Origin of the sequence: Kitasatospora sp. NPDC093550 (assembly GCF_044764985.1) — a bacterium.
GTDB lineage: Bacteria > Actinomycetota > Actinomycetes > Streptomycetales > Streptomycetaceae > Kitasatospora.
In genome coordinates this window covers 56,120-111,667 of sequence record NZ_JBIWJF010000009.1, presented here as the reverse complement: position 1 = coordinate 111,667, position 55,548 = coordinate 56,120, and the positions used below count along the sequence as shown (strand labels likewise).

53 protein-coding genes (2 of these 53 only partly in view) are annotated in these 55,548 nt (G+C 73.1%); 20 read left to right on the top strand and 33 right to left on the bottom strand.

Annotation, left to right across the window (positions count from 1 at the left end; genetic code table 11):
* Nucleotides 1-321: the end of a 3-hydroxybutyryl-CoA dehydrogenase gene (locus ACIRD3_RS16700; protein ID WP_402216595.1), read on the top strand. Its footprint begins 549 nt before the window's first position; the window shows 321 of its 870 coding nt (coding positions 550-870); its start codon lies beyond the left edge, outside the window; it ends in the stop codon at nucleotides 319-321.
* A gap of 89 nt (nucleotides 322-410) precedes the next feature.
* Here ACIRD3_RS16700 and ACIRD3_RS16695 read toward each other — a convergent pair whose 3' ends face one another.
* From ACIRD3_RS16695 to infC, 12 genes are all read right to left on the bottom strand, one after another.
* A complete protein-coding gene (locus ACIRD3_RS16695; protein ID WP_402216593.1) occupies nucleotides 411-1,502 on the bottom strand; it encodes a sugar ABC transporter substrate-binding protein in 1,092 nt (363 codons plus the stop codon).
* Nucleotides 1,503-1,766: 264 nt separating this feature from the next.
* On the bottom strand, nucleotides 1,767-2,609 hold the full coding sequence (locus tag ACIRD3_RS16690) for a chitosanase (RefSeq protein ID WP_402216590.1): 843 nt from the start codon (nucleotides 2,607-2,609) through the stop codon (nucleotides 1,767-1,769).
* Between the two features lie 119 nt (nucleotides 2,610-2,728).
* A complete protein-coding gene (locus ACIRD3_RS16685) occupies nucleotides 2,729-3,694 on the bottom strand; it encodes an ABC transporter permease subunit (protein WP_402216587.1) in 966 nt (321 codons plus the stop codon).
* Entirely contained in the window at nucleotides 3,691-4,617 is a 927-nt protein-coding gene (locus tag ACIRD3_RS16680) for an ATP-binding cassette domain-containing protein (protein WP_402216584.1), read from the bottom strand. The genes ACIRD3_RS16685 and ACIRD3_RS16680 overlap by 4 nt, the downstream gene beginning before the upstream one ends.
* Nucleotides 4,617-5,054: a GntR family transcriptional regulator gene (locus ACIRD3_RS16675; RefSeq protein WP_402216582.1), complete on the bottom strand. Its 438-nt coding sequence runs from the start codon at nucleotides 5,052-5,054 to the stop codon at nucleotides 4,617-4,619. The genes ACIRD3_RS16680 and ACIRD3_RS16675 overlap by 1 nt, the downstream gene beginning before the upstream one ends.
* Nucleotides 5,055-5,162: 108 nt before the next feature.
* Nucleotides 5,163-7,664, bottom strand: coding sequence for a phenylalanine--tRNA ligase subunit beta (gene pheT, locus ACIRD3_RS16670; protein WP_402216580.1), 2,502 nt, complete (start codon nucleotides 7,662-7,664; stop codon nucleotides 5,163-5,165).
* Entirely contained in the window at nucleotides 7,664-8,785 is a 1,122-nt protein-coding gene (gene pheS / locus ACIRD3_RS16665) for a phenylalanine--tRNA ligase subunit alpha (RefSeq protein WP_402216578.1), read from the bottom strand. Before pheS ends, pheT begins: the two co-directional genes overlap by 1 nt.
* 232 nt (nucleotides 8,786-9,017) lie before the next feature.
* Nucleotides 9,018-10,121, bottom strand: coding sequence for an ATP-binding protein (locus ACIRD3_RS16660; protein ID WP_402216576.1), 1,104 nt, complete (start codon nucleotides 10,119-10,121; stop codon nucleotides 9,018-9,020).
* A 112-nt stretch (nucleotides 10,122-10,233) separates the two neighbouring features.
* Nucleotides 10,234-11,100, bottom strand: a complete 867-nt coding sequence (locus ACIRD3_RS16655) for a TrmH family RNA methyltransferase (protein ID WP_402216573.1) — start codon at nucleotides 11,098-11,100, stop codon at nucleotides 10,234-10,236.
* 113 nt (nucleotides 11,101-11,213) lie between these two features.
* A complete protein-coding gene (gene rplT, locus ACIRD3_RS16650) occupies nucleotides 11,214-11,609 on the bottom strand; it encodes a 50S ribosomal protein L20 (RefSeq protein WP_030055649.1) in 396 nt (131 codons plus the stop codon).
* A 109-nt stretch (nucleotides 11,610-11,718) separates the two neighbouring features.
* Nucleotides 11,719-11,913, bottom strand: coding sequence for a 50S ribosomal protein L35 (rpmI, locus tag ACIRD3_RS16645; protein ID WP_153460093.1), 195 nt, complete (start codon nucleotides 11,911-11,913; stop codon nucleotides 11,719-11,721).
* A 142-nt stretch (nucleotides 11,914-12,055) separates the two neighbouring features.
* Nucleotides 12,056-12,790: a translation initiation factor IF-3 gene (infC, locus tag ACIRD3_RS16640; protein ID WP_402217052.1), complete on the bottom strand. Its 735-nt coding sequence runs from the start codon at nucleotides 12,788-12,790 to the stop codon at nucleotides 12,056-12,058.
* A gap of 473 nt (nucleotides 12,791-13,263) precedes the next feature.
* Here infC and ACIRD3_RS16635 point away from each other — a divergent pair, with 473 nt between their 5' ends.
* The gene (locus ACIRD3_RS16635) at nucleotides 13,264-13,641 is read left to right on the top strand and encodes a DUF1844 domain-containing protein (RefSeq protein WP_051829769.1); all 378 of its coding nucleotides are present in this window, start codon (nucleotides 13,264-13,266) and stop codon (nucleotides 13,639-13,641) included.
* Nucleotides 13,642-13,699: 58 nt separating this feature from the next.
* Here ACIRD3_RS16635 and ACIRD3_RS16630 read toward each other — a convergent pair whose 3' ends face one another.
* On the bottom strand, nucleotides 13,700-14,473 hold the full coding sequence (locus ACIRD3_RS16630) for an SseB family protein (RefSeq protein ID WP_402216569.1): 774 nt from the start codon (nucleotides 14,471-14,473) through the stop codon (nucleotides 13,700-13,702).
* Nucleotides 14,474-14,564: 91 nt separating this feature from the next.
* Here ACIRD3_RS16630 and ACIRD3_RS16625 point away from each other — a divergent pair, with 91 nt between their 5' ends.
* The 3 genes from ACIRD3_RS16625 (at nucleotide 14,565) to ACIRD3_RS16615 (ending at nucleotide 17,413) form a co-directional block, all read left to right on the top strand.
* Nucleotides 14,565-15,782: an amino acid deaminase/aldolase gene (locus tag ACIRD3_RS16625; protein WP_402216568.1), complete on the top strand. Its 1,218-nt coding sequence runs from the start codon at nucleotides 14,565-14,567 to the stop codon at nucleotides 15,780-15,782.
* Nucleotides 15,783-15,831: 49 nt separating this feature from the next.
* Entirely contained in the window at nucleotides 15,832-16,254 is a 423-nt protein-coding gene (locus ACIRD3_RS16620; protein WP_402216566.1) for a hypothetical protein, read from the top strand.
* A gap of 241 nt (nucleotides 16,255-16,495) precedes the next feature.
* Nucleotides 16,496-17,413 carry a lytic polysaccharide monooxygenase gene (locus ACIRD3_RS16615; RefSeq protein ID WP_402216564.1) on the top strand — a complete coding sequence of 306 codons (918 nt, stop codon included), beginning with the start codon at nucleotides 16,496-16,498 and terminating at the stop codon, nucleotides 17,411-17,413.
* A gap of 124 nt (nucleotides 17,414-17,537) precedes the next feature.
* Here ACIRD3_RS16615 and ACIRD3_RS16610 read toward each other — a convergent pair whose 3' ends face one another.
* From ACIRD3_RS16610 to ACIRD3_RS16600, 3 genes are all read right to left on the bottom strand, one after another.
* Complete coding sequence (locus ACIRD3_RS16610; RefSeq protein ID WP_402216562.1) at nucleotides 17,538-18,716, bottom strand: DUF2510 domain-containing protein; 1,179 nt, start codon at nucleotides 18,714-18,716, stop codon at nucleotides 17,538-17,540.
* Between the two features lie 109 nt (nucleotides 18,717-18,825).
* Nucleotides 18,826-19,626, bottom strand: coding sequence for a 3-oxoacyl-ACP reductase (locus tag ACIRD3_RS16605; RefSeq protein WP_402216560.1), 801 nt, complete (start codon nucleotides 19,624-19,626; stop codon nucleotides 18,826-18,828).
* 120 nt (nucleotides 19,627-19,746) lie between these two features.
* On the bottom strand, nucleotides 19,747-21,132 hold the full coding sequence (locus ACIRD3_RS16600; protein ID WP_402216559.1) for a glutamine synthetase family protein: 1,386 nt from the start codon (nucleotides 21,130-21,132) through the stop codon (nucleotides 19,747-19,749).
* A 156-nt stretch (nucleotides 21,133-21,288) separates the two neighbouring features.
* On the opposite strand from ACIRD3_RS16600, the gene ACIRD3_RS16595 reads away from it, so the two are divergent.
* From ACIRD3_RS16595 to ACIRD3_RS16585, 3 genes are all read left to right on the top strand, one after another.
* Nucleotides 21,289-22,047: a gamma-glutamyl-gamma-aminobutyrate hydrolase family protein gene (locus ACIRD3_RS16595; RefSeq protein ID WP_402216557.1), complete on the top strand. Its 759-nt coding sequence runs from the start codon at nucleotides 21,289-21,291 to the stop codon at nucleotides 22,045-22,047.
* Nucleotides 22,048-22,289: 242 nt separating this feature from the next.
* Entirely contained in the window at nucleotides 22,290-23,366 is a 1,077-nt protein-coding gene (locus ACIRD3_RS16590) for a cation diffusion facilitator family transporter (RefSeq protein ID WP_402216555.1), read from the top strand.
* Between the two features lie 103 nt (nucleotides 23,367-23,469).
* On the top strand, nucleotides 23,470-24,372 hold the full coding sequence (locus tag ACIRD3_RS16585; protein ID WP_402217049.1) for a 5'-3' exonuclease H3TH domain-containing protein: 903 nt from the start codon (nucleotides 23,470-23,472) through the stop codon (nucleotides 24,370-24,372).
* A 9-nt stretch (nucleotides 24,373-24,381) separates the two neighbouring features.
* Here ACIRD3_RS16585 and ACIRD3_RS16580 read toward each other — a convergent pair whose 3' ends face one another.
* Complete coding sequence (locus ACIRD3_RS16580) at nucleotides 24,382-25,398, bottom strand: aminotransferase class I/II-fold pyridoxal phosphate-dependent enzyme (RefSeq protein ID WP_402216553.1); 1,017 nt, start codon at nucleotides 25,396-25,398, stop codon at nucleotides 24,382-24,384.
* Nucleotides 25,395-26,735: a radical SAM protein gene (locus ACIRD3_RS16575; RefSeq protein WP_402216550.1), complete on the bottom strand. Its 1,341-nt coding sequence runs from the start codon at nucleotides 26,733-26,735 to the stop codon at nucleotides 25,395-25,397. Before ACIRD3_RS16575 ends, ACIRD3_RS16580 begins: the two co-directional genes overlap by 4 nt.
* A gap of 128 nt (nucleotides 26,736-26,863) precedes the next feature.
* Here ACIRD3_RS16575 and ACIRD3_RS16570 point away from each other — a divergent pair, with 128 nt between their 5' ends.
* Nucleotides 26,864-27,661, top strand: a complete 798-nt coding sequence (locus ACIRD3_RS16570; protein ID WP_402216547.1) for a hypothetical protein — start codon at nucleotides 26,864-26,866, stop codon at nucleotides 27,659-27,661.
* Entirely contained in the window at nucleotides 27,658-28,008 is a 351-nt protein-coding gene (locus tag ACIRD3_RS16565; protein ID WP_402216545.1) for a winged helix-turn-helix domain-containing protein, read from the top strand. Before ACIRD3_RS16570 ends, ACIRD3_RS16565 begins: the two co-directional genes overlap by 4 nt.
* Nucleotides 28,009-28,068: 60 nt before the next feature.
* Here the strand turns inward: ACIRD3_RS16565 and ACIRD3_RS16560 are convergent, their stop codons facing one another.
* The gene (locus ACIRD3_RS16560) at nucleotides 28,069-30,924 is read right to left on the bottom strand and encodes a DEAD/DEAH box helicase (protein ID WP_402217046.1); all 2,856 of its coding nucleotides are present in this window, start codon (nucleotides 30,922-30,924) and stop codon (nucleotides 28,069-28,071) included.
* 243 nt (nucleotides 30,925-31,167) lie between these two features.
* On the opposite strand from ACIRD3_RS16560, the gene ACIRD3_RS16555 reads away from it, so the two are divergent.
* The gene (locus ACIRD3_RS16555) at nucleotides 31,168-31,542 is read left to right on the top strand and encodes a hypothetical protein (protein WP_402216543.1); all 375 of its coding nucleotides are present in this window, start codon (nucleotides 31,168-31,170) and stop codon (nucleotides 31,540-31,542) included.
* A 31-nt stretch (nucleotides 31,543-31,573) separates the two neighbouring features.
* Nucleotides 31,574-31,957, top strand: coding sequence for an ArsR/SmtB family transcription factor (locus tag ACIRD3_RS16550; protein WP_402216540.1), 384 nt, complete (start codon nucleotides 31,574-31,576; stop codon nucleotides 31,955-31,957).
* A gap of 106 nt (nucleotides 31,958-32,063) precedes the next feature.
* On the opposite strand, the gene ACIRD3_RS16545 is transcribed toward ACIRD3_RS16550, so the two are convergent.
* Complete coding sequence (locus ACIRD3_RS16545; protein ID WP_402216537.1) at nucleotides 32,064-33,248, bottom strand: aminotransferase class V-fold PLP-dependent enzyme; 1,185 nt, start codon at nucleotides 33,246-33,248, stop codon at nucleotides 32,064-32,066.
* Nucleotides 33,249-33,351: 103 nt separating this feature from the next.
* Here ACIRD3_RS16545 and ACIRD3_RS16540 point away from each other — a divergent pair, with 103 nt between their 5' ends.
* The 3 genes from ACIRD3_RS16540 (at nucleotide 33,352) to ACIRD3_RS16530 (ending at nucleotide 38,447) form a co-directional block, all read left to right on the top strand.
* Nucleotides 33,352-35,418, top strand: a complete 2,067-nt coding sequence (locus ACIRD3_RS16540; RefSeq protein WP_402216535.1) for a prolyl oligopeptidase family serine peptidase — start codon at nucleotides 33,352-33,354, stop codon at nucleotides 35,416-35,418.
* A gap of 101 nt (nucleotides 35,419-35,519) precedes the next feature.
* Nucleotides 35,520-35,897 carry a YrdB family protein gene (locus ACIRD3_RS16535; RefSeq protein WP_402216532.1) on the top strand — a complete coding sequence of 126 codons (378 nt, stop codon included), beginning with the start codon at nucleotides 35,520-35,522 and terminating at the stop codon, nucleotides 35,895-35,897.
* 177 nt (nucleotides 35,898-36,074) lie between these two features.
* Complete coding sequence (locus ACIRD3_RS16530) at nucleotides 36,075-38,447, top strand: immune inhibitor A domain-containing protein (protein ID WP_402216530.1); 2,373 nt, start codon at nucleotides 36,075-36,077, stop codon at nucleotides 38,445-38,447.
* A gap of 71 nt (nucleotides 38,448-38,518) precedes the next feature.
* Here ACIRD3_RS16530 and ACIRD3_RS16525 read toward each other — a convergent pair whose 3' ends face one another.
* A complete protein-coding gene (locus ACIRD3_RS16525) occupies nucleotides 38,519-39,976 on the bottom strand; it encodes an MFS transporter (RefSeq protein ID WP_402216527.1) in 1,458 nt (485 codons plus the stop codon).
* A 47-nt stretch (nucleotides 39,977-40,023) separates the two neighbouring features.
* Between ACIRD3_RS16525 and soxR the strand changes: the two genes are divergently transcribed.
* On the top strand, nucleotides 40,024-40,476 hold the full coding sequence (gene soxR / locus ACIRD3_RS16520; protein ID WP_402216524.1) for a redox-sensitive transcriptional activator SoxR: 453 nt from the start codon (nucleotides 40,024-40,026) through the stop codon (nucleotides 40,474-40,476).
* Nucleotides 40,477-40,598: 122 nt separating this feature from the next.
* On the opposite strand, the gene ACIRD3_RS16515 is transcribed toward soxR, so the two are convergent.
* Genes ACIRD3_RS16515 through ACIRD3_RS16495 form a run of 5 tightly spaced genes read right to left on the bottom strand, consistent with a single transcriptional unit; the run spans nucleotide 40,599 to nucleotide 46,283 of the window.
* Nucleotides 40,599-41,576, bottom strand: coding sequence for an ABC transporter ATP-binding protein (locus ACIRD3_RS16515; RefSeq protein WP_402216523.1), 978 nt, complete (start codon nucleotides 41,574-41,576; stop codon nucleotides 40,599-40,601).
* A complete protein-coding gene (locus tag ACIRD3_RS16510) occupies nucleotides 41,576-42,577 on the bottom strand; it encodes an ABC transporter ATP-binding protein (RefSeq protein WP_402216521.1) in 1,002 nt (333 codons plus the stop codon). Before ACIRD3_RS16510 ends, ACIRD3_RS16515 begins: the two co-directional genes overlap by 1 nt.
* Entirely contained in the window at nucleotides 42,577-43,563 is a 987-nt protein-coding gene (locus tag ACIRD3_RS16505) for an ABC transporter permease (protein ID WP_402216519.1), read from the bottom strand. Before ACIRD3_RS16505 ends, ACIRD3_RS16510 begins: the two co-directional genes overlap by 1 nt.
* Complete coding sequence (locus tag ACIRD3_RS16500) at nucleotides 43,560-44,522, bottom strand: ABC transporter permease (RefSeq protein ID WP_402216516.1); 963 nt, start codon at nucleotides 44,520-44,522, stop codon at nucleotides 43,560-43,562. Before ACIRD3_RS16500 ends, ACIRD3_RS16505 begins: the two co-directional genes overlap by 4 nt.
* A 12-nt stretch (nucleotides 44,523-44,534) precedes the next feature.
* Nucleotides 44,535-46,283 carry an ABC transporter substrate-binding protein gene (locus tag ACIRD3_RS16495; protein ID WP_402216513.1) on the bottom strand — a complete coding sequence of 583 codons (1,749 nt, stop codon included), beginning with the start codon at nucleotides 46,281-46,283 and terminating at the stop codon, nucleotides 44,535-44,537.
* A gap of 154 nt (nucleotides 46,284-46,437) precedes the next feature.
* Here ACIRD3_RS16495 and ACIRD3_RS16490 point away from each other — a divergent pair, with 154 nt between their 5' ends.
* Complete coding sequence (locus ACIRD3_RS16490; RefSeq protein ID WP_402216510.1) at nucleotides 46,438-47,892, top strand: aminopeptidase P family protein; 1,455 nt, start codon at nucleotides 46,438-46,440, stop codon at nucleotides 47,890-47,892.
* A gap of 18 nt (nucleotides 47,893-47,910) precedes the next feature.
* Here the strand turns inward: ACIRD3_RS16490 and ACIRD3_RS16485 are convergent, their stop codons facing one another.
* Both ACIRD3_RS16485 and ACIRD3_RS16480 read right to left on the bottom strand, forming a co-directional pair.
* Nucleotides 47,911-48,537 carry a response regulator transcription factor gene (locus tag ACIRD3_RS16485; RefSeq protein WP_402216508.1) on the bottom strand — a complete coding sequence of 209 codons (627 nt, stop codon included), beginning with the start codon at nucleotides 48,535-48,537 and terminating at the stop codon, nucleotides 47,911-47,913.
* Complete coding sequence (locus ACIRD3_RS16480; RefSeq protein WP_402216506.1) at nucleotides 48,534-49,799, bottom strand: sensor histidine kinase; 1,266 nt, start codon at nucleotides 49,797-49,799, stop codon at nucleotides 48,534-48,536. Before ACIRD3_RS16480 ends, ACIRD3_RS16485 begins: the two co-directional genes overlap by 4 nt.
* Nucleotides 49,800-49,979: 180 nt before the next feature.
* Between ACIRD3_RS16480 and ACIRD3_RS16475 the strand changes: the two genes are divergently transcribed.
* Both ACIRD3_RS16475 and ACIRD3_RS16470 read left to right on the top strand, forming a co-directional pair.
* The gene (locus ACIRD3_RS16475) at nucleotides 49,980-51,056 is read left to right on the top strand and encodes an ABC transporter permease (RefSeq protein ID WP_402216503.1); all 1,077 of its coding nucleotides are present in this window, start codon (nucleotides 49,980-49,982) and stop codon (nucleotides 51,054-51,056) included.
* Nucleotides 51,053-51,736, top strand: coding sequence for an ABC transporter ATP-binding protein (locus ACIRD3_RS16470; RefSeq protein WP_402216500.1), 684 nt, complete (start codon nucleotides 51,053-51,055; stop codon nucleotides 51,734-51,736). Before ACIRD3_RS16475 ends, ACIRD3_RS16470 begins: the two co-directional genes overlap by 4 nt.
* Here the strand turns inward: ACIRD3_RS16470 and ACIRD3_RS16465 are convergent.
* The 3 genes from ACIRD3_RS16465 to ACIRD3_RS16455 form a co-directional block, all read right to left on the bottom strand.
* Nucleotides 51,733-51,921: a hypothetical protein gene (locus ACIRD3_RS16465; protein ID WP_402216499.1), complete on the bottom strand. Its 189-nt coding sequence runs from the start codon at nucleotides 51,919-51,921 to the stop codon at nucleotides 51,733-51,735. The genes ACIRD3_RS16470 and ACIRD3_RS16465 overlap by 4 nt on opposite strands.
* An 11-nt stretch (nucleotides 51,922-51,932) precedes the next feature.
* Complete coding sequence (locus tag ACIRD3_RS16460) at nucleotides 51,933-52,529, bottom strand: Uma2 family endonuclease (protein WP_402216496.1); 597 nt, start codon at nucleotides 52,527-52,529, stop codon at nucleotides 51,933-51,935.
* Nucleotides 52,530-52,629: 100 nt separating this feature from the next.
* Nucleotides 52,630-53,340 carry a GntR family transcriptional regulator gene (locus tag ACIRD3_RS16455; RefSeq protein ID WP_402216493.1) on the bottom strand — a complete coding sequence of 237 codons (711 nt, stop codon included), beginning with the start codon at nucleotides 53,338-53,340 and terminating at the stop codon, nucleotides 52,630-52,632.
* 252 nt (nucleotides 53,341-53,592) lie between these two features.
* On the opposite strand from ACIRD3_RS16455, the gene ACIRD3_RS16450 reads away from it, so the two are divergent.
* The gene (locus tag ACIRD3_RS16450) at nucleotides 53,593-54,207 is read left to right on the top strand and encodes a TetR/AcrR family transcriptional regulator (protein WP_402216490.1); all 615 of its coding nucleotides are present in this window, start codon (nucleotides 53,593-53,595) and stop codon (nucleotides 54,205-54,207) included.
* A gap of 215 nt (nucleotides 54,208-54,422) precedes the next feature.
* On the opposite strand, the gene ACIRD3_RS16445 is transcribed toward ACIRD3_RS16450, so the two are convergent.
* Nucleotides 54,423-55,379 (bottom strand): ornithine cyclodeaminase family protein, encoded by a 957-nt coding sequence (locus ACIRD3_RS16445; RefSeq protein WP_402216488.1) that lies wholly within the window; start codon nucleotides 55,377-55,379, stop codon nucleotides 54,423-54,425.
* Nucleotides 55,376-55,548: the end of a proline racemase family protein gene (locus ACIRD3_RS16440; RefSeq protein WP_402216485.1), read on the bottom strand. The gene runs 856 nt beyond the window's last position; the window shows 173 of its 1,029 coding nt (coding positions 857-1,029); the start codon falls outside the window, past its right edge — the gene reads right to left on this strand; the stop codon is at nucleotides 55,376-55,378. Before ACIRD3_RS16440 ends, ACIRD3_RS16445 begins: the two co-directional genes overlap by 4 nt.

Sequence of the window (55,548 nt, the reverse complement as noted above, 5' to 3'; positions counted from 1 at the left end):
GCCCGCGACCGGGCCGGCTTCGTGGTCAACGCGCTGCTGGTGCCGTACCTGCTGTCCGCGGTCCGGATGTTCGAGTCGGGCGTGGCCACCGCCTCCGACATCGACAAGGGCATGGAGGCCGGCTGCGCCCACCCGATGGGCCCGCTGCGGCTGTGCGACCTGATCGGCCTGGACACCATCGTCTCGATTGCCGAGTCGATGTACGACGAGTACAAGGAGCCGCTGTACGCCGCTCCCCCGCTGCTCTCCCGGATGGTCGACGCGGGCCTGCTGGGCCGCAAGTCCGGCCGCGGCTTCTACGACTACACCGCGAGCGCCTGACGCCTGCGCAGGAAGGGGGCTCCGGCCGGCACGGAACGGCCCGGGGGTGACGCAGCCGGCTCCCCGCCCCGCGTGGAGCCGGCCTCGCGCTACTTGACGCCGGCCGCCGCGCAGGCGTCCGCGTACTGCGGCGTGCAGATGTCGGAGGCCTTGTAGAGGCCGCCGCCGACCACCGTGACCTGCACCTTCGCCTTCGTCACCACGATCGGGGTGAGCAGCAGGGACGGGATGTGCAGCCCGCCGCTGTCGGTGACCGCGGTCGCCGTCGAGCTGATGTCCAGACCCTCGACCAGCTCGACGGCGATGGTGCCGGCCGCGTCCGCCTCGGGCTTGTACGGCTTGTAGATGGTGTAGGCCTGCTCGCCGGCGAGCACCCGGCGCACCGCGTCCATGGACGCGTCCTGACCGCCCACCGGCACGTTCTTGATGCCCGCCGCCTTCAGCGACTCGATGACGGCCGCGGCCATGCCGTCGTTGGCCGCGTAGACGGCCTGGATGCCGTCCTTGCCCAGGGTCTGGATGGCCTCGTTCATCTTCGCCGTGGCCACCTCCGGCTTCCACTCGCCGGACTGCTCGTAGGCGATCTTCTTGACCTTGCCGTCCAGCGCACGGTGCGCGCCCGCCTTGAACTGCGCCGCGTTGGGGTCGGATCCGGCACCGTTGATCATCACGACATTGGCCGAGGCGGCCTTCGGGCCGAGCGCGTCCAACAGGGTCTGGCCCTGGAGTTCACCGGTGCGCCCGTTGTCGAAGGAGACGTAGGCGGCGACCTTGCCGGCGGCCAGCCGGTCGTAGGCGACGACCTTCACGCCCTTGGCGGCGGCGGCCTCGACCCACGGGGCGGTGCCACTGGCGTTGACCGGGTCGAGCAGGATGACCTTGACGCCCTTGGCCAGCATGTCGTCGAACTGGCGCTTCTGGGTGCTCTCGTTCCCGTCCGCGTTGGCGTAGCTGATCGTGCACCTCGGGCAGAGGCTGGTGACCGTCTGCTGGATCAGCGGCCTGTCGAAGGCCTCGTAGCGGGTGGAGGAGGTGTTCTCCGGCAGAAGCAGACCGATGCTCCGTTCACTCCCACCGGCCCCCGGCTGCTGCGATGCGTGGGTCTGGCCGCAGGCCGCGAGGGTGAGCGAGAGCAACGCGGCGGCCGTGCCCGCGGCCGCGAGACGCATGGGTCTGTTCATGATCGGTGGTGCCTCCTGTACGCGCCGCGGCGTCGCGGCAGGGAAGGGAGTCAAGCGCCACCCGGCCCCTGCGTCAATAAGTGAAGGAGTCTTCGTTATTCTCCTGTCCGATTCGTTATGGAGCGAATGATCCGTGCGCATCGCCGCAGGTAGACCGCCGGGGGACTCCGGATCGGTGTCGACTCCTGAAGGAAGCGCGGAGCCGAAAGCCGACGGCGGGCGGCCCCGGGGAAAGGGGACGCCCGCCATGGGGACGGTGACGGCTCAGCTGTTGATGGCGTAGCTGTCGCCGTAGACCTTCCACTTCAGCGGCGGGTTGAGGTCGAAGTTCCCGGCCTTGAGGAAGACCAGCTGCTCGGTGTCCACCCGGCTGGTGTCGGAGTGCGCCTCCTCCTTCTTCATCACCACCTTGCGGGCGTCCAGGAAGGCCTTGAGGTAGGTGGCCTGGTCGCCGCCCTGGGCCGGGGTCTTGGCCTTCTTCATGGCCGCGGCGCGGATGCCGCCGAAGCTGTCCGAGCTGTTGCCCGGGCCGTGCATGACGATGGCGTCGTAGTAGACGAACTGGCCGAGCGCGCCCAGCCCGTCCTTCTTGCCCTGGCTGACGGCGGGGTTGAAGTAGACCCGGTCGCGCTCGTCGTTCTGGGCCTGCTGGAAGACGGTGTCCTTGGCGGCGGTGGCCCAGTCGCGCTCGAAGGCGGAGCCGAGGCCGGCGTGCGAGTCGGTGCCGTTGACCTTCTTCAGCGCGGGCAGGTACTTGGCGAGGATGTTGCCGGGCTTGAGGTCGGTGTAGTGCTGGACCAGCTCCAGCATGTCACCCGTGCCCGAACAGAAGCCGATGATGCCGGCGGTGTAGCCGCGGCCGTCCTTGATGTCCTCGATGTACTTGTACTGGGCCTTCCAGTCCAGCGAGGAGTTCTCCGCGCTGGACACCAGCTGCATCGCGATGTCCTTCTTGTGCGGGTCGTCCAGCCCGACCCCCGCGAGCCGGACGGCCGCGGCGGGGGCCGGAGCGGCCTGGGCCACCGAGGTGGCCGCGGCGGTGAGGGGCGCGGCCACCAGGGCGGCGGCGAGGGCTATCCGGAGGGCACGACGGGGCTGAGGGCGCATAGAACGCTCCGTTTCCTCGATGGGTTAGGAAACTTTCCTAACGAGAAGGAAACGCCGTCCGGCCGCACTCCCGCAAGGGTTTTGACGGAACCTCTTCAAGCCATCTGCGGAGCCGCAGGTCAGACCGCCCGGCGCCGGACCCACCAGACCGCCGCCGCGCACAGGGCCACGGCGAGCAGGGCCGTCCAGCCGAACTCGATGAACTGGAAGAGCCAGTAGCGGCTCTCCGGCTGGTAGGACTCGTGCAGCGCGTAGCCGCCCTCGCTCACCAGCTTCTGGGCTCCGTAGAAGTCGCCGCCCCGGTCGTACAGCTCGCTGAGGCCGAGCCGGTTCCCCGCCGGGTCGGTGACCCAGATGCCGCCCTCCCAGCGGTGGTCGAGCGAGGTCTGCGCGAGCGTGTGCACGGTGTCCTGGAGCGGTGCGCGGTAGTGGAACCGCAACGACTCGGCGACCAGGGTGGTCACCACCGAGGCCACCACGCCGACCCCCAGCGCCACCACCGTCCGCCGCAGCACCGCCCCCACGAGCGCGGACAGCGCGAAGACCAGCAATACCCGGCCGACCAGCGCGGGCGGGGCGCTGGTGAACACCAGGGGGGTGAACAAGCCCCCGCTCGCCGACATCGGCGCGATCCACCAGTTGAGCACGAACGCCGTCAGGGCCGTCGCAGCGGCCAGCACACCGCCGACGACCACCAGCCCTCCGACCGTCCAGCGGGCGCGCCCCGCCCCCTGGGTCCAGGCGAAGCGCACCGTGCCGTGTTCGAACTCCCGGGCCAGCAGCGGAGCGCCGACGAACGCCCCGAGGGCGCCGCCCAGGAAGTAGACCACGTTCCCGCCGAGCATCAGCTCGGTGCCGTACTCGCGCCGGAACTCCTTCCAGCGCTCGTTGCAGGTCCGCAGCGCCATGTCGCACCCGGCCGCGCCGGAGCGGTCGAGCCCCGCGTGGATGTAGTACCCGGTGACGGCCAGCACGACGAGCAGCGCGGCGAGGACGCCCAGCAGGGTCCGCAGCGCGGGCCGGTGGCGCAGCCCCGCCGCCCGCAGGACGGCGGAGCGGGGCGGGGCGAGGGTCAGGGAGCTCACGGCAGCGACACCTTCTCGTTCGGAGGGACGGCCCCGCGCGGGCCGGGGAGGGCGGAGGCGGTCGGCTCGCGCAGGTAGGCGAGCACCAACTCCTCCAGCCCGATGCGCTGTTGGCGCCAGCCCTCGGAGACCGGGGCGTCCACGCCGCCGGTGCGCACCAGCAGGTGGGACTGGGCTCCGGCCCGGCGGTCGCGGACCACCGGCAGCCGCCCGGCGACCCGGTCCGCGTCGGCGGTCGGGCCGGTCAGCATCCGGTGGCCGGCCAGCAGGTCGTCCACCTCCCCCGCGACCTGGACCCGGCCGCCACCGAGCACCACCAGGTAGTCGCAGCTCTGCTGCAGCTCGTTGACGGCGTGCGAGGAGAACACCACCGACAGGCCGTCCTCGGCCACGGCGGTCAGCAGCACGGCCATGAAGTCGTGCCGGGCGAGCGGGTCGAGGGCGGCCAACGGCTCGTCCAGTAGCAGGAGTTCGGGGCGCTTGGCGAGCGCGAGGGCGAGCGAGACCTGGGCCTGCTGGCCGCCGGAGAGGCGGCCGTACCGGCGGTCCTGCGGGATGCCGAGGCCGTCCAGGTGGGTCCGGGCCCGGGCCTCGTCCCAGCGACGGTTGAGGTGGCGGCCCATCGCGAGCAGGTCGCGTACGCGCACGCCCGGGTAGAGCGCGGCGTTCTGCCCGACGAAGCCGATCCGGTCCAACGCCCGGGGCGAGCCCGGCACTTGGTCGCCGAGGACGGTCAGCGCGCCCTCGCTGGGGAGGGTCAGTCCGGCGGCCAGGCTGAGCAGCGTGGTCTTGCCGGCGCCGTTCGGGCCGACCAGCGCCACCACGTGCCCGGCGGGGACGGCCAGTCGGCAGTCCCGCAGGGCCCAGGAGCGGCGGTAGCGCTTGCCGAGCCCGGCGCAGTCGATCGCCGTGTCCGCGGCCATCAGGCCACCACCCCGTCCCGGCCCTCACGCAGGTCGCGCAGCGCGTCCTCGAACACGGCGGTCATCCCCTCCTCGTCCAGCCCGGCGGTCCGCGCCGAGCGCATCCAGTCCAGCAACCCCCGCCGCAGCGCGGCCCGTTCGCGCAGCGGCACCACCCCGGCGGGCAGCCCCCGGACGAAGGTGCCCTGGCCGCGGCGGCCGACCGCGAGACCGCGGTGCTCCAGCTCGCGGTACGCCTTGAGCACGGTGTTCGGGTTGATCGCCAGCCCGGCGACCGCTTCGCGCACCCGGGGCAGCCGGTCCCCCTCCGTCAACCAGCCCATCCGCAGCGCCTGTTCGACCTGCTGCACGAGCTGCAGGTAGGTCGGGACGCCGGAGGCCGGGTCCAGGCGGAACTCGATCGGAGAGGGCCGGTCCTCGCCTTTATCTACTTCCATAGGTAAAGAGATAAGCCCCGAGCTGAGGCATCGTCAACCCAAGGAAAGGCAAAGGGCCCCGCCCCGGACCTCGTGGTCCGTGGCGGGGCCCTGCCGGGCGCTACCGGATCAGGCGCCGCGCAGCACCGCGCCCGTACGGGCGACGGCCTCGGCGACGGCCGCCTCGCGGGCGGCGGTGGCCTCGTCGGCGGTCAGCGTGCGGTCGACGGCACGGAAGCGCAGCGCGTACGCCAGCGACTTCTTGCCCTCGCCGACCTGCTCGCCGGTGAACACGTCGAACAGCCGGATGGCCTCCAGCAGTTCGCCCGCGCCGGTGCGCAGCGCGGCCTCGACGTCGGCGGCCGGAACCGCGGTGTCGACGATCAGCGCGACGTCCTGGGTCGCCACCGGGAAGCCGGAGACGGTCGGACCGTTGACCCGCCGGGCGCCGTCCGCGGTGAGCAGGTCGACGTCGAGCTCCATCGCCGCGGTGCGGGCCGGCAGCCCGAGCGCCTTGACCACCCGCGGGTGCAGCTCGCCGGCGTGGCCGACCACCCGGTCGGTGCCGGAGACGACCAGCTCGGCGCAGCGGCCCGGGTGCCAGGGCGCCAGCTGGCCCTGGCGGACGGTCAGCTCGACGCCGGCCGCGCGGGCCACCGTGCGGGCCGCCTCGACGGCGTCCGCCCAGGAGGCCTGGTCGCCCTTGCCCCACCAGCCCGACGGCAGCCGCTCGCCCGCGAGGGCGACGGCGATCCGGCGCGGCTGGTCCGGCAGCGCGGCGTCCAGCTCGGCCAGCTCCTCGTCGCTGGGCCGGCGGTCGACGGCCGGGCGCGGGGCCACGGACAGTTCGTCCTTGGGCAGGAAGACGGTGCCGGCCTCGAAGATCGCGAGGTCGGTGTTGCCCCGGCCGATGTTGCGGCGCAGCGCTCCGAGCAGGCCCGGCAGCAGCGTGGTGCGCAGCGCCGGCTCCTCGTCGTTCAGCGGGTTGACCAGCTTCACCGTCCGGCGGCGACGGTCGTCCGCCTCCAGGCCGAGCGCCTCCCAGGCGGCCTCGCCGAGGAACGGGTAGTTGTTGACCTCGACGTAGCCGGCCCCGGCCAGCGCGACGCCGATCCGGCGGTTGACCCGCTGGGCCTCGGTCAGGCCCTTGCCCGGCGGCACGTTCGGCATCCGGGCGGGGACGTTGTCGTAGCCCTCCAGCCGGATGACCTCCTCGGCGAGGTCGTACGGGTCGGTGAGGTCGGGGCGCCAGGTCGGCGGGGTGACCTCCAGGACGTCGGCGCCGGCGACCGAGCAGCCGATCTCCTGCAGGCGCCGGGTGACGGTCTCGCGGCCGTACTCCGTGCCGGCCACCCGGTCGGGCAGGTCGGCGGCGATGGTGATGGTGCGCACCGGGTGCGGGGCCGCGATGTCGGTGACCCCGGCCTCGGCGGTGCCGCCGGCGATCAGGACCAGCAGGTCGACGGCGCGCTGCGCGGCGGCGCGGGCGGCCTCCGGGTCGACGCCGCGCTCGAAGCGCTTGGACGCCTCGGAGGGCAGCTTGTGCCGCTTGGCGGTGCGGGCGATGGCGACCGGGTCGAAGTGCGCCGCCTCGATGATCACCTCGGTGGTGCCCGGACCGGCGGCCGGGTCGAGGATCTCGGTGGAGGCGCCGCCCATGACGCCGGCCAGGCCGATCGGGCCGCTGTTGTCGCAGATCAGCAGGTCCTCGGCGGCGAGCTTGCGCTCGACGCCGTCCAGGGTGGTGAGGGTCTCGCCCTGCTCGGCCCGGCGGACCGTGATCGGGCCGTCCACCCGCTGCTTGTCGTACGCGTGCAGCGGCTGGCCGACCTCCAGCATCACGTAGTTGGTGATGTCGACGGTCAGCGAGATCGGGCGGATGCCCGACTTCTGCAGGCGGCGCTGAAGCCACAGCGGCGACTTGGCGTTCGGGTCGACGCCGACGACCGTCCGGGCCACGAAGCGGTCGCAGCCGGCCGGGTCGTTGACCTTGACCAGGTAGCCGAAGGAGTTGGCCGGCGGCACGTCGAGCAGCGCCGGGTCGGCCAGCGGCAGCCCGTACGCGGCGGCGGCCTCGCGGGCCACGCCGCGCATGGACAGGCAGTAGCCGCGGTCCGGGGTGACGGCGATGTCGAGCACCTCGTCGACGAGCTGGAGCAGCTCGATGGCGTCGGTGCCGGGCTCGTACTCCGGCGGGAGGACGATGATGCCGTTGTGGTCGTCGCCCATGCCCAGCTCGCGGGCGGAGCAGATCATGCCGGCCGAGGTGTGGCCGTAGGTCTGGCGGGCCGCGATCGGGAACGGGCCGGGCAGCACGGCGCCCGGGAGCACCACGACGACCTTGTCACCGACGGCGAAGTTGGTCGCGCCGCAGACGATCTCCTGCGGCGCGCCGGTGCCGTTGGCGTCGCCGACGTTGACGAAGCAGTGCCGGATCGGCTTCTTGAAGCCGGTCAGCTCCTCGATGGAGAGCACCTCGCCGACCACCAGCGGACCCTTGAGGTCGGCGCCGATCTGTTCGACGGTCTCGACCTCCAGGCCGGCCCGGACCAGGCGCTCCGCGACGTCACGACCGGTCTCGCCGGCGGGCAGGTCGACGTACTCGCGCAGCCAGGAAAGCGGGACGCGCATCAGATCTCCATCCCGAACGGGAGGGTGAAGCGCACATCACCCTCGACCATGTCGCGCATGTCGGCGACGTTGTGACGATTCATCAGGATCCGCTCCAGGCCCAGGCCGAAGGCGAACCCGCTGTAGCGGTTCGGGTCGACGCCGCAGGCGACGAGCACCCGCGGGTTGACCACGCCGCAGCCGCCGAGCTCGATCCAGCCCTCGGAGGAGCAGGTGCGGCACGGGCGGTCCGGGTTGCCGACGCTCGCCCCGAGGCACACGAAGCACTGCAGGTCGACCTCGGCCGACGGCTCGGTGAACGGGAAGTACGAGGGCCGCCAGCGCAGCTCCAGGTGGTCGCCGATCAGCTTCTCGACCAGGACCTCGATGGTGCCCTTGAGGTCGGCGAAGGTGATGCCCTCGTCCACCGCGAGGCCCTCGACCTGGCGGAAGACCGGGGTGTGGGTGGCGTCCAGCTCGTCCGTCCGGTAGACCCGGCCGGGGCAGACCACGTAGAGGGGGGGCTCGCGGTCGAGCATGGTGCGGGCCTGGACCGGGGAGGTCTGGGTGCGCAGCACCACGCCGGAGTCGGCGGAGCCGTCCGGGGCCTGGACGAAGAAGGTGTCCTGCATCGAGCGGGCCGGGTGGTCCGGGCCCAGGTTGAGGGCGTCGAAGTTGAGCCACTCGGCCTCGACCTCGGGGCCCTCGGCGACCTGGTAGCCCATCGCCACGAAGGTGTCCTCGATGCGCTCGGCCATGGTGGTCAGCGGGTGCCGGGCGCCGCGCGGCAGGCGGTCGTACGGCAGCGTGACGTCCACCGCCTCCTCGACCAGCACGCGGGCGTCACGCTCCGCCTCCAGCTCGGCCTGCCGCTTGGCGAGGGCCTGGTTGACGGCCCCGCGGGCCTGGCCGATCAGCTTTCCGGCAGCGGCCTTGGCGTGCGGGGGCAGGGCGCCGATCTCGCGGTTGGCGAGCGAGAGCGGGGACCGGTCGCCGGTGTGGGCGACCTTGGCCTGCTTGAGCTCGTCCAGGCTGCTGGCGGCGGCGAAGGCGGCGACGGCCTCGTCCCGCGCCTGCTCCACCACCTCGGGCTTGAGGGCCTCGACCTCGACCGGGTCGTACGACTTGTTGGGTGCCGACATCTCTATCTTTCCCGTGCTCCTGCTCGTCCGTGCTCAGGTGTGTGGGCTCGCCTTCACGTCACGCCCGGCGGGGCCGGGGCACGGGCAGCCGGTCTCCGTTCACCGGAGGCTCACGGGAGTGGGTGTCCGCGGCTCAGCCGCACAGGGCGTTGCGCGACGCCAAAGGTCGAGTGTAGTCGCAGCGCGTAGCGCCGCTGCCGCGATGCCCGCCCGGCGGGACTCCGGCGCTCGGTCAGAGCATGAAGTCCGGAACGCCGGCGGGCAGGATAAATCGGAACCGGGCGCCGCCGCCGGGGGCGCGGTCGACCCGGATCGAACCGCCGTGGGCCTCCACGATGCCCTTGACGATATAGAGGCCCAGGCCCGTGCCGCCGCGCTTGGAGCCGCGCCAGAAGCGGGTGAAGACGCGCGGCATCGACTCCTCGGGGATGCCGCTGCCTTCGTCGCTCACGGTGACCGCTGTGCCTTCCACGATGCGGGGCGGGGTGCCGGAGCGCTCCCAGACGGGCGCCTCGACGACCTCCTTGGCCGGTGCCACCTCGATCGTGACAGTTCCCTCCCCGTGCCGCACCGCATTTTCCAGCAGGTTGGCGAGCACCTGGTCGACCTTGTCCGGGTCCGCCCACAGCACGGTCAGCGGCTCGGCGATCCGGATGTCGAAGCGCTCCTCGGGGATGCCGGTCGCGACCTTGCGCTCGACGTGCCGGCGCACCGCGGCGGCCAGGTCGACCACCTGCTTGCGCAGCTCCAGCCGGCCCGCGTCGATCCGCGAGATGTCCAGCAGCTCGGCGATCAGCCGGGTGACCCGGTCCGCGTCCGCGTCCACCGTCTCCAGCATCAGCCGCTTCTGCCCGTCGGTGAACCGCTCCCACTTGGCCAGCAGCGTCGCCGTGAAGCCCTTGACGCTGGTCAGCGGGGAGCGCAGCTCGTGCGCGACGGTGGCGATCAGCTCGGCGTGGCTGCGCTCGGTGCGGCGCCGGGCCTCGGTGCCGCGCAGGGCGATCACCAGGCGCTCCAGCGGCCCGCAGGGCACCGCGCGGACGTACCGGGCGGAGACCAGCACCTCCCGGCCGCCGGGCAGCAGCAGATTGCGCTCCGGCTGGCCGGTCCGGATCGCCAGGCCGCCGTACGGGTCGGTCAGCTGCCACCAGCGGCGCCCGTCCAGGTCCTCCAGCGGGAGGACGTCCTCCAGCGCACAGCCCAGCGCGGCCTGCGGGAGCACGCCGGTGAGCCGGGCCGCGGCCCGGTTGAAGCGGACCACCCGGCCCAGCGCGTCGGCGACCACCAGGCCGTCCGGCAGGTCGTCCGGGTCGAGCTCGGGCCCGCTGCCGACCATGGGTTGCCTCCCCGATTACCCACCGTGCCGTTCCCCCCACCGAGGCAGACCCTAGCGCCTCCCAGGCCCCCGCAGTAGGGCTTGCCGGGTGGATCCCGGCGCGCGCCCGGGGTCAGGCCTTGGTGCGGCAGCCGCCGGGCGAACGCTGCGCCCGGGCGGAGGCGTACAGGCAGACGGCCGCGGCGGTGGCCAGGTTGAGGCTCTCCGCGTGGCCGTGGATCGGGACGCGCACGACCTCGTCGGTGAGCGCGCGGGTCTCCTCCGGGAGCCCCCACGCCTCGTTGCCGAACACCCACGCGCCGGGCGCGCCCAGGGTGCCCTCGTCCAGCTCCTGGTCCAGGTCGCGCTCTCCCGCGCCGTCCGCGGCCAGGACCCGGACGCCGGCCTCGCGCAGCTTCCCGACGGCCTCCTCGACCGGCACGCCGACGGCCACCGGCAGGTGGAACAGGCTGCCCACCGAGGCCCGGACGGCCTTCGGGTTGTAGAGGTCCACCGAGGCGTCGGTGAGCACCACGGCGTCCGCGCCGGCCGCGTCGGCGGTGCGCAGCACGGTGCCGGCGTTCCCGGGGTCGCGCACGTGGGCGAGGATCGCGACCAGCTTCGGGCGGGCCCTGAGCACCTCGTCGAACGGGGTGTCGATGAAGCGGCAGAGCGCCACGATGCCCTGCGGCGTCACGGTGTCGCAGATGTCGGCGATCACCTCGTCGGTGGCCGTCAGCACGGGCAGCCCCTCGGCCAGCGCGGCCTCGACGATGCCGGCGTGCCGCTCGGCGGCCTCCGGAGTGACGTACACCTCGACCACCGCGTGCTCGGACGTGCCCGGCAGCCTCCCGAAGGCGACGGCCTCCCGGACCGCCTGCGGGCCCTCGGCCAGGAAGCGGCGCTCCTTGGTGCGCTGGTTGCGCTTGGCCAGCCGGCGGGCGGCGACGACGCGGGGCGAGCGCAGGGAGGTCAGCAGGGGGGTGTCGGTGCTCGGCATGGTCTCGTTCTCTGGAGGCGCTGGCGGACGGCGGTCGCTGAGGGTCTGGAATGCAGAACCGGACCCGCAGGAGAGTCTGCGGGTCCGGTCAGAGCTCAACCGATCTCGGAAGATCAGGCGGCGTCCGCGGCGGCCTTCGGGGCGTTCACGTCGGCCGGCAGCGCCTTCTGGGCGACCTCGACCAGGGAGGCGAACGCACCCGGGTCGTTGACGGCCAGGTCGGCCAGCATCTTGCGGTCGATCTCGACGCTGGCGGCCTTCAGGCCCTGCACGAAGCGGTTGTAGGTGATGCCGTTGGCACGGGCCGCAGCGTTGATGCGCTGGATCCACAGCTGACGGAAGTCGCCCTTGCGCTTCTTGCGGTCGTTGAAGTTGTAGACCAGCGAGTGGGTGACCTGCTCCTTGGCCTTGCGGTACAGGCGCGAACGCTGGCCACGGTAGCCGCTGGCGCGCTCCAGGATGACCCGGCGCTTCTTGTGGGCGTTGACTGCCCGCTTGACGCGTGCCACTTGATTACTCCTTGGGTTGGACCACGGACTACTTCACGTGGTCCGTCATTCGAATGGGTCGGGAAGGATCAGCTGCCCCGCGCACGGCTCTCGCCGGGCGGGAAGGCGATCACTTGCCGAGAAGCTTCTTGATCTTCTTGGCGTCAGCGGGGGCCATCTCGATCGTCCCGGCCAGCTTGCGGGTCAGCGTCGAGGGCTTGTGCTCCAGGAGGTGGCGGCGGCCGGCGCGCTCGCGCAGCACCTTGCCAGAGCCACTGATCTTGAAGCGCTTGCTGGCGCCACTGTGCGTCTTCTGCTTCGGCATTTCGCCGTATCTCCTCGTCGGTCCCGTCCACGCCCGCGCAGCGGATGCCACGCGGGCGTGAACTGGATGGATCTGCGGTGACCGGGCGGGGCGCCCCGTCACCCTAGGGGCCGGTCTCCCGGGCCTCCTGGCCGGTGAAGGCTCAGGCGCCCTGGGAGGCGGCCGGCTGCTCGACCGGAGCGTCGGCCTCGGTGGCCGGCGCCTCGGCCGGGGCGTCCTGCGCCTCGGTCACGGCGTCGTCGGCCACCGCGTCCTCGGCCACCGCGTCGTCGCTCGCGGGGGCGGCGTCGGAACCGGCGGTCCGGCCCTGACGCTCGGCCTTGCGGGCGTCCGCGAGGGCGCGGGCCTCGGCCATCGCCTCGGTCTTCTTCTTGTGCGGGCCAAGAACCATGATCATGTTACGGCCGTCCTGCTTGGGCGAGGACTCGACGAAGCCCAGCTCCTGGACGTCGTCGGCGAGCCGCTGCAGCAGGCGGAAGCCCAGCTCGGGGCGGGACTGCTCACGACCACGGAACATGATCGTGATCTTGACCTTGTCGCCCTGCTTGAGGAACCGAACGACGTGACCCTTCTTGGTGTCGTAGTCGTGCGGGTCGATCTTCGGCCGGAGCTTCATCTCCTTGATGACCGTGTGCGCCTGGTTCTTGCGCGCCTCACGGGCCTTCATGGCCGACTCGTACTTGAACTTGCCGTAGTCCATGAGCTTGCACACCGGCGGCCGGGCGGTCGCCGCGACCTCGACCAGGTCGAGGTCGTACTCCTGCGCGAGCTCCAGCGCCTTGGCAAGCGGCACGATGCCGACCTGCTCGCCGCTGGGACCGACGAGTCGCACCTCCGGGACGCGAATCCGGTCGTTGATGCGGGGCTCGGTGCTGATGGGGCCTCCTCGGTTGCACCTTCTGCGATGCGGCCGTCGGACGGCGGTCGCACGTAGTGGACTCGACCACTGGGCGGGGCTTCATTCGTGCTGCGCTGCCCGGTACCTCGGTACCGTGTGCACCGCGACACGAAAAAAGCCCCGCTCGGTACAAGCGGGGCTCCACACAACCGGGGGCGGCGCCTGGAGGGGCGCTGCGGCGACTCGACGCCTGGGCGTCCGTCGCGGACCGGGACCCGTCGACCGCGAGGTCGATCAGGTGGGAGACTTTCGCGGTTGCCCTCTCGGGCCTCCTCAGTGGAGCCTCCACTTGCTGGCCAGGCGCCCATGCGGGAGCCCGGCCGGTCAGTCTCGAAGCTTACAGCGTCGCGCGGTCGAACGCTATTCCGCCCCGGCGCACGGGCTTCCCGGCGCGTTCCGGAGCCCTTGTACGCTCCACGTGTACCCACACGGCACGACGGAACGAGCCCCCCTTGAGCAGCGAGCCCACCCAGACCCCCGGCGCGGACGACGACGCGATCGGCTTCGACGACCTCACCCGCGACATCGCCGAGGTCCCGGCCGTCGAGGTGATCACCACCGTCGCCGTGCACCTGATGAGCGCGGCCGCCGTCAAGTGCGGTCTCGCGGAGGGCGGCGAGAAGGACAAGGACCTGGACGAGGCCCGCAAGCTGATCACCGCGCTGGCCGGGCTGGTCACCGCCGGCGCCCCCGAGATCAGCAACTTCCACGCCGCCCCGCTGCGGGACGGGCTGCGCTCGCTGCAGCTGGCCTTCCGCGAGGCCTCGCTCGTCCCGGACGCCCCGGGCGCGGGCCCGGGCGAGAAGTTCACCGGGCCGGTCTACTCCTGAGGTCGTGCGAGCACTGGGGACCACCTACCGGGTCCGGTAGGTGGTCCTCCGGCGTTCCCTACCGCCGGTAGAGCGGCTCCCCCGGCAGCTCCGCACCCGCCGGCAGCACCGCGAGGTCCAGCCCCCGGTCCAGCCGCACCCGGAGCACCGGGTCCGCCGCCACCGCCTGCCCGACCCGCTGCGCGGCCGCCTGCAGCCCCGGCTGGTCCAGCGCCGGGTCGAACACCACCGCGAGCACCCCGTCCGAGCCCTCGGAGGCCGCCAGCAGCCCGCTGACCACCTGCGGCTCGGCCGCCAGCAGCGCCCGGACCGCCGCGCGCACCTCCGGGTCCCGCACCGGCGGGAGGAACGGACGGTTCTCCGCCAGCGCCCGCAGCCGGGCACCGGACAGCTGGAAGGCCACCGGCCCGGCCGGGTCGATCAGCAGCGTGTCGGCGCGCTCCGAGAAGGCCACCATCGCGGCCTGCGGCGCGGCCGTCGGCGCCGGGCGGGCGTCGGCGCGCCAGCGGGCGAGCGCCTCCAGCGAGGTGAAGGCCGGCAGCGCGCGGCGCCCGTCCGGGGCCTCCAGCACCGGGACGGCCATGTCGCTGGACTTGTCGTGCCGGTGCCCGTGCTCGTCCACCTCGACCTCGCCGAGGATCGCGACGATCGGGACCATCAGCCGGGTGGGGGCCAGCGCCGCCAGCACCTCCGGCTCGGCCGCGCGGTCCTGCGACCAGCGCGCGAGGGCCTCGGCCAGCGCCGGGTCGGCCGTGCCGTCGTCGTCACCGAAGCCCGGGTTCGGGATGCTCTTGCCGACGAACGCCGGGTTGGAGAAGTCTTTGCGGTCCACCCGCCCGACCCTATGCCACCGCCCCCGGCCGACCCCAGTTCCGCGCACGCACCCCCTACCCACCGGTAGCCCGCTGTGGCACTCTGCGCCCATGGTGATCCTCGACGCGCCCGCTCCCGCTCCGGTGTCCGACCGCCTCCGGTACGACCGCGCCACCGCCCACCTGGACGGGCCGGTGGCCGTCGTGGACCTCGCCGCCTTCGACGCCAACGCCGCCGACCTGGTGCGCCGGGCGGGCGGCAAGCCGGTCCGGGTCGCCAGCAAGTCGGTGCGCTGCCGGGCCCTGCTGGACCGGGTCCTGGGCATGGACGGCTTCGCCGGGGTGATGAGCTTCACCCTGGACGAATCGCTCTGGCTGGCCCGCACCGGCGTCCGCGACGTCCTGCTCGCCTACCCCTCCGCCGACCGCGACGGCTTCGCCGAGCTGACCGCCGACCCGGACGCCGCCCAGGAGATCACCGTCGTCCTCGACGATCCGGCCCAGCTGGACCTGATCGACAAGGCCCGGGCCGGCGACGCCGAGGTCCGGGTCTGCCTGGAGCTGGACACCGCACTGCACCTGCTGGGCGGACGCGTCCGGGTCGGCGCCCGCCGCTCGCCGCTGCGCACCCCCGAGGACCTCGGCGCCTTCGCCGAACTCGTCCACCGCCGCCCCGGCTTCCGGGTGGTCGGCCTGATGGCGTACGAGGGGCACGTCGCCGGGGTCGGCGACCGGGTGCCCGGGCGGCCGGTGCGCTCGCAGCTGATCCGGCTGATGCAGGCCAAGGCCCGGACCGAACTCGCCGAGCGGCGCGCCGCGGTGGTCCGGCGGCTGCGGCAGGTGACCGAGCTGGAGTTCGTCAACGGCGGCGGCACCGGCAGCGTCGAGTCCACCGTCGCCGAGCGCGCCGTCACCGAGGTCGCGGCCGGCTCCGGGCTGTACCAGCCGCAGCTGTTCGACAACTACCGCTCGTTCCGGGGCCGTCCGGCCGCCCTGTTCGGCCAGCCGGTGGTGCGGCGGCCCGGCCTCGGCGTGGTCACCGTGCTCGGCGGCGGCTACCCGGCCTCCGGCGCGGCCGGCCCGGACCGCTCGCCGGTGCCGTACCTCCCGCCGGGCCTGCGCTACGACCCGATGGAGGGCGCCGGCGAGGTGCAGACCCCGCTGCTCGGCCCGGCCGCGGACGACCTGCTGATCGGCGACCGGGTCTGGTTCCGGCACGCCAAGGCGGGCGAACTGTGCGAGCGCTTCGCGGAGCTGCACCTGATCGAGGGGGACCGGATCGTCCGGACGGTGCCGACGTACCGGGGTGAGGGGAAGACCTTCCTCTGACGCTTCGTCTACCGTGGTGCCGACAGGTGGCAGTGACGAGGGGAGCAGCATGGAAGCCGAGATCACGGACCTTGCGACGAGGGGCGCGACCGCGCTGGTGAGCCTGATGGTCAGCGAGGCCTGGTCGAGGGTCCGGCCGCGGTTCGCCGCCCTGTTCGGGCGGGACCGGGAGGAGGAGGTGTCGCTGGAGCTGGACGAGATCCAGGCCGAGATCGCCGAGGACCCGGAGATCGGCGAGGGCCAGGCCTCCCAGTGGCAGCGGCGGCTGCGCCTGGCACTGCGGAACAATCCGGACGCGGTCGCCGAACTCCGTTCGATCCTGGACGAGTTCGACGATCAGACACCTGAGCAGGCACCCGTCGTCTACCGCAACGAGCTCAAGGACATGACGGTCCACGGCAGCGTCTTCCAGATCGGCAAAGCCGAGAAGGTGGTCAAGGCCGAGACGATCAACGGCGATCTGACCTTCTGACCTTTCCCCAGCCTTAACCGGGCCCGATGGAACGGCTAACACCGGCCTTCCATCGGGCCTTTGTGCTGCTCTTGGGCCTACAGTCCGTCAACAAGAGCTCCACGCGCGGCTATTGCGCTCTGGTCCAGACCAATCCTACGCTCTGGCCGGGGGTCGCGCGCCGGGCCGGCGGCCCCCAACGGGCAGGCGTGCCCGGTCCCCCACACTCGCCCGGAACGACGGTCAAGGAGTCCCACACCCCATGTCCCTCAAGCGAACTGCCCTGTCCGTCGGCGTGGTCGGCGCCGCGGTCCTCTCGGTGGCCGCGACCACGGCCGGCACCGCCAGCGCCCACGGCACGATGACCAACCCCGTCAGCCGGATCGCCGCCTGCTACGCGGAGGGCCCCGAGCACCCGGTGTCCCAGGTCTGCAAGGACCTCGTCGCCGCGAGCGGCACCCAGCCGCTGTACGACTGGAACGAGGTCAACATCGCCAACGCCGACGGCAACCACCAGGCGCTGATCCCGGACGGCAAGCTCTGCTCGGCCAACCGCGACAAGTACAAGGCCCTGGACTGGCCGCGCACCGACTGGCCGGCCACCCCGGTCAAGGCCGGCGCGTTCACCTTCAAGTTCCGCACCACCGCGCCGCACGTCGGCACCCAGACCGTCTACATCACCAAGCCGGGCTACGACCCGACCAAGCCGCTGAAGTGGTCGGACCTCGACCCGACCCCGGTGGCGCAGGTGCAGGTCACCCGGACCGCCACCGACGGGTACTACACCTACTCCGGCGCGCTGCCGCAGCGCACCGGCCGCCAGCTGCTCTACATGGTCTGGCAGCGCAGCGACAGCCCGGAGGCGTTCTACAGCTGCTCGGACGTCGACTTCGGCTCGACCGCCGCCGCTGCCGCCCCGGCGCTCGCCGCGAAGGCCCCGGCCGCGCCCGGCGACGCCCAGATCGCCGCCGACGCGCCGAAGTCGACGGTCGCCCACCACGGCCACGGCGGGGACCCGAACGCGCCGGCCGGCCAGATCGTCCCGACCAGTTCCGCGGCCGTGGCGGGCACCTCGGCCACCGGCCCGCTGCTGCTCGCCGGCGCCGCGGCGATCGGGGTCGGCTGGGCCGGCATGGTGCTCCGGCGCCGTCGTGTCGAGGCTGTTCGACGCGACTCCTGACGCCGGACGCGGGGCCGGGCCGGTCACACCCCCGTCCGACCCGGTTCCGTCACCGCAGGACGGCGGCGGCCCACCCGGAGGTTTCCCTCCCGGGTGGGCCGCCGCCGTGTGAGGAGCGCGGGGCTCAGGTGGTGGTGCCCCCCGGGCCGGCGGTGCCGCCCGCCCCGGAGCCCGAGCCGGGCATCCCGGGGATGCTCGGCAACTTGCCCTTGTAGTCGGTGATGCCCTTGACGATGGTGTCCATCACGGCGACGTCCGGCGCCTTGTCGGCGATGTCGAAGCCGAAGTGGACCGAGACCAGCGCCTTGCCGTCGGCGGACGGGAAGACCACGGTCTGCACGTAGCCGTTGTTGCCCTTGGGCGCGTCCACCTTCCAGCGGACCAGGTAGCCGTCCTGCCCGTTCACCTTGACGGCCTCGGACTTGAGCTCCTGGTGCCCGGTGATGTCGCCGTACGACTCCTTGGCGGCCTTCGCGATGTCGTCCTTGGCCGCCGACTGGACGTCCTTGCCGCCGCCGTCGATCCGGCCGGTGTTCACCCCGCCGAGGGTGCACTCCTCGCCGCTGCCGTCGGCGCAGGTGTAGGAGCCGACGGTGATCGCGGCGTAGCCGTTGGCGGAGGTGCCGGCCTTCCAGCCGTTCGGGACCGGCAGGACCAGCCGGTTCACCATGTCGATCGCCTTGTCGGCGCCGGGACGGACCTTGCCGCTGCCCTTGCCGTCCCCGCTGCCGCCGTTCCCGCCGCCGCCCTTGCCGTTGCCGCTGCCGCTGCCGTCCCCGCTGCCGCCGTCACCGCCGAGGCCGGGGAAGCCGTCCCAGGGGCCGTAGCCGCCGCGCGGGGGGTGCTGGGCGGTCGGCTTGGACTTGTCGCCGTGGCCGTCCATCGCGAGGTAGGTGATCCCCGAGCCCGCGCCCAGGCCGAGCAGGGCGGCGACGGCGGTCGCCACGACCAGCTTGGAGGGCTTGCGCCACGGCTTGCGCGGCGGCGGGACGGGCGAACCGTAGGCGGCGCCGAACGGCGGGGGCTCCGGGAAGCGGACGGTCGGGCCGCTGTCCAGGACCTCGCCCTCCAGCACCTTGGGCTGCTCGTCCGTGCCCGGCCCCGGCTCGCCGGCCGCCGGGGCCGCCGGGGCCTCGGACGCCGCCGGGGCGACCGGCTCCGGGGTGGCCGGCTCCGGGGCGTCCGAGGGTGCGGGCCGGGTGCTGGCCGTCCAGCCCTTGCCGTCCCACCACCGCTGCGGTCTCGGGTCGCCGGTGGTGTCCTTCGGGTCCGGGTACCACCCGGCGGGGATCTGCTCACTCACAGCAAAGAATCTAAGGGCAGCCGGATAAACGCGAAATCAGCGCGACCCGCAATTCCCGGGTTTTCCGATGAGATTACGGTGAGAACCGCGCCGGCCGCGGCGAGGCGGACTACAGCGGGGTGACGTACGCCCCGGAGATGCCGCCGTCCACCAGGAACTCGCTCGCCGTGATGAACGAGGAGTCGTCGCTCGCCAGGAACGCCACCGCGGCCGCGATCTCCTCGGCCCGGGCGAACCGGCCGAGCGGAATGTGCACCAGCCGGCGCGCGGCCCGCTCCGGGTCCGCGGCGAACAGCTCGCGCAACAGCGGGGTGTCCACCGGCCCCGGCGAGAGCGCGTTGACCCGGATCCCCTCCCGGGCGAACTGCACGCCCAACTCGCGGGACATCGCCAGCACCCCGCCCTTGGACGCGGTGTACGAGATCTGGGAGGTCGCCGCGCCCATCCGGGCCACGAAACTGGCGGTGTTGATGATCGAACCCCGCCCGTGCCGGCGCATGTACGGCAGGGCCGCCTTGCAACACAGGTAGACCGAGGTCAGGTTGACCTCCTGGACCCTGCGCCAGGCGTCCAGGCCGGTGGTCAGGATCGAGTCGTCCTCGGGCGGGGAGACGCCCGCGTTGTTGAACGCGACGTCCACGCTGCCGTAGGTCTCGTACGCCTCGTCGAACAGCGCCTCAACCATGTACGGGTCGGTGACGTCGGTGTGCACGAACAGCCCGCCGACCTCCTTGGCGGCCGCCCGGCCGCTCTCCTCGTCGAGATCCGCGCAGACCACCCGCGCCCCCTCCGAGGCGAGTCGGCGGGCGGCGGCCCGGCCGATCCCGCTGCCGGCGCCGGTCACCACGGCCGTGCGGCCGACCAGCCGGCGACAGACCGGCTCCTCCCGCACGGCGTGCTTGTCGCTCATCGGGCTGTCACTCCTCGGTGTGGTGAGGGCTGCTCGTGGTCAGGGCCGGTCGCGGTCAAGGGCCGCTCGTGGCCAGGGCTGCTCGTGGTCAGGGCTGCTCGTGGCCGGCCCGGGCGCGGCTCACATCCGCTCGAACGACCGGTAGCGCTCCCAGTCGGTGACCGCGCCGTCGTAGGCCGCCTGCTCGACCCGGGCCATGTTCAGGTAGTGGTCCACCACGTCGCCACCGAAGGCCTCCCGGGCCAGCTCGCTCCCGCCCCACAACTCGGCCGCCTCGCGCAGCGATCCGGGCACCCTCGGGTAGTCCTCCACCGCGTAGGCGTTGCCCAGACAGGGCGCGGGCAGCTCCAGCTTGCGCTGCAGCCCGTACAGGCCCGCCGCGATCATCCCGGCCACCGCCAGGTACGGGTTGACGTCGCCGCCCGGCACCCGGTTCTCCATCCGCAGGCCCGGGCCGTGGCCGACCACCCGGTAGGCGCAGGTGCGGTTGTCCCGGCCCCAGGCGACGGCGGTCGGGGCGAACGAGCCCGGGCGGTACCGCTTGTAGGAGTTGATGTTCGGGGCGTACAGCACGCTGAACTCGCGCAGCGCGATCAGCTGACCGGCCAGGAAGTGCCGCATGGTGTCCGTCATCCGGCCGTCCCGGTCCGCGAAGGCCGGCGCGCCGACCGCGTCGCGCAACGACAGGTGGATGTGGCAGCTGTTGCCCTCGCGCTCGTCGTACTTGGCCATGAAGGTGAGCGCGCACCCGAGTTGGGCGGCGATCTCCTTGGCACCGGTCTTGTAGACGCTGTGCTGGTCGCAGGTGGTGAGGGCGTCGGCGTAACGGAAGGCGATCTCGTGCTGGCCCAGGTTGCACTCCCCCTTCGCGGACTCCACGACCAGTCCCGCGCCGGCCATCTCGTTGCGGATCCGGGAGAGCAACGGCTCGACGCGGGCCGTGCCGAGCATCGAGTAGTCCACGTTGTACAGGTTCGCCGGAGTCAGTCCGCGGTAACCGCCCAGCCAGGCCTGCTCGTAGGTGTCGCGGAAGACCAGGAACTCCAGCTCGGTACCGATGTCCGCGGCCAGGCCGTACTCGGCGAGCCGGGCGATCTGACGGCGCAGCACCTGCCGCGGGGCGGCGTCCACCGGGTGCCCGCCGTGCCGGGCCAGATCGGCGGTCACCTGGGCGGTGCCGGGCTGCCAGGGGATCAGCCGCAGGGTGCCGAGGTCCGGGCGCATCGCGAAGTCGCCGTAGCCGGTCGCCCAGGAGGAGAAGGCGTAGCCGTCCACGGTGTTCATGTCGACGTCCACGGCCAACAGGTAGTCGCAGGCCTCCGCGCCGTGCTCGGCGACTTCGTCGAGGAAGAAGCGGGCGGCGAAGCGCTTGCCCTGCAGCCGGCCCTGCATGTCGGTGAAGGCGAGCGCCACGGTGTGCACCTGGCCGGCGTCCACCAGGGCGCGCAGCTCGTCCAGAGACAGCGGCGGCCGGGGCGGCGAGCCCGCGGCGGTCTGTTCGGACACAGCTGAACCATCCTTCCTCGATCACTCTTTGAGATCATGCGGTCACAGCGAACCGTACGGCCTCCGCCTCGCGGGGCGGAAGAGGGCGGACGGGTGTGGCGCGCCGATATGCGTGGTTGACGAGGGATCAGATGGTTCGGGAGGAGAATGCGCGCCATGGATCGCAGGCCTTTGATCGGCGTCAGCACCTATCTGGTGAACGCGAGCTGGAGCGACTGGCGGGACCGGCGGGTGGCCCTCGTCCCCGAGCGTTACACCGCGTACGTCCAGGACTCCGGCGGGATCGCCGTCCTGCTGCCGCCCGACGCCCCGGAACGCGCACCCGAGGTGCTCGCCCGGCTGGACGCCCTCGTCATCGCGGGCGGGCCGGACATCGATCCCGCCTACTACGGCGAGCCGGCCCACCCGGCCACCGAGGTGGACTCACCGGAACGCGACGTCTGGGAGGTCGCGCTGCTCCGGGCGGCGCTCGCGGCGGGGATGCCGCTGCTGGGGGTCTGCCGCGGCATGCAGGTCCTCAACGTGGTGTGCGGCGGGACGCTGGTCCAGCACCTGCCGGACGTGGTGCCGGTGGACGTGCACAACGGCTCGCCCGGGCGCTACGGCACGCACCTGGTACGGCCGGTGCCGGGCACGCTCCTCGGCGGGCTGCTGCCGGAGAGCGAACTGGAGGTGCCGACCTTCCACCACCAGGCCGTCGACCGGGTCGGGGCCGGACTGCGGGTGAGCGCCCACGCGCCGGACGGCACCGTGGAGGCCGTGGAGGGGCCGGGCTTCACCCTCGGCGTGCAGTGGCACCCCGAGCAGGGGGACGACCTGCGGCTGATGCGGGCCCTCGTCCGGGCGGCCACCCCGGCGGCGCTCGACATGTCCGGGCTGGACGTGGCCGTCCTGGACGCGGCGGCCCTGCGCTGAGCCTCACGGGCGGCAGCGCCGGGTGGGGGCGGGGATCGGGGACGGGGATCGGGCGTCGCCCCGCCGGAACGCGGGCGGCACCCGGAGGGCGCCGCCGGCCACCCGGTCGGCGCAGCCGCCCCGACGGCAACGACAACGGTCACCAGTACAACCTTTGGATCTTTGTCCATTCTGCGGTTCACTTCGAGTGCGGGCGATCGCACCCCGTCACCTCCCCACCCGTGCGCCCAGAGAGGACGGCAATGGCCGGGCATGAGCATTCCCATGACGATCATGCACATGACGACAAGCACGCGCACGGCCCGGGAGGGCACGGTCATGGCGGGCACGGCCACGGCGGTGGCCACGGTGGCCACTCGCACGGCGTCGCCGCCGACGCGGACCGCCGCTGGCTGCTCAGCGCCCTCGCCCTGATCGTCGTCTTCATGGCCGGCGAGGTCGTGGTCGGCTTCGCCGCCGAGTCCCTCGCACTGATCTCCGACGCGGCGCACATGCTCACCGACGCCGCCTCGATCGTGCTGGCCCTGGTCGCGATGCGGCTCGCCGCCCGCCCGGCCCGCGGCGGCTACACCTACGGCCTCAAGCGCGCCGAGATCCTGTCCGCGCAGGCCAACGGGGTCACCCTGCTGGTGCTCTCGGCCTGGCTGGGCTACGAGGCCGTCACCCGGCTGATCGAACCTCCGGAGGTCACCGGCTCGCTGGTGCTGGTCACCGCGCTGATCGGGATCGTGGTCAACATCGCGGCCACCTGGTGCATGTCCAAGGCCAACCGCAGCTCGCTCAACGTCGAGGGCGCCTTCCAGCACGTCCTCACCGACCTGTACGCGTTCATCGCCACCGCCGTCGCCGGTCTGGTCGTCCTGGTCACCGGTTTCGCCCGGGCCGACGCGATCGCCTCGCTGATCGTCGTCGCGCTGATGCTCAAGGCCGGCATCGCGCTGGTCCGCGACTCCGGGCGGATCTTCCTGGAGGCCGCCCCGGCCGGGATCGACCCCGACGCGGTCGCCGACCGGATGGTCGCCGAGCCGCTGGTCGAGGAGATCCACGACCTGCACATCTGGGAGATCACCTCCAACCAGCCCGCGCTGTCCGCGCACATCCTGGTCACCCCGGGCGGCGACTGCCACGCGGTCCGGCGCCAGCTGCAGCGCCGCCTGGCCGACGAGTACGGGATCACCCACAGCACCCTCCAGGTCGACCACGTCGGCGAGGACGAGGCGGGCGCGCTGCTGCAGATCGTCACCCCCGGCGACACCACGCCCGAGCACTGCGCCGACGCCCACGGCCCCGTCCACCGCGCAGGGCCCCACGACCACTGAGGCCCCGACGATCGCCAGGCCCCGCTCGCGGAAGCCCCCCTCGCTGAAGCCCCCCGTTGTCGCCCCGGTACGGCATGATCTGAGCGTGACCGCACCGCGACTGATGCTGCTCGACTCCGCCAGCCTGTACTTCCGGGCCTACTTCGGCGTACCGGACACCCTGCGCTCGCCGCAGGGTGAGCCGGTCAACGCCGTCCGCGGCCTGCTGGACTTCATCGCCCGGCTCGTCCACGACCACCGGCCCGACCAGCTGGTCGCCTGCATGGACGCCGACTGGCGCCCGCAGTGGCGCGTCGACCTCGTCCCCTCGTACAAGACCCACCGCGTCGCGGAGGGGGCCGTGGACGGCGAGGAGGAGGTGCCCGACACGCTGGCCCCGCAGGTCCCGGTGATCGAGCAGGTGCTGGACGCGCTCGGCATCGCCCGGGTCGGCTCCCCCGGCTACGAGGCGGACGACGTGATCGGCACCCTCACCGCCCGCGCCGAGGGTCCGGTCCAGATCGTCACCGGCGACCGCGACCTCTTCCAACTCGTCGACGACGCCCGCGCGATCACCGTGCTCTACCCCGTCAAGGGGATGGGCAACCTGCAGGTCACCGACGACGCGCTGCTGCTGGCGAAGTACGGCGTGCGCGGCGCCCAGTACGCCGACATGGCCGCCCTGCGCGGCGACCCGTCGGACGGCCTGCCGGGCGTCAAGGGCATCGGCGAGAAGACCGCCGCCCAGCTGATCAACGAGTACGGCGACATCGCGGCCGTCCGCGCCGCCGCCCTCGACCTCGGCTCCAAGCTCACCCCGGCCCGCCGCCGCAACATCGTCGAGGGGGCCGGCTACCTCGACGTCGCCCCGAAGGTCGTCCGCGTCGCCGACGACGCCCCGCTCCCGGACTTCGACCCGGCCCTCCCCCACGAGCCGCTCGACCCGATGACGCTGGAGCACCTCTCCACCCGGTGGGGCCTCGGCACCTCCCTGGAACGCCTCCTGGAGGCCCTGGCCCAGCGCTGACGGCGCGAGTCAGGCCGATCGGCCGGAGGTGCCGGCGAGGCTGGTCAGGACGGAGCCGGACCAGCCGCCCTCCCCGAACACGCCGACCGGCAGGGCGAGCACCCGGTGCTCGCGCAGGAGCGTCCGCGCCGGGATGTCCACCGGGAAGAAGTAGTTGCCGGGGCAGGCCCGGCTCGCCGCGGGGATCGCCCCGAGCACCTCCTCCGGCAGCCGTGCGAACAGCCGCTCGGCCCGTACGGCCAGTTCGTCGACGACCCGGCCGGGCACGTCCCCGCGCTCGGTCAGCAGCCGGTCGGCGAGCCGCAGCTGTTCGGGTGTCGGCGGCTCCGCGCGGAACGCTGCGGCCAGTTCGGCGTCCTCCGGCCCCAGCAGGACCACGCCGAAGGTGCGCGGCCACAGCCATCCCTTGGTGACCGAGTGCAGCAGGACCGCGCGGCCGGTGTCCAGCAGCCGCCGGGTGCCGAGCGCGAACGGGGCCCCCAGGTCGTAGACGCCGTCGATCAGCACCCGGCGGTGCGGTGACTCCCGCAGCCACGCGATCACCGCCTCGCACTCGGCATCGGACAGGTACCGGCCGAGCGGCTTGCTGGGGTTGGCGAGCAGCAGGTACTCGGGCCGGTCGTCCGCCGGCGACGTCGGCAGGACCGGCGCCGGCAGCGTCGGGTAGGACCCGGGCGCCAGGCCCGCGGCGCGGGCCAGCTCGAAGTAGACCGGGTAGACGTCGCCGGGCAGCCAGAGCCGCGCCCGCTCGGCGCGCAGCCACGGGAACAGCACGCCGAGCCCGTGCCGGACCCCTCGGCAGACCATGGCGCGGCGCGACCACTCCTCCGGCAGCTCGTAGCGCCGCAACCAGGCCCGGGCGAGGTCGCAGCGGTACACCGTGCGCGGTCCGGCCGGCGGTTCGGCCGGCGGGTCCGGCCGCAGGGCGGCGAGCGACCGGTACAGGTTGGTCTCGGCGGCGTCCAACAGCGTCGGCTCGACGGCGAGTTGGCGCTGCCGGAAGTCCTGGAACGCGTCGAACCTCATACCGCCGCCCCTTCCGGCAGGAGCTCGCTGGCCCGGTCCTCCAGGGAGGCGTAGCAGCGGCCGTCGGCCAGCACGTTCCAGCTGCGGGCGATCCCGTTGGTGCGCTCCCACAGCAGGCTGGGCTCCGTGTACGCGGCGATCCGCATCGGCCGGCCGTCCCAGCTGCCGCGGTACACCGGCGCACCCCAGGGCAGGCGGCTCGCGAGCTCGAAGCCGTGCCGCTCGGCGAACCCCGTCACGACGGACAGCGAGACCTGGTGCTCCCGGCTCCAGACGTTGGCGGCGCGGTCGAAGTAGAGCGACTCGGTGCTGGTGGAGACGTAGAGCTCCTTGAAGCAGACCTCCTCGACACCGAGGGCCGCCGCCCACGAGAGGTAGTCGGCGACACCGGCCGCGTCGGCCACGCCGCCGTGCTGGAGCACGCAGATGAGCCGCAGGCCCAGCCCCGGCCAGCGGTCGCGTTCCAGGCGCCAGGTGTCGACCACCGAGCCCACCGGCGTGCGCAGCGCCATCAGCCGCTCGCTGACGGCGTCGTCCTGGTGGTGCCGGGAGACCGCCAGCACGCTCAGGCCCGCGGCGCGCAGGGCCGCCAGTCGGTCGGCCCGGTCGTCGTGCCCGCCCTTCGCCAGGGAGTGCGCGTTGGTGATCAGGACGACCTTCGGGAAGGCCGCCGCACAGGCGGACACCAGCCGCAGCTGCTGGTCGAACGGCAGGAGCGTGGGCTCCCCTCCGCCGGTGATCACCGCCCGCTCGGCCCCGGCCGCACGCCCGCGCTCCAGCCAGTGGGCGACCGTGTCCCACGGGACCCGGGCCGGCGCCTGGTCGCTGGATATCGACGCGGCGGAGAAGCAGAACGAGCACCGGGCCTGGCAGGCGGAGGCGACCGGCAGCACCGAGACCGAGCGCGGTCTCAGGTCGGCGTAGCGGCGCTCCGCCGACCCGTGCAGGCCCAGGGAGGCCGCCATCGCGTCCTCGACGGTCGTCGGGCGCAGCGTGAACTCCTCGTCTTCTCCGTCCAGTTCGTGGACGGCCGACAGACGGATGCGGGCCTCCCGGAGTTCCATGCCGAGGCCGGTCGACGCGTTGGGCACCAACGCGTCGGGATCCACCGAGGTCTCCAGCACCAGCAGCCGGTCCCCCGGGATGGCCAGCCGGTCCAGCAGGCGCCGCGCCTTGCCGACGCCGATGCCCAACTCCGCCCGGGTCAGCAGGTGGAACCGGTCGGGATAGGTGCTCTCCGGGATCCCCGCCTTGCCGTACGCGAACGCGTACTTGTCGAAGCCCCGCGCGAAGTTCGACAGCACGATGACGTGGAAGCGCCGGTCAGTACGGATCATCCCGTCATCATGCACGAACCGGCCCCGGGCCGCCGCCTCTTACTTTGCATCGCCATGAACTCTTGACCGCAATCTACTTTGCAGGACAAAGTTGACGCATCGCCAGATCGACCGTTCAAGGGGGATCCATGGGAACACCGCACCGGAACGACCCGGCCGAGCTGCTGGCCACCGCGGAAGGGCTCCGGGCAGGTGCCCGGAACCGGCTGCGCGGGGCGGGCGTCCCATTGCTCGGCTTGGGACTGCTCGCACTGGCGGCCGTACCGGTCGCCGGGCAGGCCTTCAACTTCGGCGCCAACGGGCGGGACGTCACCTCGTACCCCGCCTTCGCCTACGCCCAGCTGACCGGCCTGTGCGTGCCGCACGCACCCGGCGCCGCCTGCGAGGCCGACGAGTTCGACGGGGCGGTGACCCGCTTCCTCGCCTGGGGGATCTGGTACGCGCTGCTCCCACTGGCCTGGTTCGCCCTGGCCCGCTGGTACCGGCGGCGCGGCGAGGCCCGCGGGATCGTGCCGCGCCGCGCCGTCTGGCTCGGCGCCACGGCCGCCGTCGGCGTCCTCGTCGCCGCCGTGCTCGTCGCACTCGTCCTCGACCCCAGCCCGTACCACCCCCTGGACGCCGGCCGGTTGGTGAACTCCTACGCCTCGCCCTGGTACGTCCTGGGCCTCGGTCTGATCGTCCTCGGACTCACCGAGCGCAGCCCGCTGGTGGCCGGCACCGGCCTCACCCACACCCTGCTGCTCACCGCCTACCTCGCGGCGCCCTGGGACAGCGGCCTGCTGCCGTGGTCCGCCCGGTCCGGCGGCTGGACCGACGGCCCCGCCCCGAAGGCGCTGCTGCTGGCGGCGATCCCGCTGGCCGCGGGCCTGGCCCAGTGGACCGCCGCGCGCCGCGCCCCCGCGCCGTCCCGTACGGTCACCCCATGAGCGTTGCCGACGAAGCCGAAGAACGACACCCGACCCTGGCCCTGGACGACACCGTCCACCAGCGGGTCCGGCTCGGCATCCTGACCATCGCCCGCGAGGCGGACCGGGTCGAATTCGGCTTCCTCAAGGAACAGCTGGGCGCCACCGACGGCAACCTCTCCCGCCACCTCAAGGTCCTGGAGGACTCCGGCCTGATCGCCGTCACCAAGGGCTACGCCGGCCGCCGCCCCCGCACCTGGATCGCCCTCACCCCGCACGGCGCCGACGCCCTCGACCACGAACTCCGAGCCCTCCGCGCACTCGTCCGCCGCCTCGACGCCGCCTCCGCCGGAGGTCGGCAGGAGTAGGAAGCGGGAAGCCGTCCGGACCAAGGCCCGGACGGCTTCCCGCGATCGTCGTCAGGATCCTCAGCCCACCGAGGAGTAGGCGATGATGCCGCGGCGGAGGCCGTCGACGGCCTTGCGGGCGGTCTTGCGGAGTTCGACGTCGTCGCCGGCGGCGTCCTGGATCTGGCCGAGGACGTCGATCAGCTGCTTGGTCCAGCGGACGAAGTCGCCGGCCGGCATGTCGGCGTCGCGCAGGACCTGGTCGAGGTTGTGGCCGAGGGCCCAGCGGTAGGCGACCCAGGCGAAGCCGAGGTCGGGTTCGCGCTGGCCGACGCCCTCGGCGGTGTTGATCCGGTGCTGCTCCTCCAGGGCGTCCAGGTGGCCCCAGATCCGGACCATCTGGCCGAGCGCCTCCTTGGCCGCGCCCTCCGGCACCCGGGGGGCGCCGGCGTCGTCGGACTGGCGGGCCTCGTACACCAGCGCCGAGGCGCAGGCGGCGAGTTCGGCCGCGGCGAGGCCGCTCCAGACGCCTTCGCGGATGCACTCGGAGGCGAGCAGGTCGAGTTCGCCGTAGAGCCGGCCGAGCCGCTTGCCGTCGTCGGTGACGGTGTCGCCGCGCAGGTAGCCGAGGTCGGTGAGCAGGGCGCAGACCCGGTCGAAGGTGCGGGCGATGGTGTGGGTGCGCGAGCGCATCCGGCGTTCGAGCAGCTCGGTGTCGCGGTGCAGCCGGTGGTAGCGCTCGGCCCAGCGGGCGTGGTCCTCGCGGTCGGAGCAGCCGTGGCAGGGGTGCTGGCGCAGTTCGGTCCGCAGCCGGGTGATCTCCGGGTCGTCGGCGGCGGCCGCGCGGCCGCGGCGGAACCGCTCGGGCTCCAGGTGACCGGCCTTGGTGCGCAGCGCGGAGGCGAGGTCCCGACGGGACTGCGGGCTGCGCGGGTTGAAGGACTTGGGGATGCGCACCCGCTCGATCGCGGCGACCGGGTGCGGGAAGTCGATCATGGCGAGCCGCTTGACCTGGCGCTCGGCGGTGAGCACCACCGGGCGCGGGCCGTCCTGGAAGTCGGGGTGGCGCGGGCCGCCCCGGCCGGAGCGGTTGACCGGCGGCAGGCCCGGGTCGAGGACCAGGGCGAGGCCGGCGAACTTGCCGGTGGGGACGTGGATGACGTCGCCCGGCTTGAGCTGCTCGATGGACTCGACGGCGGCCGCGCGGCGCTGGCTGGTGCCCTCGCGGGCCAGCTCGTTCTCGCGGTCCTTGAGCCGGCGGCGCAGCTCCATGTACGCGTCGAAGTCGCCGAGGTGGCAGGTCATCGACTCGCGGTAGCCCTCCAGGCCCTCCTCGTTGCGCTGCACCTGGCGGGCCAGGCCGACCACCGAGCGGTCCGCCTGGAACTGGGCGAAGGACGTCTCCAGCAGCTCGCGCGAGCGGTGCCGGCCGAACTGGGAGACCAGGTTGACGGCCATGTTGTAGGAGGGCCGGAACGAGGACTTCAGCGGGTAGGTGCGGGTGCCGGCCAGGCCGGCCAGTGCCTCCGGGTCGAGGCCGCGCTGCCAGAGCACCACGGCGTGGCCCTCGACGTCGATGCCGCGCCGGCCGGCCCGGCCGGTGAGCTGGGTGTACTCGCCGGGGGTGATGTCGGCGTGGGTCTCGCCGTTCCACTTGACCAGCTTCTCCATGACCACCGAGCGGGCGGGCATGTTGATGCCGAGCGCCAGGGTCTCGGTCGCGAAGACGGCCTTGACCAGGCCCTTCACGAAGAGCTCCTCGACGACCTCCTTGAACCGGGGCAGCATGCCGGCGTGGTGGGCGGCGATGCCGCGCTCCAGCCCGTCCAGCCACTCGAAGTAGCCGAGGACGTGCAGGTCCTCGTCGGGGATGTCGGCGCAGCGCTCCTCGACGATGGCGCGGACCTGGGCGCGGTCGGCGTCCTTGTTGAGCCGCAGACCGGAGCTGAGGCACTGCTGGACGGCGGCCTCGCAGCCGGCCCGGCTGAAGATGAAGGTGATCGCGGGCAGCAGGCCCTCGGCGTCGAGCCGGTCGATGACGTCCACCCGGCCCGGCGTCCAGACCCGGCCGGGACGGCCGTTGGGCATGGAGCGGCCCCGGCCGCGGCCGAAGCGGTCGCGCGGGTTGCGGTCCAGCTCGGAGCGGGCGAGCCGGACCAGCTCGGGGTTGACGGCCTTGCCGGGGTTCTTCAGGTTGTTCTTCGGGCGGCCGTCCCGGTCGGGGTTGGCGAACAGGTCGTACATCCGGTTGCCGGCCATCACGTGCTGCCACAGCGGCACCGGGCGGGTCTCGGAGACGATCACCTTGGTGCCGCCGCGCACGGTGTCCAGCCAGTCGCCGAACTCCTCGGCGTTGGAGACGGTCGCGGAGAGCGAGACGAGGGTGACCGACTCGGGGAGGTGGATGATGACCTCCTCCCAGACGGCGCCGCGGAAGCGGTCGGCGAGGTAGTGCACCTCGTCCATCACGACGTAGCCGAGGCCGTCGAGGGTGCTGGAGCCCGCGTAGAGCATGTTGCGCAGCACCTCGGTGGTCATGACCACCACGGGGGCGTCGCCGTTGACGGTGTTGTCGCCGGTGAGCAGGCCGACCTTGGCGGCGCCGTAGCGCTTGACCAGGTCCCCGTACTTCTGGTTGGAGAGCGCCTTGATCGGCGTGGTGTAGAAGCACTTGCGCCCGGCGGCCAGGGCCAGGTGCACGGCGAACTCGCCGACGATGGTCTTCCCGGAGCCGGTGGGGGCGGCGACCAGGACGCCCGATCCTGCCTCCAGCGTCTCGCAGGCCTCCAGCTGGAAGTCGTCCAGCGGGAAGTCGTAGAGCTGCTGGAAGCCGTACAGGGCGGTGGCCTGCTCCTTGGCCCGGCGACGGCTGGCCGCGTACGCCTCGGCGGGGCTGAGCTCCCGGTCGTCCTGGGGCTCTGGATCGGGGGTGTTCATCGCCGTCCGGGTGTGGTTGGTGTGATCTCGCATCTCAGCGAGAGGTTACCCGGGAGGACTGACATCGATAGCACCGTTTTTCCGTACGAGGAGATCACTCCTCTCTCAGATCCATAGTTGCAAATGTCTTCAAGTGATCACGATTGCACCAGCTTCGGCCGTCTCCGGTCATCCCCGGTGGTTCGCCGCCGGGCCTCCCTACCGTCGTCGTCACAGCCACCAACGCACGGGAGGACAGCCACGATGGCGAACCTGGAGACGTCCCTCAAAGAGGCCATGTCGATCGACGGCGCCATCGGCGTCGCCCTGGTCGACTACGGCAGCGGCATGGCGCTCGGCAGCCTCGGCGACGGCAACGAGCTGGACCTCAACGTCGCCGCGGCCGGGAACACCGACGTGGTCCGCGCCAAGATGCGGGCGATGGAGCTCCTCAACCTGCACGACAACGAGATCGAGGACATCCTGATCAGCCTGACCAACCAGTACCACATGGTCCGGCCGATCACGACGCCGAGCGGCCGCGGCCTGTTCCTCTTCCTGGCGCTCAACCGCAACCGCTCCAACCTCGCGATGGCCCGCCACCAGCTCAAGCGGATCGAACTCTCGCTGGAGATCTGAGACCCGGACCGACACCAGGAAGGGGGGCCTCGTGACCATCGGGGTACCTCCCGGCCGGCGGCCGGGGGCGCTCTACCAGGTGAAGGCCGAGTTCTTCCGGATGCTCGGCCATCCCGTACGGATCCGGGTGCTGGAGCTGCTCCAGGCCGGGCCGACGCCCGTCCGCGCGCTGCTCGCCGAGCTGGAGGTCGAGCCCTCCAGCCTCTCCCAGCAGCTCGCGGTGCTGCGCCGGGCCGGCATCGTCACCGCCACCCGGGAGGGCAGCACGGTGGTCTACGCGCTGGCCGGCGGGGACGTCGCGGACCTGCTGCGGTCGGCCCGGCGGATCCTCACCGGCCTGCTCGCCGACCGGAACCTGCTGCTCGCCGAGCTGCGGACGGACCCGGACCAGGCCCTGCGCGGGACCGGCTCGTAGCCGGAGCCGGGCGGGGCGCAGCCGGCACCGGGCGGCTCGTAGTCGGCACCGGGCAGGGTGCCCGGAACCGGAGCGGGCCCGGCCAGCCGGAACCGGGCGGGCGTGCCTACGCCTCCGGCACGTCCGCCAGCACCTGCGCCAGCCCGTCCGCCAGCCGCTCGTACTCCTCCGCCCGGTTGTACAGCTGCGCGCTGATCCGCAGCACCCCGCCGCCGGCCCAGGGGCGGACGGCTATCCGGGTGCGCAGCCGCTGCCACACCCCGGCCATCAGCGCCCGGGCCCGCGGCTCGCTCTCGGCGTGGCCGGCCGGCAGCCGTACGGCGCGCATCCACACCCCGGGGGTCGCGGGCAGCGGTGCCAGCCCCGCCCGCTCGGCCAGCGCACGCTGCCCGTACGCGACGAGCGCGGTGTTGTGCGCGGCCACCGCCGCCGGGCCGAGGGTGCGCAGCAGGTCGAAGCCGGCCGGGGCGGCCAGCCAGGGCGTGTAGTCGCAGGTGCCGCGCCACTCGACGTTGCCGGGGTAGCCCTTGTCGTGCTCCCAGGAGAGCGCCAGCGGGCGGACCCGGGCGGTCCACTCGGGGCGGACGGCGAGGACGCCGGTGGCACGCGGGGCGAAGGCCCACTTGTGCAGGTTGCCGAACCAGAAGTCGGCGTCGGGCTCGGCCGGGGCGGGCAGCATGCCGGGCGCGTGGGCGCCGTCGACGACGGTCGTCACGCCGCGGGCGCGCAGGTCGGCGAGCAGGGCGGGGCCGGCCACCAGGCGGGCGGTGGGCGAGGTGAGCTGGTCCAGGACGGCGACGGTGGTGCGCCCGTCCACGGCGGCGAGCACGGCCTCCCGGACGGCCTGCTCGTCCGGGGCGTCCAGCGGCAGCGGGACGACGGCGACCTCGGCGCCGGTCTCGGCGGCCTTGCGGGCGACGGCCGCGGTGACCGCGCCGTAGCCGTGGTCGGTGACCAGGATCCGGTCGCCGGGGGCGAGTGGGAGGCTGTCCAGGGCGATCGCGACCGCCTCGGTGACGTTGGCGACCAGGGCGAGCCGGTCCGGGTCGGCGCCCAGCTCGGCGGCGAGCACGGTCCGGGCGGCGGCGATCCGGGCCGGGAGGTCGGCGAAGAAGCCGTCCGGGTCGAGTTCGTGCTCGGCCCGCAGCCGTTCCTGCGCACGCTGCACCGGGAGGGGCACGGCGCCGTACGAGCCGTGGTTCAGGTGGGCGGCGTCCGCCGACACGCCGAACAGGCCCTCGGCGGCGGGCAGCGGGGCCGGGGGCTCGGCGGTCCGCAGTTCCTCGATCACTGACGTCCTCCGCGATGCGTGACATGCACGAGTGGCATGGTGTGTGACATTTCACATGGCAGACTACTGGTCGGGGCGCGCACCGCGCGACCACCATCGGGCCGTGACCATCACCGACGCCTTCCTTGCCCTCAGCGCCCGTACCGGCCGGTTCACCTTCGGTGCGCCGCGCGCGTACACCTTCGCCGAGGACGGTACCCGGCTGCTGCTGCTCCGCTCGACCGGTCCCGAGGATCCGTTCGACCGCCTCCACCTGCTCGACGCCGCCACCGGCGAGGAGCGCCTGGTCGCCGACCCCACCGCGCTGCTGCCCGGCCGCACCGGCCACCGCGACGACCTGCCCGCCGTCGAGCGCCGCCTGCGCGAGCGCACCCGGCTGGTCGCCGCCGGGATCGGCGGCTACGCCGCCACCGCCGACCTCTCGGTCGCCGTCTTCACCCTCGACGGCCGGCTGTTCCGCACCGACACCGCCACCGGCACCAGCGACGAACTCCCGGTCGCCGGGCCCGCGTTCGACCCCCGGCCGGACGGCACCGGCCAGCGCGTCGCCTACGTCGCCGACGACGCCCTGTACGTCACCCCCGGCCTCGACCCGCTCTCCCCCGCCGACGGCGCCCGCTGGAGCGTCGCCGAGTTCGCCGCCGCCGAGGAGCTCGGCCGCGCCCGGGGCCACTGGTGGCGCCCGGACGGCGGCGCGCTGCTGGCCGCCCGGGTGGAGGAATCCGCCCTTCCCCGACGGTACTTCGCCGACCCGGCCCACCCCGCCGAGGCGCCCGAGGACTTCGCCTACCCGCAGGCCGGCGGCCCCAACGCGGACGTCCAGCTGTGGGTCCTCGGCCTCGACGGCGGGCGGGTCCGACTGCGCTGGGACGCCGAGGAGTTCCCGTACCTCTGCGCCGCCTCCTGGGCCTCCGACCACGAGGTGCTGCTCACCGTCGCCGACCGGCTGCAGCAGCAGGTCCTGCTCCTGACCGCCGACCCGGCCACCGGCGAGACCCGCGAACTCTCCCGCACCATCGACGAGTTCTGGGTGGACGACCTGCCCGGCACCCCCGACCGGCTGCCCGACGGCCGGCTGCTCACCGTCCACGACACCCCGCGGGCCCGCGGCCTCGCCCTGGACGGCAAGCCGCTGGACACCACCGGGCTGCAGATCCGCCGGGTGGTCGGACGGCTGCGCGGCCGGCTGCTCTGCGAGACCGGCCGGGGCGACCCGGCCGACCAGTCCGTCCACCTGGTCGACCCGGACGGCGGCGCGCCCGAGCCGCTCGCCACCGGCCCCGGCGTGCACTCCGCGCTCGCCGCCGCCGACACCCTGCTGCTCACCTCGGCCGGCGCCGACGGGATCCACCGCCGGCTGCTGCGCGACGGCCGCGAACTGCCGCTCACCGATCTCAGCGCCGCCCTGCCGTACCGCGTCCGCCCGCGCTTCGCCCGGGTCACCGACCGCGAGCTGCCGACCTCCGTGGTCTACCCGCGCGAGCACGTCCCCGGCCGCCGGCTGCCCGTGCTGCTGGACGTCTACGGCGGGCCCGGCTACCAGGCCGTGGCGGCCGAACCGCGCCGCTGGCAGCTCCGCCAGTGGTGGGCCGACCAGGGCTTCGCGGTGGTCACCACCGACAACCGCGGCACCCCGTTCGTCTCCCCGGACTTCACCCGGGCGATCTTCCGCCGCTTCTCGCAGGCCGCCCTGGACGACCAGGTCGACGCCCTGCACGCGCTGGCCGCCGACCACCCGGACCTCGACCTCGGCCGGGTCGGCGTGCGCGGCTGGTCGTACGGCGGCTACTTCGCCGCGCTCGCCGTGCTGCGCCGCCCGGACGTCTTCCACGCCGCCTGCGCGGGCGCCCCGCCGACCGACTTCCGGCAGTACGACACCGCGTACACCGAGCGCTACCTCGGCCTGCCGCAGGACAACCCCGAGGGCTACGCCGCCGACTGCCTGCTCGCCGACGCGCCCGGGCTGACCAGGCCGCTGCTGCTGATCCACGGGCTGGCCGACGACAACGTCCACCCCTCGCACACCCTGCTGCTGTCCCGGGCGCTCACCGCGGCCGGCCGCCCGCACGCGGTGCTGCCGCTGCCGGGCGTCACCCACATGACCCCGGACGGGATGAACGAGCGGCTGACCGTGGCCGAACTCTCGTTCCTCCGCGACGCCTTGGGCTGATTCGCGGCCGCCGTTCCATTGCGCCGCCCGGGCCCGGCTGCGACACTCCGCGTGATCGCCGCCCGGCGCGGGCGGAGCAGTGGAACGGGGAGAGCGACGAGATGAAGATCGACAGACCCGGCCCGGTCGGGCAGCGCCAGTGGACCCCGCTGACCGTCGGCAACGCCGGCCTCGCCTTCGGCCTGGAGCTCGCCATGCTGGCGGCACTCGGCTACTGGGGTTTCAGGACCGGCTCCAGCCTGGCCACCCGGCTGCTGCTGGGGCTGGGCGCACCGGCCGTGGCGGCCACCGTCTGGGGCCTGTTCCTGGCCGCGGGCGGGCCCAAGTACCGGCTGCCGCTGGCCGCCGAGATCGTGCTCAAGCTGCTGACGCTCGGTACGGCCGCACTCGCGCTGTACGCCAGCGAGCGGACCACCCTCGCGGTGGTGTACGGCGTGCTGGTGGTGGTCAGCGTGGCACTGGAGTACACCACCCGCTGACGGCGACGGCTGAGCCGCCCACGGAGAAGGGGCGCCGCACCTCCGGGTGCGACGCCCCTTTCGCTTGCCCGGGCCCCTTCCACGTGACCCGTGACATGTGAAATATTACCTGCGCTTCACCGCCCGCACCCCCGAGGCACCCCGAAGCACCCTCATCCCCCGGAAAGGACCGGTCAGTTGCGCAGACTGTCCGCGGCCCTCGCCGCCGCGCTCACCACGAGCGCGATAGCGGCCACCCTGCTCGGCACACCCGCCCAGGCCGCGCCCCCCGCACCCCTCACCGTCACCGCCGCCGCGGCCTCCGACGCCGCCCCGCAGGGCGCCGAGGCCCCGCCCGCACCGCTCGTCCCGCAGGAGCGCGAGCGGCAGGCACTCCGCGGCAAGGCCCTGGAGCAGCTCAACAAGGGCACCGTCGCCAAGACCGCCGACAAGCGCGCCCCGGCGAAGGTGAGGATCGGCGACGACTACGTCCAACTGGCCCACCAGCGCACGGACAAGGTCTTCGTGATCCTCGCCCAGTTCGGCGACGAGGTCGACGACTCGACCCAGTGGAACGGTCAGCCGCGCTACGGCGGCACCCCCGGCCCCCGCCACAACCAGATCCCCCAGCCGGGCAAGGACGACAACCACACGCTGTGGTCCCGGGACTTCGACCGCGCGTACTACCAGAAGATGTTCTTCGACGACACGCCCGGCGCGGTGTCGATGCGCACCTACTACCGCACCCAGTCCTCCGGCCGGTACGACGTCGAGGGCACCGTCAGCGACTGGGTCACCGTCCCGTACAACGAGGCCCGCTACGGCAGCAACAAGGGCCCGCAGGGCTCCGGCGCCTGGACCCAGGCCCAGGAGTTCGTCCGGGACGCCGTCAAGGCCTGGTACGACGGCGAGATCGCCAAGGGCCGCTCCGCCGCCGACATCAAGGCCCAGCTCGCCCAGTACGACGTCTACGACCGCTACGACCACGACAAGGACGGCGACTTCGACCAGCCCGACGGCTACCTGGACAACGTCATCGTGGTCCACGCCGGGGTGGACGAGACCTGGGGCGGCGGCGCCCAGGGCGCCGACGCGCTGTGGGCGCACCGCAGTTGGGCCTTCCCGGACGCCACCGGGCAGACCGGCCCGGCCGGGGACAAGATCGGCGGCGCACCGGTCGGCGACACCGGCCTCTACGTCTACGACTACGTCCAGGCCGGCGAGAACAGCGGCGTCGGCCTGTTCGCCCACGAGTACGGCCACAACCTCGGCCTGCCGGACCTCTACCCGACCAGCGGCGGCGACAACAGCGTCAACTTCTGGTCGCTGATGTCCTCCGGCTCGTACCTGGGCAAGGGCCCGAACACCACCGGCGGCTACCCGGGCGACCTCGACGCCTGGAGCAAGCTGCAGTTCGGCTGGCTCAACTACGACGAGGCGCAGGCCGCCACCCGCTCCAGCCACGCCCTCGGGGTGAGCAGCTACAACACCGACCAGGCACAGGCCGTGCTGGTGCACCTGCCGGACGGCACCACCAGCACCGACCTCGCCGACCCGTACGAGGGCGGCAAGCAGTGGTGGAGCGACACAGGTGACAACCTCGACAACTCCCTGGCCCGGGAGGTCGATCTGCGCACCGCGGCCGGCCCGGCCGCCCTGGACGCGGCGGCCTGGTACGACGTCGAGCAGGACTACGACTTCCTGACCGTCGAGGCCTCCACCGACCAGGGCAAGCACTGGACCGCCCTGGGCGGCACCGTGGACGGCGCGCCGATCGGCAACACCAGCGCCAACACCCCCGGGCTCAGCGGCACTTCCGGCGGCTACCGGAAGCTGCACATCCCGCTGGACGGCTACCTCGGGCAGCAGCTCCGGCTGCGCTTCCACGTCACCTCGGACGGCAACACCCACGGCAGGGGCGTGCTGTTGGACGCCGTGCGGGCCACCGCCGGGGGCACCGACCTGTTCAGCGACGGGGCCGAGAACGGCGCGAACGGCTGGACGGCCAACGGCTTCACGGTCATCACCGGCCGCACCGCCGTCAAGCAGCACCCGCGCGCCTACATCGCCGAGAACCGCCGCTACACCGGCTACGGGGCGTTCCTGAAGACCGGCCCGTACAACTTCGGCTACACCGGCGTCCCGGGCAAGGCCAACGTGGTCGACACCTACCCGTACCAGGAGGGCGTCCTGCTCTGGCTCTGGGACACCTCGTACGGCGACAACAACACCAAGGACCACCCCGGCGGCGGGCTGATCCTGCCGATCGACGCCCACCCGGCGCCGATCCGCTTCGCCGACGGCACACCGGTCAACGCGCGGGCGCAGACCTTCGACGCCACCTTCTCGCTCAAGCCGACCACGCCGTTCACCCTGCACAAGGGCGGGGTCGCGGTGCGGATCCCGAGCGAGCCGGCCGTCCCGGTGTTCAACGACCACACCGGGGTGTACGCCGACCCGGCCACCCCGCAGCTGACGGTGAAGGTGCCGGACACCAACACCAGGATCGAGGTCGTCCGGGAGTCCCAGGGCGGGCGGATCACCACCGTCCGGGTCGGCCCGGCCTCCTGAGGCGGTCATGAGTCGGCCCCGGATCCCCCCGACGACAGGGATCCGGGGCCCGCTCGTGTGACCGGCCGTGCTCACCGCCCGAGGCGGCGGGCGGTGAGCGCGGCCGTGGCCACGCCGAGCACGGTGATCCCGGCGATCCCGAAGGTCATGTACCGGGCCGAGTCGACCGGGCTGTCCGTCCCCAGGTTGACCAGGGTGCCGGCCAGCGCCGAGGTCACCGAGAAGGCGATCAGCTGGGTGGTGTTGATCGCCGCGGCGGCCTTGCCGCCCTCGGCCGGGTCGCTGCTGCTGCGCATCGCGGCCACGCTCAGGTGCGGGAAGGCCAGCCCGATCCCGGTGCCGGCCACGAACAGCGCCAGCGCCCACAGCGCCACCCGCGCCCCGGAGGCGTCCCCGGTCTGCAGCAGTCCGTAGACCAGCAGGCCGCCGACCAGCACCAGCGGGGCGGTGCGGACCGCCCGGGCCCGGCCCCGCGCCGACTCGATGCCGACGCTGAACAGCTGGGCCGTGGTCCAGCCCGCCGACACCGCGGCGCCGAGGAAGCCGGCCACCAGCGGGCCCAGACCGCCCAGCTCCTGGCCGAACAGCGGGATGAAGTTCTCCGCCACCACACCCGCGCAGAGCACCGCGACGGTCAGGTAGAGCCACTTCAGCGGATGGCCGGCCCGGTAGGTCTGCTGCGGCAGGACCGTCGCCGAGGCCCGCCGCTCGACCGCCACGAAGCCGACCAGCAGCGCCACCCCGGCGAGGATGCAGACCGCCGTCGCCCAGCCGCCCGGCACCGTCGAGCTGATGCTGAAGGCGGCCGCCGCGAGGGTGAGCAGCAGCAGCGAGGGCAGTGGCACCGGGCCGCTCCCCCGCCCCTCCCCGGACCGCCCGGGCAGCACCCGGCGGGCCAGCGCGGCCAGCACCAGCGCGGCGACCAGCAGCAGGACGTACGCCCCGCGCCAGGCGCCGAGCTGCGCGAACAGCCCGCCCAGCGACGGCCCGACCAGGGTGCCGACGCCCCACATCGCGGAGACCAGCCCGGCCGCCCGGGTCCACAGCCGTTCCGGCAGCGCGCTGCGGATGACCGCGTAGCCCAGCCCGGCGACCAGGCCGCCGCCGAGGCCCTGCACCACCCGGCCGAGGACCAGCGCCGGCATCGACGGGCTGAGCGCGTTGAGCACCGCGCCCGCGCCGAACACCAGGAAGCCCAGCACGTAGGCACGGGCGGCGCCCAGCCGGTCCAGCAGCCGGCTGACCAGCATCGAGGCGATGACGGCGGCCATCAGGAAGCCGGTGGCCACCCACGCGTAGTACCGGGCACCGCCGATGTCGGCCACGATCGAGGGCATCAGCGCCGCGGTGAAGTAGAGGTTCATCGCGTACAGCGCGACGCCGCCCGCCAGGATCGAGGCGGCCGCCGCGTGACGGCGGGAGAAGAGTTCGCGCCACCCGCCGGAGGCCTCGACGGGCGCCGGCTCCGCTGGGTGATCGCCCAGCTCGGCAAGGGTGGTATCGGTCGTCACGGCTGCTGGTTCAGTCACGTCCGGTACGCTAAGACTTCAACAGAACTTGAAGTCAAGGAGCCGTCATGACGACCGCGCCCGTCGATCTGCTGAGCGTCGGCGAGGTGGCCCGGCGGGCCGGGATCGCCACCTCCGCGGTGCGCTTCTACGAGGACCAGGGGCTGATCAGCTCCGAGCGGTCGACCGGCAACCAGCGCCGCTACCGGCGGCACGTGCTGCGCCGGATCTCGCTCATCCTGGTCGCCAAACGGCTCGGCATCCCGCTCAGCGAGGTCGCCGAGGTGTTCACCGGCCTCCCCGAGGACCGGATGCCCGGCAAGCACGACTGGGAGCGCATCTCCCGCCGCTGGGCCGAGCAGCTGCGTGCCCGCCGCCAGGAACTGGAGCGGCTGGAGGGTGAGTTGACCGGCTGCATCGGCTGCGGCTGCGTCTCGCTGCGCCGCTGCCGGGTGCTCAACCCCGGCGACGAACTCGCCGCCGAGGGGCCCGGCCCGCGGCTGCTGCTGCCGGAGGACTGACCACCCGGCGCAACGGATGGAACCCGGTCGGACGCGGCCCTCGTAAGGTTCCCCGCCGCGCCCGACCGGGCGTCTCGGTCCCGGGCTCCCCCTGTGGGAGGCCCGGGCTCACACCTCCCGGCTCACACCTCCGGGAAGTGGCAGGCCGCCTCCCGGCCGCCCGGCCCGGCGATCCGCAGCAGCGGCCGCTCGGTGCGGCACAGCTCCTGCGCCTTGGGGCAGCGGGGGTGGAAGCTGCACCCGGGCGGCGGGTCGGCCGGGCTCGGCGGGTCGCCGAGCAGCACGATCCGCTCCCGGCTCCGCTCCGCCTCCGGATCCGGCAGCGGTACGGCGGACAGCAGCGCCCGGGTGTACGGGTGCGCGGGGCTCCCGTACACCTCGGCCTTGTCGCCGATCTCCACGATCCGGCCCAGGTACATCACCGCGACCCGGTCGCAGACCCGCTTGACCACCGAGAGGTCGTGCGCGATGAACACGTACGCCAGCCCGAGTTCCCGCTGCAGCCGCTCCATCAGGTTGACCACCTGGGCCTGGATGGAGACGTCCAGCGCGGAGACCGGCTCGTCGGCGATCACCAGCCGCGGCGAGGTGGCCAGCGAGCGGGCGATGCCGATGCGCTGCGCCTGGCCGCCGGAGAACTCGTGCGGGTAGCGGTCCAGGTGCTCGGGGATCAGCCCGACCAGCTCCATCAGCTCGGCGGCCCGCTTGCGCGCGGCCGTCGCGCTCTCCCCCTGGACCAGCAGCGGCTCGGAGATGATCCGGGACACCGTCTGCCGGGGGTTGAGCGAGGAGTACGGGTCCTGGAAGACCATCTGCAGGTCCCGCCGGTGCGGGCGCAGTCGGGCCTGGGAGAGCCCGCCGATCTCGGTGCCGTCGAAGGTGACGGTGCCCGAGGTCGGGTCGAGCAGCCGGACGATCATCCGGCCGGTGGTGGACTTGCCGCAGCCGGACTCGCCGACCAGGCCCAGCGTCTCCCCCGCGCCGACGTCGAAGCTGACCCCGTCCACCGCCCGGATCGGCGCACCGGGCCGCCCGGTGCGGCTCCGCCGGCCGGGGAAGGTCTTCACCAGGTCCCTCACCAACAACAACGGTCCGGTCATCACAGCACCCCTTCCGGCACCAGCGGCAGGTGGCAGGCGGCCTGGTGGCCGGGGGCGAGCGGGCCGAGCGCGGGGCGCTCGGCCAGGCAGCGGGCGTGCTCCTCGGCGGACGCGGCGGTGGTGCGGGCGCAGCGCGGGGCGAAGGAGCAGCCGGGGGCGGGGGCGATCAGCGACGGGGGGCTGCCGGGGATGGCCCGCAGCGGGGCGTCGTCGGTGTCGTCCAGGCGGGGCAGCGAGTCCAGCAGGCCGCGGGTGTACGGATGCGCGGGTCGCGCGAACAGCCGTTCCACCGGGGCCTGTTCGGCCGCGCGGCCGCCGTACATGACGAGCACCTCGTGGGCGACCCGGGCGACCACGCCGAGGTCGTGGGTGATCATCACGACGCCGAGGCCGCGCTCCTGCTGGATCCGGGCGATCAGGTCGAGGATCTGCGCCTGGACGGTGACGTCGAGGGCCGTGGTGGGCTCGTCGGCGATCAGCAGGTCGGGCTCGCAGGCGAGCGCCATGGCGATCATGACGCGCTGGCGCATGCCGCCGGAGAACTGGTGCGGGTACTCGTCGACCCGGCGGGCCGGCTCCGGGATGCCGACCTCGGCCAGCATCTCCACCGCGCGGGCCCGGCCCGCCTTGCGGTTGGCCCGGAAGTGCACCCGGTAGTGCTCGGCGATCTGCTCGCCGACGGTGTAGAAGGGGTGCAGGCTGGACAGCGGGTCCTGGAAGATCATCGCGATCCGGCGGCCCCGGACGGCGCCCAGCTCCCTCTCCCCGAGCCCGTTCAACTCCTGTCCGTGCAGCCGGATCGAGCCGGTCACGGCGGCGCCGCGGTGCAGGCCCATGACGGCGAGCGAGGTGACGGACTTGCCGCTGCCGGACTCGCCGACCAGCCCGAGGGTGCGTCCGGCCTCGACGGCGAAGGAGATGCCGTCCACGGCCCGGACGGTGCCGCGCGGGGTGTCGAAGGCGACCTCGAGGTCCTCGACCTCCAGCAGGGAACCGGCCATCAGTACCTCACTCTCGGGTCGACGTACGCGTAGAGCAGGTCGACCAGCAGGTTCGCGGCGACGATGAAGGCGGCCGCGAGCAGGGTGACGCCGAGGATGACGGGCTGGTCGGAGCGGACCAGGCCGTCGTAGAAGAGCCGTCCCACCCCGGGCAGGCCGAAGATCGACTCGGTGATGACGGCGCCGGCCAGCAGTCCGCCGAGGTCCATCCCGAAGATGGTCAGGATCGGCGTCATCCCGGAGCGCAGCCCGTGCTTGACGGTGACCGTCCGCGGCGGCAGGCCCTTGGCCCGGGCGGTGCGGATGTACGGCTCGGCCATCGCCTCGATCATCGAGTTGCGGCTCTGCCGGGCGTACATGGCCGCGTACAGCAGGGCCAGGGCGATCCAGGGCAGCAGCAGGTTGGAGGCCCACGTGAAGGGGTTCTCGGTGAACGCGTGGTACGCCGGGTAGGGCAGCAGCCCGGCCGTCCTGACGACGCCCCAGATCAGCATGATCGAGGTGAAGTAGACCGGCAGCGAGGCGGCACCCACCGAGAGCACCATCAGCGTCCGGTCGGTCGGACCGCCCTTGCGCAGCGCCGAGGTGACGCCCGCGCCGAGGCCGAGGAGCAGCCAGAGCACGGAGGCGCCGAGCGCCAGCGAGACGGAGACCGGCAGCCGGTCGGTGAGCAGGTTCCAGACCGGCAGCGAGTACTCGTAGGAGTACCCGAGGCAGGGGAAGCCGCAGTGGGTGGCGCTCGGTCCGCTGCCGTAGTCGCGCCCGGCGAAGATGCCGGTGAGGTACGTGACGAACTGTTCCCAGACCGGTTTGTCCAGCCCCATCGCCGCCTTGACCTCGGCCACCCGCTCGGCGCTGCAGGTCTTGCCGCAGGCGGCCACGGCGGGGTCGGAGGGCAGCAGGTAGAAGATGGTGAAGGTGATCGCGCAGACGGCCAGCAGGATGCCGGCGGCGGCGAGCAGCCGGCGGCCGAGGTAGAGGATCACGACCGGCCTCCCCGGGGGTCGAGGATGTCGCGCAGCGCGTCGCCGAGCAGGGTGAAGGCGAGCACGGCGAGGAACAGGAAGGCCGTGGGGATCAGGAAGTACGTCGGGTCGGTCTCGTAGAAGCTGATGCTCTCGGCGATCATCTGGCCCCAGGACGGGGTCGGCGGACGGACCCCGACGCCGAGGTAGCTGAGCGCGGCCTCGGTCGCGATCATGCCGGGGACCAGCAGGGTGGTGTAGGCGATGATCGGGCCGGAGACGTTCGGCAGGATCTCCCTGGTGAGGATCCGCCAGGAGCGGGCCCCGCCGACCTTGGCGGCCTCGACGTACTCGCGGTGCTTGAGCGAGAGGGTCTGGCCGCGCACCACCCGGGCGATCCCGGGCCAGCCGAACAGGCCGATCACCAGGGTCATCAGGACGACCCGGTTGACGTCCTTGGCCACCGACATCATCGAGATCATGAAGATCAGGGACGGGAAGGACATGGTGAGGTCCATCAGCCGGGAGAGCACGGCGTCGGTGCGGCCGCCGAAGTAGCCGGCCGCGATGCCCGCCAGGGTGCCGACGACCACGACGAGGGCGGTCGCGGTGAAGGCGATCAGCAGGGAGACCTGGCCGCCGTGCAGGACCCGGGCGAACAGGTCGCGCCCGGTGGCGGGTTCGACGCCCAGCCAGTGCCGGGTGCCGACCCCGCCGAAGTCGCCGATCGGCAGGCCGCCGAGGTACGGGTCGACCGCCCGCTTGTCGAACTCCTCGGGGGACCAGCCGCCGAGGCCGCTCAGCGGGCCGGCCAGCGCGGCCAGCAGGACCAGCAGCGCGACGGTGACCAGGCCGAACCGGGCCGCGCCCTTGGCCCAGAGCTGGTCCCAGACCAGCCGCCAGGGCCCCCTCCCGGCGGGAGCGGCGGCCCCGGCGGCCCCCGTGGGGGCCGCCTCGGCCGGTGATGTGGTGGTACTCATCGGGACGGCCCCTCAGCCCTGGCTCTTGGCGGGGTCCTTGAGGCCGATCGTGGCGAAGTCCCACTGACCGGTCCACACCGGGTGGCCGAAGGCGCCGGCGATGTTCGTCCCGGCCAGCAGCGGGCGGCGCTGCCAGATCAGCGGTACGGTCGGCGCCTTCTTCAGCAGCTCGTCGTTGAGCTGCCGCCACGCCTTGTTGGCCTCGGCGACGTCGGTCATCGCGTTGATCTGGTCGATCCGGTCCGAGGTGGCCTGGTCGCGGAACTGCTCGACGTTGCCCTGGTTGCCCTTCTCCTTGATGGTGCGGCCGTCGAAGACCATGGGCAGGAAGGTGGCGCCCGAGGGGTAGTCCGGACACCAGCCGAGGATGGCCAGGTCGGGCGCGTTCTTCGTGTCGCCGATGGTGTCGTAGTACACGGACGGGTCGGCGGTGGTGATGGTGACCTGGATGCCGACCTTGGCCAGCGACTGCTGGAGCGCCTCGGCCCGGGTCTTGTCCCCGGAGGACACGGTCAGCGAGACCTTCAGGTCGGTCTTTCCGGCGTCCTTGAGCAGCTGCTTGGCCTTCTCGACGTCGCCGGTGGCGGGGATCTTCAGGCTGTCCACCTTGGTGCCGCCGGTCAGCGCGGGCGGCAGGTAGGAGGTGGCCGGATCGGCCATCGCCGGGCCGCCGTTGGCGGTCACCTGCGCGTCGCGGTCCACCGCGTACAGCAGCGCCTCGCGGACCTTCGGGTCGTCGAAGGGCGCCTTGGAGGTGTTCGGGTAGAGCATGTCGGTGCAGCCCTGCTGCTCGGCGATCAGCCGGTTCTTCACGTCCGGCTTGGGCAGCACCTTGGCGATCGACTCCGGACGCAGGCCCATCCACTCGACGGTGGAGGCGTCCGCGCCCTCGCTCGCGATGATCCGGTCGTCGACCTGGCCGCCCTTGAGGCCCTGGGTGACCACGATCTTGTCCGGGTAGGCCTTGCGGACCGGGTCGGTGGACTGGTCCCAGCCGGTGTTGCGGACGAGCACCAGCTGCTTGCCGCGGTCGTAGGTCTCGATCTTGTACGGGCCGGAGGAGAACGGCCGCAGGTCGTACTGGGTGCCCTTGTCCTGGGACTGCGGCACGGGCGAGAAGGTCGGCAGGGTCGCGGTGTACGAGAACTCGGCGACCGGGCGCTTGAGGTGGAAGACGATGGTCTTGTCGTCCGGGGTCTCGATGGCCGCCAGGTGCTCGCCGTTCAGCGGGCCCTTGTAGTTCTCGCCGCCCGCCAGGTACTGCTGGGCGTAGTCGGGGCCGCCGGTGAGGTCCGGGGCGAAGGAGCGCTCGACGTTGTACTTGATGTCGGCGGACTTGATCGCCGTGCCGTCCTCGTACTTGACGCCGTCCTTGAGGGTGAAGGTCCAGGTCTTCCCCCCGTCCGAGGACCGGCCGAGGTCGGTGGCGAGGTCGGGGACGATCTCGCTGCCGGCGGCGCCCGGTTCGGCCTTGAAGGTGACCAGGGTGCGGTAGAGCAGCCGGATGCCGAAGTCCATGTTCGGCATGGTCCAGTTGCGGGCCGGGTCGAGGTGAGCGAAGTCCTGGTTCGACAGCACGGTCAGGGTGCCGCCCCTGACCGGGGTGCCGCCGACGATGGACCCGGACGCGGCGCCCGGGGCCTGGGTGCTTCCGGCCGCGCTGCCGCCGCTGTCGCTCTTGTCGTTCGTGCAGGCCCCGAGGCCGAGGGTGAGGGTCGCCGCGAGGGCCGCCGCGAGGGCGGCGTGGGTGCGCCTGGTCATGTTGCAACTCCGCTGTGGGGGGCCTGATCTGGCCGCTCCGCTGTGTGACCCGTAACATAGTAATGTGAAATTGCACTGCACAAGAGGTGACGCCACCCGTTACCGAGCTGTGTCCGTGCCCCGCATCTCCCCAGCCCCGCCTAGGAGTTCACCGGTGACCCTCCCCCAGCCCGGCCTCGCCACCGGGAGCCACGACCTCCCGGTCACCCCCGCCCTCGCCGCCTTCATGGGCACCCGCTGGGCCGCCACCCCGCTCCCCGCCGACCGGCGCGTGCCCGGACACGACCGCTTCCCCGGCCGCCGCGCCCGGCTCTCCGCCGCCTTTCCCGGTGAACGCCTGATCGTCCCGGCCGGCCGCCTCAAGGTCCGCTGCAACGACCTCGACCACCGCTTCCGCCCGCACAGCGCGTACGTCTGGCTCACCGGACTCACCGGCGAGGACCAGGCCGACCACGTCCTCGTCCTCGAACCCACCGGCCCCGAGGGCCACGAACCGGTCCTCCACCTGCGCCCCCGCTCCCCGCGCGACGGCGGCGAGTTCTACCGTGACCGCCGCTACGGCGAGTTCTGGGTCGGCCCCCGCCCCGACCTCGCCGAGGCCGCCCGGCTCACCGGGGTGCGCACCGCACACCTCGACGACCTCGGCAGGCTGCTGACCGGCCCCCAACCGCCCACCCGGGTACTGGCCAGCACCGACCCGCTGGTCGACGAGGCCACCGGCCGTCCCGGCCCCTTCGCCCAGCAGGACGGCGAACTGGCGGCCGTGCTCTCCGAGTTGCGCCTGGTCAAGGACGCCTGGGAGGTCGATCAGCTGCAACTCGCCGTCGACCACACCGTCACCGGCTTCGAGGACGTCGTCCGCGCCCTGCCCACCGCACTGCGCCACCACCGCGGCGAGCGCTGGATCGAGGGCGTCTTCGACCTGCGCGCCCGCGCCGAGGGCAACGGCACCGCCTACACCACCATCGCCGCCTCCGGTGCCCACGCCTGCGTCCTGCACTGGATCCGCAACGACGGCGCCCTCGACCCGAACTCCCTGCTCCTGCTGGACGCCGGCGTCGAGACCGACACCCTCTACGCCGCCGACATCACCCGCACCCTCCCGCTCAGCGGCACCTTCGACCCCGTGCAGCGCCAGGCCTACGAACTCGTCCTCGCCGCCCAGAGCGCCGGCATCGCCGCCCTGCGCCCCGGCGCCCGCTTCCGCGACTTCCACCGCGCCGCCATGCGGGTCATCGCCGAGGGCCTCGCCGACTGGGGCGTGCTGCGCATCCCCGCCGACCAGGCCCTCGCCGAGGACAACGGCCTGTACCGCCGCTACACCCTCTGCGGCAGCGGCCACATGCTCGGCCTCGACTACCACGACTGCGCCAAGTCCCGCGCGGACCGCTACCTCGACGGCGTCCTGGAGGAGGGCATGGTCCTCACCGTCGAACCCGGCCTCTACCTCCAGCCCGACGACGAGACCCTCCCCGTCGAACTCCGCGGCCTCGGCATCCGCATCGAGGACGACCTCGTCATCACCGCGGACGGCGCCCACCTGATGTCCGCGGCCCTCCCCCGAACGGTCAAGGACATCGAGTCCTGGATGGCCACCCTGCTCACCTGACCGCGCGGAACCAGGACCCTAGCGGATCAGGCCGCGGCCGCGGGCCTCGCGGACCGCTGCCGTGCGCGAGTCGACCCCCAACTTGGTGTAGATGTGCACCAGGTGGGACTTCACCGTGGCCTGGCTCAGGTGCAGGCGCTGGCTGACCTGCTGGTTGGTCAGCCCGTCGGCGACCAGCCCGAGGACTTCGGTCTCCCGGGCGCTGAGCGCCGCCGCGGGCGTCCGCATCCGTTCCAGCAGCCGGTCCGCGACGCTGGGCGCCAGCGCCGGGCGTCCGGCCGCGGCCGCCCGTACGGCCTGGGCCAGTTCCTCCGGCGGCGCGTCCTTGAGCAGGTACCCGGTGGCGCCGGCCTCCAGCGCGGGCAGGGTGTCGGCGTCGGTGTCGTAGGTGGTGACGACCAGGACCCGCGGGCCGCCCGCCCGGGCGGTGATCGCCGCGGTGGCCTGGGCGCCGTTCATCGCCGAGCCGGGACCGAACTGCAGGTCCATCAGCACCACGTCGACGCCCGCGCCGGCCGCCAGCTCGACGGCCCGCTCGGCGGTGGCCGCCTCGGCGACGATCGCGAAGTCCGGCTCGCTCTCCAGCACGGCCCGCAGCCCGGCCCGCACCACCGGGTGGTCGTCCGCGATCAGCAGCCGGATCACGACGCCACCTCGGCATCCGAAGCGCCCGAAGTACCCGAGGCGCCCGGGGCAGCCGCAGCACCCGGCACCACCGGCCCGACCGGCAGCTGCACCGCCACCGCCGTCCCCTCCCCCGGCGCCGACTCCACCGTGAAGGTGCCGCCCAGCGCCCGGGCCCGGGCCCGCATCGAGGGCAGCCCGAACCCGCCGTCCCCGTCGGTGCGGACCGCGACCGCCGCCGGATCGAACCCGGCCCCGTCGTCGAACACGTCCAGCGCCACCTCGCCCTCCATGTAGCTGAGTGTCACCTCGGCCCGCGAGGCCTTCGCGTGCCGGACGGTGTTGCCGAGCGCCGACTGCGCGATCCGCAGCAGCGCGACCTCCTGCGCCGCCGGCAGCCGTACCGGGTCGCCGGAGACGTGCAGGTGCACGGGCAGCGCGCGGTGCGCGGTCGTGGTGGCGCAGAGCCGCTCCAGCGCGACGGGCAGCGGGTCGCTCTCCAGCGCGGGCGGAGTGAGCGCGCGGACGAACCGCCGGGCCTCGTCCAGGTTGTCCTGGGCGGCCTGCCGCGCCTGTTCGACGTACCCGGCGGCGGCCTCGGTGCGCTCCGGCAGGGCCCGCTGGGCCGCCCTCAGCAGCAGTTGGATGGAGCTGAGGCTCTGCGCGAGGGTGTCATGGATCTCCCGGGCGAGGCGTTCGCGTTCGGCCATCACCCCGGCCGTGTGGTGGGCGGCGGCCAGGTCGGCGCGGGCGGCGGTGAGTTCGTCGATGAGCCGACGCCGCTCCTCGCTCTCCCGGTAGAGCGCCTGGTAGCCGAGCACGGTGGCGGTGGCGACGGCCGCACCGAGGGCGGGCCCGATCGACGCGGCGACGCTGAAGCTGTGCTGGTGCCAGGACCACGCCGCGATCGCCGCACCGGCGGTCAGGGCGACGGCCGCCGGCCCGCCGCGCCGCCCGAGCAGGTGCAGTTCCAGGAAGTACAGCGGGAACGCCAGCCAGACCCCGTCCTGGGTGGCGATCAGCACGCCCGCCCAGGTGGCGCCGAGCAGCGCCAGCCAGAGCGCCGCCGCCCGGCGCGAGCGGCGGACGGCGGCGAGCCGCGGGCCGACGGCGTAGACGGCGCCCATCGCGGTGGCCGCGGCGGCGACGGCCGCCGGGTCCCCGCCGTGGCCGGCGAACACGGCCCGGGCGACGGCGAGCACGAGCAGGCCCGCCACGAGCAGGTGCAGGCAGACCTGGAGGACGCGGGCGACGGGGGTGGTTCGGGATCGTTCGGTCGCCATCCCTCCAGCCTAAGTTCCGCCCACGGCGCCCGGCATCAATCAAAAGGTTGAACTCCGCTTCTGCCCTTCGATGCCCAGGATGCAATCCCCGGGTCGATGACCCGGGGCACGGCGGTCCACGAGGGTGGGAACGTCGGAGTCCAGCTGTCCGGCACCCACCCGCACAGAGGAAGGCCCACCGTGTTCGTCGCCTGGAGGGACCTGAGGTTCGCCAAGGGGCGGTTCGCCCTGATGGGGACCGTCATCGTCCTGATCACCGTCCTGGTCGGCCTGCTGTCCGGTCTGACCGCCGGCCTCGGCCGCCAGAACATCTCCGCGATCACCGGCCTGCCCGCCGACCACCTGGTGTTCTCCCGGCCCGCCGACGGGCAGCAGCTCTCCTTCACCGACTCCCAGGTCACCCCCGAGCAGTGGCAGGCCTGGGCCCGCGAGCCGGGCGTCACCTCCGCCCAGCCGCTCGGCATCACCACCACCAAGGCCGCCGCGGGCACCCGCACCGCCGCGCTCTCCGCCTTCGGCGTCCCGGACGGCTCCGGGCTGGCCCCGCAGGGCACCCGGCTCGGCCCCGGCCGGGCGGTGCTGTCGAAGACCGCCGCCGAGAACCTGGGCGGGCTCACCCCCGGTGCCGACTTCACCCTGGCCGGGCACCACCTCACCGTGGCCGCCGTCGACGGCGACGCCGCCTTCAGCCACACCCCGGTGCTCTGGACCAGCCTCACCGACTGGCAGCAGTTCGCGCCCGGCGGCACCGGCCACGCCACCGTCATCGCGCTCACCACGGCCGGGGGCGCCGACCTGGCCGCCGCCGACGCCCGCCAGGGCACCGTGACCCGCACCCGGGACGACGCCCTCGCCGCGATCGGCTCCTACACCTCGGAGAACGGCTCCCTGCAACTGATGCGCGGCTTCCTGTTCGCCATCTCGGCACTGGTGATCGGCGCGTTCTTCACCGTCTGGACGATCCAGCGCAGCGGCGACATCGCCGTCCTCAAGGCCCTCGGCGCCTCCACCCGCTACCTGCTGCGCGACGCACTCGGCCAAGCCGTCCTGCTGCTGGTGCTCGGCACCCTGCTGGGCACGGCGATCGCGGCCGGCTTCGGCGCGCTGATCGGCTCCGCCGTCCCCTTCGTCCTGGACGCCCCGACCGTCCTGCTGCCCGCCGTCGTGATGATCGCCATCGGCGCGGTCGGCGCGGCCCTGTCCATCCGCCGGATCACCTCCGTCGACCCGCTGACCGCCCTGGGGAGCGCCCGATGAGTCTGACCCTCGACCGCATCACCCTCACCTATCCCGACGGCGACGGCCGGCTCACCGCCCTCGACGAGGTCTCGCTGACCGTCCCCGAGGGCACCCTCACCGCCGTCGTCGGCCCGTCCGGCTCCGGCAAGTCCAGTCTGCTGGCGGTCGCCGCGACCCTGATCACCCCGGACTCCGGCCGCGTCGTCGTCGCCGGCACCGACACCGCCGGCCTCAGCCGGGCCGAGCTCACCGCGCTGCGCCGGACGAAGATCGGCATCGTCTTCCAGCAGGCCAACCTGCTGCCCTCGCTCACCGCGGCCGAACAGCTCCAGGTGATGGCCCACCTCGACGGCCGCTCCCCGCGCGAGGCCCGTTCCCGCGCCCTGGACCTGCTGGACGCCGTCGGCCTGCGCGACCAGGCCGCCCGCCGCCCGCACCAGCTCTCCGGCGGCCAGCGCCAGCGCGTCAACATCGCCCGCGCCCTGATGAACGACCCCGAGGTCCTGCTGGTCGACGAACCCACCAGTGCCCTGGACCACGAACGCGGCGCGGCCGTCCTCGACCTGATCACCGAGCTCACCCACCGCCGCGCGACCGCGACCGTCCTGGTCACCCACGACCGCACCCACCTCACCGCCGTCGACCAGATCGCCGAGGTCCACGACGGCCGCCTGACCCTGCCCGCCGCGGTCGCCTAGCGCAGCAGGTCACCCACATCCAAGGTCACCACCGGCCCGGGCAGCCCGACCACCTGCCCGGGCCGGTGCACCATCCGCGCCCGGTGGGGGGGCCGGACCGCGAGCCGCTGGACCGGCCGAGGGTCCCTGTCGACCATCCGGGGCTGGGGGAGCTGCTCGAAGAACACCTCGGCCGTGCCGAGCACGGAGTGCGACGCTATTTCTTCGCGGTCAGCACGTCGTCGACCGAGAGCGTCACCGACGCGCCGATGGACTCCGGCAGGGTGAACGACTGTCCCGGGTGGTGAACGGCGTGGACCCGGTACTCGCCCTCCTGCGGGTCGGTGAGCACCATGACCCGCTGGTTCGTCCGGTCGACGATGACGTAGACCGGCACCCCCGCTGTGGCATACGCAGCCGGCTTCTTCCTCAGATCATCACTGAGGTTGGAGGAGGTGACCTCCAGTACGAGCCGGAAGATCGCAGGGTCGTAGCACCCGTGCTCAAGCACCCGATCGTCACTGTCCGCGTCGATGATCACCAGGTCCGGCACGGCAAAGTCGAACGGGCCGTCCGGCAAACGAATCCCGAGGTTCTGGAAGACCTCGGTCTCACCCTCATCCAGACCCGCCGATTCAAAGAGGCGGTCGAACTTCTTGACGGACCGACCGTGCTTGATGTTCGGCGGCGGCGTCACGGTGATCTCGCTCCCGATGATCTCGACCCGGTAGCCGGGGAGCTGGTTGGAAATCAGCTCTGCGGCTTCGAGCAGCGTCGGCTGCTCCATGGGCTCTTCCACTGCTGCGGCGGACATGGAATTCCTCCTGGCTGCCGATGTCGAGACCATCATCGTAGAGCCCGGGCACCCCCCGACGCCCGATCCTCCGTGTTCACCCCGACGGGTGGTTCAGCCTCTACCGGGCCCGCAGCCGCAGGGCCGGGCGCTCCGGTTCGGCCGCCTCGTCCTGGCCCGCCCAGAGCGAGCGGACGTGGCTGAGGTGCCGGGTCATGCAGGCCTCGGCCGCCTCCGCGTCGCCGGCGATCATCAGGTCGAGCAGCTCCAGGTGCTCCTCCGCCGAGGAGACCAGCTCGCCGCGCTCGTCGAGGCGGTTGAGCCCGTACAGGCGGGAGCGCTTGCGCAGGTCGCCGACGACGTCGACCAGCCGGGCGTTGCCGGCGAGGCCGAGCAGGTCGAGGTGGAACTGCCGGTCGGCTTCCAGGTAGCCGATCAGGTCGTGCTTGCGGGCGGCGGCGACGATCGCCTCGGCCTGCGGGCGCAGCCGCTCCAGCTGCTCCTCAGTCGCGGTGCGGGTGACCCGGCCGACGGTCGGGACCTCGATCAGGGCGCGGATCTCGGTGTAGTCGTCGAGGTCGCGCTCGGTGAGTTCGGTGACCCGGAAGCCCTTGTTGCGGACGGCCTCGACCAGGCCCTCGCGGGCGAGGTCGAGCATGGCCTCGCGGACCGGGGTCGCGGAGACGCCGAAGTCGGCGGCGAGGGCGGGCGCGGAGTAGACGACGCCGGGCCGCAGTTCGCCGGAGATCAGGGCCGCCCGGAGCGCGTGGGCGACCTGGTCGCGAAGCCGCTCCTGGACGGAGATCAGGGTGCGGGGTTTGAGGTCGGCCATGGTGTTCCTCCGGTGGGTGCAGAACACCAGTGTACAATGTCACGTTACGTTGAGTATGCAACATTCCACGGCCCGCGCAACCCGTCAACCGCCGAAAGCCATGGTGGCAGCGGCCGTCGGCCGTGACAACGGCCGACGGCACACGATCTGCCACCGCGCCCAGGGCTACGCCCGGCGGAACTGCCCGACGATCCGACGCCGGCACAGGAGTGGAATGAACGCTCTACCCAGGCTCTCGGCTAGGATCGCGCCGTGAAGACGCCGGAGAAGACAGCCGAGAAGGCGCCCGAGAAGACCACCACCGTCGGCACCCGCGAGCGGATCGTCCGGGCCACCTCGCGGCTGCTCCAGCGCCAGGGGTACGAGGGCACCGGCATCAAGCAGATCTCCCGCGAGGCCGAGGCCACCCTCGGCTCCGTCTACCACTTCTTCCCGGGCGGCAAGCAGGAGTTGGCCGCCGAGGCGATCCGGCACGGGGACGAGGAGTTCGCCGTCCTGCTGCGTGCCGGGCTGGGCTCCTCGACGGACCTGGGCGAGGCGATGACCGCCTGCACCCGGCTGCTCGCCACCGAACTGCGCGCCTCCGACTGGCAGGACGGCTGCCCGGTCACCACCACCGCCCTGGAGACGGTCGGCAGGGTGCCGGTGATCGAGGAGGCCGTGACCGCGGCCTTCGCCAACTGGCGGGCCATCGTGGCGGATCGGCTGCACGGCGCGGGCATCGGCGAGGAGGACGCCCGCGAACTGGCCGGCACCGTCATCAACACCCTGGAAGGCGCCGAACTCTCCGCCCAGGTCGCCCGCAGCGAGGAGCCCCTGCTGGTCGCCGGCCGCCACCTGGCCCGCCTGCTCGCGACCTACGCCTGACCCACGGGAGACCCGGACGGACCCGGACGGACCCGGACCGCCAGCCCCCGCACCCGGCACCCGGCACCCGGCACCCGGCACCCGGACGCCCCCGGGCCGCCGGGGCACCCGGAAACACGACGGAGCCGGCCCGGCGGGGATCCCTTTCCGCCGGACCGGCTCCAGCTGTTCAACTCCCCACCGCCACCGGGAGTGACGGACCGGGGAGCAACTCGCTACGGCGCGCCCGCGCCGCCGGCCCCGGCGGCCCGGTACACCTCCGTCGCGACCGCCAGGTCCTCCCAGGCCATCCCGACGCTCTTGAAGAACCGCGGCCGCCCCGCCGGCACCAGCGCGTCACCGCGCACCAGCTCGGCCAGGTTCCACAGCTGCCGCCCGGCCACGCCCGCCATCAGCAGGTCCCCGGCCTCCCGGGTCGCGACCGACCGCGCCTCCACGTACAGCTCGGCGCGCCCGACCAGCACCTCGTCCACCTCCCGGGCGTCCGGCTCGTGCGAGCCGACCGCCGCCACCGCCGCGTGCGCCGGCACCAGCGCGCCGTCGAACAGCGGCGTACGGGCGGTCGTGCAGCAGACCACCAGGTCCGCCTCCCCCACCGCGTCCGGCCCACCGACGGCGGCCGCGAGCCCGAGCCCCCGCCCGTACGCCGCCAGCGCCGCGGCCCGCTCGGCGTTGCGCGCGACGACGGTGAGCCGGCGCAGCGGGCGGATGGCCAGCAGCGCGTCCAGGTGCCCGTGGGCCTGCGGCCCGGAGCCGAACAGCACCAGGTGCTCCGCCTCCGGGACCGCCAGCCGCCGCAGCGCCGCGGCGGTGACGGCCGGCGTGCGCAGCGCGGTGAGCGCGGCGCCGTCCAGCAGGGCGAGCGGCTGCAGGGTGGGCCCGTCCAGCAGCAGGTAGCTGCCGGTGATCCGGGGCAGTCCGCGGTCCGGGTTCCCCGGCGCCACCCCGGCGATCTTGACGCCCGCGTACGGTCCTGCGGCGGCCGGCATCAGCAGCAGTTCGCCGGCCGGCACCGGTACCGCCGACCGGGCGGGTGCCGCCTCCGGGTCGAACCCGTCCAGCAGCACCCGCTCGACCGCCCCCACCGCGCCGGCGGGCCCGACTCCTCCGGTGCCCGGCACGGCGTACTGGAGCGGCACAACCGCCGTACCGGGCAGTGCGGTGGGACTCACAGCAGGAACCCCGTCCCCAGGTCGTCGTCCGGCTCCAGCACGAAGCCGTGTTCACCGGTGCGGTGGGCCGTCCCGGCGACCTCGGTGACGACGCCCCCGGTCAGCGGGTCACCGCCGGGGAGCACCCGGCCGGTGAACACGGTGCCGATGATCGACTCGTGCCGCAGCG

Excerpts from the sequence above, each read along its gene's own strand:
- ACIRD3_RS16695 (WP_402216593.1), bottom strand. The coding sequence starts at position 1,502 with ATGAACAGACCCATGCGTCTCGCGGCCGCGGGCACGGCCGCCGCGTTG.
- ACIRD3_RS16595 (WP_402216557.1), top strand. The coding sequence starts at position 21,289 with ATGGATCGCAGGCCTTTGATCGGCGTCAGCACCTATCTGGTGAACGCG.
- ACIRD3_RS16590 (WP_402216555.1), top strand. The coding sequence starts at position 22,290 with ATGGCCGGGCATGAGCATTCCCATGACGATCATGCACATGACGACAAG.
- ACIRD3_RS16480 (WP_402216506.1), bottom strand. The coding sequence starts at position 49,799 with ATGGCGACCGAACGATCCCGAACCACCCCCGTCGCCCGCGTCCTCCAG.
- ACIRD3_RS16620 (WP_402216566.1), top strand. The coding sequence starts at position 15,832 with ATGGAAGCCGAGATCACGGACCTTGCGACGAGGGGCGCGACCGCGCTG.
- ACIRD3_RS16555 (WP_402216543.1), top strand. The coding sequence starts at position 31,168 with ATGGCGAACCTGGAGACGTCCCTCAAAGAGGCCATGTCGATCGACGGC.
- ACIRD3_RS16500 (WP_402216516.1), bottom strand. The coding sequence starts at position 44,522 with ATGAGTACCACCACATCACCGGCCGAGGCGGCCCCCACGGGGGCCGCC.
- ACIRD3_RS16510 (WP_402216521.1), bottom strand. The coding sequence starts at position 42,577 with ATGGCCGGTTCCCTGCTGGAGGTCGAGGACCTCGAGGTCGCCTTCGAC.
- ACIRD3_RS16560 (WP_402217046.1), bottom strand. The coding sequence starts at position 30,924 with ATGAACACCCCCGATCCAGAGCCCCAGGACGACCGGGAGCTCAGCCCC.
- ACIRD3_RS16570 (WP_402216547.1), top strand. The coding sequence starts at position 26,864 with ATGGGAACACCGCACCGGAACGACCCGGCCGAGCTGCTGGCCACCGCG.
- ACIRD3_RS16690 (WP_402216590.1), bottom strand. The coding sequence starts at position 2,609 with ATGCGCCCTCAGCCCCGTCGTGCCCTCCGGATAGCCCTCGCCGCCGCC.
- ACIRD3_RS16605 (WP_402216560.1), bottom strand. The coding sequence starts at position 19,626 with ATGAGCGACAAGCACGCCGTGCGGGAGGAGCCGGTCTGTCGCCGGCTG.
- pheS (WP_402216578.1), bottom strand. The coding sequence starts at position 8,785 with ATGTCGGCACCCAACAAGTCGTACGACCCGGTCGAGGTCGAGGCCCTC.
- ACIRD3_RS16680 (WP_402216584.1), bottom strand. The coding sequence starts at position 4,617 with ATGGCCGCGGACACGGCGATCGACTGCGCCGGGCTCGGCAAGCGCTAC.
- ACIRD3_RS16615 (WP_402216564.1), top strand. The coding sequence starts at position 16,496 with ATGTCCCTCAAGCGAACTGCCCTGTCCGTCGGCGTGGTCGGCGCCGCG.
- ACIRD3_RS16495 (WP_402216513.1), bottom strand. The coding sequence starts at position 46,283 with ATGACCAGGCGCACCCACGCCGCCCTCGCGGCGGCCCTCGCGGCGACC.
- ACIRD3_RS16515 (WP_402216523.1), bottom strand. The coding sequence starts at position 41,576 with ATGACCGGACCGTTGTTGTTGGTGAGGGACCTGGTGAAGACCTTCCCC.
- ACIRD3_RS16455 (WP_402216493.1), bottom strand. The coding sequence starts at position 53,340 with ATGGCCGACCTCAAACCCCGCACCCTGATCTCCGTCCAGGAGCGGCTT.
- ACIRD3_RS16470 (WP_402216500.1), top strand. The coding sequence starts at position 51,053 with ATGAGTCTGACCCTCGACCGCATCACCCTCACCTATCCCGACGGCGAC.
- ACIRD3_RS16660 (WP_402216576.1), bottom strand. The coding sequence starts at position 10,121 with ATGGTCGGCAGCGGGCCCGAGCTCGACCCGGACGACCTGCCGGACGGC.
- ACIRD3_RS16535 (WP_402216532.1), top strand. The coding sequence starts at position 35,520 with ATGAAGATCGACAGACCCGGCCCGGTCGGGCAGCGCCAGTGGACCCCG.
- ACIRD3_RS16580 (WP_402216553.1), bottom strand. The coding sequence starts at position 25,398 with ATGAGGTTCGACGCGTTCCAGGACTTCCGGCAGCGCCAACTCGCCGTC.
- pheT (WP_402216580.1), bottom strand. The coding sequence starts at position 7,664 with ATGCGCGTCCCGCTTTCCTGGCTGCGCGAGTACGTCGACCTGCCCGCC.
- ACIRD3_RS16655 (WP_402216573.1), bottom strand. The coding sequence starts at position 11,100 with ATGCCGAGCACCGACACCCCCCTGCTGACCTCCCTGCGCTCGCCCCGC.
- soxR (WP_402216524.1), top strand. The coding sequence starts at position 40,024 with ATGACGACCGCGCCCGTCGATCTGCTGAGCGTCGGCGAGGTGGCCCGG.
- rpmI (WP_153460093.1), bottom strand. The coding sequence starts at position 11,913 with ATGCCGAAGCAGAAGACGCACAGTGGCGCCAGCAAGCGCTTCAAGATC.
- ACIRD3_RS16575 (WP_402216550.1), bottom strand. The coding sequence starts at position 26,735 with ATGATCCGTACTGACCGGCGCTTCCACGTCATCGTGCTGTCGAACTTC.
- ACIRD3_RS16625 (WP_402216568.1), top strand. The coding sequence starts at position 14,565 with ATGGTGATCCTCGACGCGCCCGCTCCCGCTCCGGTGTCCGACCGCCTC.
- ACIRD3_RS16460 (WP_402216496.1), bottom strand. The coding sequence starts at position 52,529 with ATGTCCGCCGCAGCAGTGGAAGAGCCCATGGAGCAGCCGACGCTGCTC.
- ACIRD3_RS16585 (WP_402217049.1), top strand. The coding sequence starts at position 23,470 with ATGCTGCTCGACTCCGCCAGCCTGTACTTCCGGGCCTACTTCGGCGTA.
- ACIRD3_RS16565 (WP_402216545.1), top strand. The coding sequence starts at position 27,658 with ATGAGCGTTGCCGACGAAGCCGAAGAACGACACCCGACCCTGGCCCTG.
- ACIRD3_RS16675 (WP_402216582.1), bottom strand. The coding sequence starts at position 5,054 with ATGGAAGTAGATAAAGGCGAGGACCGGCCCTCTCCGATCGAGTTCCGC.